Annotated in this window: 58 protein-coding genes and 2 tRNA genes (2 of these 60 running past the window's edge); 38 read left to right on the forward strand and 22 right to left on the reverse strand. The window is 51.5% G+C overall.

Annotated elements, in window-relative coordinates; all coding sequences use genetic code 11:
- A protein-coding gene (leuS, locus tag ACT3TR_RS15310) for a leucine--tRNA ligase (protein WP_444625610.1) crosses the window boundary here: on the reverse strand, positions 1-75 show its 5' portion. Its footprint begins 2,511 nt before the window's first position; the window shows 75 of its 2,586 coding nt (coding positions 1-75); its start codon is at positions 73-75; its stop codon lies beyond the left edge, outside the window.
- Between the two features lie 161 nt (positions 76-236).
- Here leuS and ACT3TR_RS15315 point away from each other — a divergent pair, with 161 nt between their 5' ends.
- Entirely contained in the window at positions 237-758 is a 522-nt protein-coding gene (locus ACT3TR_RS15315) for a zinc ribbon-containing protein (protein ID WP_444625609.1), read from the forward strand.
- A gap of 86 nt (positions 759-844) precedes the next feature.
- Here ACT3TR_RS15315 and ACT3TR_RS15320 read toward each other — a convergent pair whose 3' ends face one another.
- Positions 845-2,161: a hypothetical protein gene (locus ACT3TR_RS15320; protein WP_096279640.1), complete on the reverse strand. Its 1,317-nt coding sequence runs from the start codon at positions 2,159-2,161 to the stop codon at positions 845-847.
- A gap of 534 nt (positions 2,162-2,695) precedes the next feature.
- Positions 2,696-2,923: a phage integrase N-terminal SAM-like domain-containing protein gene (locus ACT3TR_RS15325; protein ID WP_444647238.1), complete on the reverse strand. Its 228-nt coding sequence runs from the start codon at positions 2,921-2,923 to the stop codon at positions 2,696-2,698.
- 218 nt (positions 2,924-3,141) lie between these two features.
- Between ACT3TR_RS15325 and ACT3TR_RS15330 the strand changes: the two genes are divergently transcribed.
- The 3 genes from ACT3TR_RS15330 to ACT3TR_RS15340 all read left to right on the forward strand — a co-directional run bounded on the left by ACT3TR_RS15330 (position 3,142) and on the right by ACT3TR_RS15340 (position 6,479).
- Entirely contained in the window at positions 3,142-3,720 is a 579-nt protein-coding gene (locus ACT3TR_RS15330) for a DUF416 family protein (protein ID WP_444625608.1), read from the forward strand.
- 544 nt (positions 3,721-4,264) lie between these two features.
- Entirely contained in the window at positions 4,265-4,981 is a 717-nt protein-coding gene (locus ACT3TR_RS15335; RefSeq protein WP_442347393.1) for a DUF6882 domain-containing protein, read from the forward strand.
- Between the two features lie 362 nt (positions 4,982-5,343).
- A protein-coding gene (locus ACT3TR_RS15340) for an IS3 family transposase (protein ID WP_444625607.1) occupies positions 5,344-6,479 on the forward strand; the annotation gives its coding sequence in 2 pieces (ribosomal slippage) (positions 5,344-5,584 and positions 5,584-6,479; 1,137 coding nt in all).
- Between the two features lie 331 nt (positions 6,480-6,810).
- Here ACT3TR_RS15340 and ACT3TR_RS15345 read toward each other — a convergent pair.
- Together ACT3TR_RS15345 and ACT3TR_RS15350 are read right to left on the reverse strand one after the other, a co-directional pair.
- Positions 6,811-7,575 carry an alpha/beta fold hydrolase gene (locus tag ACT3TR_RS15345; protein ID WP_444625606.1) on the reverse strand — a complete coding sequence of 255 codons (765 nt, stop codon included), beginning with the start codon at positions 7,573-7,575 and terminating at the stop codon, positions 6,811-6,813.
- 175 nt (positions 7,576-7,750) lie between these two features.
- Positions 7,751-8,494, reverse strand: a complete 744-nt coding sequence (locus ACT3TR_RS15350) for an SDR family NAD(P)-dependent oxidoreductase (RefSeq protein ID WP_444625605.1) — start codon at positions 8,492-8,494, stop codon at positions 7,751-7,753.
- Positions 8,495-8,580: 86 nt separating this feature from the next.
- On the opposite strand from ACT3TR_RS15350, the gene ACT3TR_RS15355 reads away from it, so the two are divergent.
- The 5 genes from ACT3TR_RS15355 to ACT3TR_RS15375 all read left to right on the forward strand — a co-directional run bounded on the left by ACT3TR_RS15355 (position 8,581) and on the right by ACT3TR_RS15375 (position 11,159).
- Complete coding sequence (locus tag ACT3TR_RS15355) at positions 8,581-9,138, forward strand: TetR/AcrR family transcriptional regulator (RefSeq protein WP_441684323.1); 558 nt, start codon at positions 8,581-8,583, stop codon at positions 9,136-9,138.
- Between the two features lie 161 nt (positions 9,139-9,299).
- A complete protein-coding gene (locus ACT3TR_RS15360) occupies positions 9,300-9,785 on the forward strand; it encodes a transposase (RefSeq protein WP_444625604.1) in 486 nt (161 codons plus the stop codon).
- Between the two features lie 123 nt (positions 9,786-9,908).
- The gene (locus ACT3TR_RS15365) at positions 9,909-10,178 is read left to right on the forward strand and encodes a tautomerase family protein (protein WP_444625603.1); all 270 of its coding nucleotides are present in this window, start codon (positions 9,909-9,911) and stop codon (positions 10,176-10,178) included.
- A gap of 232 nt (positions 10,179-10,410) precedes the next feature.
- On the forward strand, positions 10,411-10,815 hold the full coding sequence (locus tag ACT3TR_RS15370) for a GFA family protein (protein ID WP_441684320.1): 405 nt from the start codon (positions 10,411-10,413) through the stop codon (positions 10,813-10,815).
- 119 nt (positions 10,816-10,934) lie between these two features.
- Positions 10,935-11,159, forward strand: a complete 225-nt coding sequence (locus ACT3TR_RS15375; RefSeq protein ID WP_444625602.1) for a hypothetical protein — start codon at positions 10,935-10,937, stop codon at positions 11,157-11,159.
- Here ACT3TR_RS15375 and rlmF read toward each other — a convergent pair.
- From rlmF to ACT3TR_RS15395, 4 genes are all read right to left on the reverse strand, one after another.
- Positions 11,152-12,096, reverse strand: coding sequence for a 23S rRNA (adenine(1618)-N(6))-methyltransferase RlmF (gene rlmF / locus ACT3TR_RS15380; protein ID WP_444625601.1), 945 nt, complete (start codon positions 12,094-12,096; stop codon positions 11,152-11,154). The two genes, ACT3TR_RS15375 and rlmF, sit on opposite strands and share 8 nt — an antisense overlap.
- 88 nt (positions 12,097-12,184) lie before the next feature.
- A complete protein-coding gene (locus tag ACT3TR_RS15385; protein WP_096279654.1) occupies positions 12,185-12,523 on the reverse strand; it encodes a hypothetical protein in 339 nt (112 codons plus the stop codon).
- A 620-nt stretch (positions 12,524-13,143) separates the two neighbouring features.
- Positions 13,144-13,623: a carboxymuconolactone decarboxylase family protein gene (locus ACT3TR_RS15390; RefSeq protein WP_441684316.1), complete on the reverse strand. Its 480-nt coding sequence runs from the start codon at positions 13,621-13,623 to the stop codon at positions 13,144-13,146.
- Positions 13,598-14,245, reverse strand: coding sequence for an FMN-dependent NADH-azoreductase (locus tag ACT3TR_RS15395; RefSeq protein ID WP_441684315.1), 648 nt, complete (start codon positions 14,243-14,245; stop codon positions 13,598-13,600). Before ACT3TR_RS15395 ends, ACT3TR_RS15390 begins: the two co-directional genes overlap by 26 nt.
- A gap of 197 nt (positions 14,246-14,442) precedes the next feature.
- Between ACT3TR_RS15395 and pdxR the strand changes: the two genes are divergently transcribed.
- Positions 14,443-15,846, forward strand: a complete 1,404-nt coding sequence (pdxR, locus tag ACT3TR_RS15400; protein WP_441684314.1) for a MocR-like pyridoxine biosynthesis transcription factor PdxR — start codon at positions 14,443-14,445, stop codon at positions 15,844-15,846.
- Positions 15,847-16,153: 307 nt separating this feature from the next.
- Here the strand turns inward: pdxR and ACT3TR_RS15405 are convergent, their stop codons facing one another.
- From ACT3TR_RS15405 to ACT3TR_RS15415, 3 genes are all read right to left on the reverse strand, one after another.
- Positions 16,154-16,552 carry a hypothetical protein gene (locus tag ACT3TR_RS15405; protein ID WP_444625600.1) on the reverse strand — a complete coding sequence of 133 codons (399 nt, stop codon included), beginning with the start codon at positions 16,550-16,552 and terminating at the stop codon, positions 16,154-16,156.
- Positions 16,542-17,195 carry a glycosyltransferase family 2 protein gene (locus ACT3TR_RS15410; protein ID WP_441684312.1) on the reverse strand — a complete coding sequence of 218 codons (654 nt, stop codon included), beginning with the start codon at positions 17,193-17,195 and terminating at the stop codon, positions 16,542-16,544. Before ACT3TR_RS15410 ends, ACT3TR_RS15405 begins: the two co-directional genes overlap by 11 nt.
- A gap of 228 nt (positions 17,196-17,423) precedes the next feature.
- The gene (locus ACT3TR_RS15415; RefSeq protein WP_444625599.1) at positions 17,424-18,338 is read right to left on the reverse strand and encodes a LysR family transcriptional regulator; all 915 of its coding nucleotides are present in this window, start codon (positions 18,336-18,338) and stop codon (positions 17,424-17,426) included.
- Positions 18,339-18,493: 155 nt separating this feature from the next.
- Between ACT3TR_RS15415 and leuC the strand changes: the two genes are divergently transcribed.
- The 16 genes from leuC (at position 18,494) to ACT3TR_RS15495 (ending at position 36,861) form a co-directional block, all read left to right on the forward strand.
- A complete protein-coding gene (leuC, locus tag ACT3TR_RS15420) occupies positions 18,494-19,945 on the forward strand; it encodes a 3-isopropylmalate dehydratase large subunit (protein WP_096279658.1) in 1,452 nt (483 codons plus the stop codon).
- A gap of 3 nt (positions 19,946-19,948) precedes the next feature.
- Complete coding sequence (gene leuD, locus ACT3TR_RS15425; RefSeq protein WP_096279660.1) at positions 19,949-20,596, forward strand: 3-isopropylmalate dehydratase small subunit; 648 nt, start codon at positions 19,949-19,951, stop codon at positions 20,594-20,596.
- Between the two features lie 37 nt (positions 20,597-20,633).
- Positions 20,634-21,713 carry a 3-isopropylmalate dehydrogenase gene (leuB, locus tag ACT3TR_RS15430; RefSeq protein ID WP_096279662.1) on the forward strand — a complete coding sequence of 360 codons (1,080 nt, stop codon included), beginning with the start codon at positions 20,634-20,636 and terminating at the stop codon, positions 21,711-21,713.
- Positions 21,714-21,918: 205 nt separating this feature from the next.
- Positions 21,919-23,031 (forward strand): aspartate-semialdehyde dehydrogenase, encoded by a 1,113-nt coding sequence (gene asd / locus ACT3TR_RS15435; protein ID WP_096279665.1) that lies wholly within the window; start codon positions 21,919-21,921, stop codon positions 23,029-23,031.
- A 177-nt stretch (positions 23,032-23,208) separates the two neighbouring features.
- Entirely contained in the window at positions 23,209-24,612 is a 1,404-nt protein-coding gene (locus ACT3TR_RS15440; protein WP_444625598.1) for a type IV pilus assembly protein FimV, read from the forward strand.
- A gap of 135 nt (positions 24,613-24,747) precedes the next feature.
- A complete protein-coding gene (locus ACT3TR_RS15445) occupies positions 24,748-26,400 on the forward strand; it encodes a glucan biosynthesis protein D (RefSeq protein ID WP_444625597.1) in 1,653 nt (550 codons plus the stop codon).
- A 158-nt stretch (positions 26,401-26,558) separates the two neighbouring features.
- Positions 26,559-27,494, forward strand: coding sequence for a tRNA pseudouridine(38-40) synthase TruA (gene truA, locus ACT3TR_RS15450; RefSeq protein WP_096279671.1), 936 nt, complete (start codon positions 26,559-26,561; stop codon positions 27,492-27,494).
- The gene (locus tag ACT3TR_RS15455) at positions 27,491-28,129 is read left to right on the forward strand and encodes a phosphoribosylanthranilate isomerase (protein WP_441684306.1); all 639 of its coding nucleotides are present in this window, start codon (positions 27,491-27,493) and stop codon (positions 28,127-28,129) included. The genes truA and ACT3TR_RS15455 overlap by 4 nt, the downstream gene beginning before the upstream one ends.
- A gap of 76 nt (positions 28,130-28,205) precedes the next feature.
- Entirely contained in the window at positions 28,206-29,459 is a 1,254-nt protein-coding gene (trpB, locus tag ACT3TR_RS15460) for a tryptophan synthase subunit beta (protein WP_407647806.1), read from the forward strand.
- A 39-nt stretch (positions 29,460-29,498) separates the two neighbouring features.
- A complete protein-coding gene (gene trpA, locus ACT3TR_RS15465) occupies positions 29,499-30,302 on the forward strand; it encodes a tryptophan synthase subunit alpha (RefSeq protein ID WP_096279675.1) in 804 nt (267 codons plus the stop codon).
- A gap of 94 nt (positions 30,303-30,396) precedes the next feature.
- On the forward strand, positions 30,397-31,395 hold the full coding sequence (gene accD / locus ACT3TR_RS15470; protein ID WP_096279677.1) for an acetyl-CoA carboxylase, carboxyltransferase subunit beta: 999 nt from the start codon (positions 30,397-30,399) through the stop codon (positions 31,393-31,395).
- Positions 31,388-32,767 (forward strand): bifunctional tetrahydrofolate synthase/dihydrofolate synthase, encoded by a 1,380-nt coding sequence (folC, locus tag ACT3TR_RS15475; RefSeq protein WP_444625596.1) that lies wholly within the window; start codon positions 31,388-31,390, stop codon positions 32,765-32,767. Before accD ends, folC begins: the two co-directional genes overlap by 8 nt.
- Positions 32,754-33,428: an SPOR domain-containing protein gene (locus ACT3TR_RS15480; RefSeq protein ID WP_441684303.1), complete on the forward strand. Its 675-nt coding sequence runs from the start codon at positions 32,754-32,756 to the stop codon at positions 33,426-33,428. The genes folC and ACT3TR_RS15480 overlap by 14 nt, the downstream gene beginning before the upstream one ends.
- 2 nt (positions 33,429-33,430) lie before the next feature.
- Complete coding sequence (locus ACT3TR_RS15485; protein ID WP_096279683.1) at positions 33,431-33,979, forward strand: CvpA family protein; 549 nt, start codon at positions 33,431-33,433, stop codon at positions 33,977-33,979.
- A 143-nt stretch (positions 33,980-34,122) separates the two neighbouring features.
- The gene (gene purF, locus ACT3TR_RS15490; protein ID WP_096279685.1) at positions 34,123-35,643 is read left to right on the forward strand and encodes an amidophosphoribosyltransferase; all 1,521 of its coding nucleotides are present in this window, start codon (positions 34,123-34,125) and stop codon (positions 35,641-35,643) included.
- Between the two features lie 12 nt (positions 35,644-35,655).
- On the forward strand, positions 35,656-36,861 hold the full coding sequence (locus ACT3TR_RS15495; RefSeq protein WP_444625595.1) for an O-succinylhomoserine sulfhydrylase: 1,206 nt from the start codon (positions 35,656-35,658) through the stop codon (positions 36,859-36,861).
- Positions 36,862-37,000: 139 nt separating this feature from the next.
- Here the strand turns inward: ACT3TR_RS15495 and ACT3TR_RS15500 are convergent, their stop codons facing one another.
- A complete protein-coding gene (locus tag ACT3TR_RS15500; protein WP_096279689.1) occupies positions 37,001-37,279 on the reverse strand; it encodes a hypothetical protein in 279 nt (92 codons plus the stop codon).
- 378 nt (positions 37,280-37,657) lie between these two features.
- Between ACT3TR_RS15500 and ACT3TR_RS15505 the strand changes: the two genes are divergently transcribed.
- From ACT3TR_RS15505 to ACT3TR_RS15515, 3 genes are all read left to right on the forward strand, one after another.
- Positions 37,658-38,227 (forward strand): cytochrome b, encoded by a 570-nt coding sequence (locus ACT3TR_RS15505; RefSeq protein WP_096279691.1) that lies wholly within the window; start codon positions 37,658-37,660, stop codon positions 38,225-38,227.
- Positions 38,228-38,386: 159 nt separating this feature from the next.
- Complete coding sequence (locus tag ACT3TR_RS15510) at positions 38,387-38,971, forward strand: YceI family protein (RefSeq protein ID WP_096282348.1); 585 nt, start codon at positions 38,387-38,389, stop codon at positions 38,969-38,971.
- 148 nt (positions 38,972-39,119) lie between these two features.
- The gene (locus tag ACT3TR_RS15515; RefSeq protein WP_444625719.1) at positions 39,120-40,454 is read left to right on the forward strand and encodes an MATE family efflux transporter; all 1,335 of its coding nucleotides are present in this window, start codon (positions 39,120-39,122) and stop codon (positions 40,452-40,454) included.
- Here the strand turns inward: ACT3TR_RS15515 and ACT3TR_RS15520 are convergent.
- The 4 genes from ACT3TR_RS15520 to ACT3TR_RS15535 form a co-directional block, all read right to left on the reverse strand.
- Complete coding sequence (locus tag ACT3TR_RS15520; protein ID WP_096279693.1) at positions 40,451-41,935, reverse strand: uracil permease; 1,485 nt, start codon at positions 41,933-41,935, stop codon at positions 40,451-40,453. The genes ACT3TR_RS15515 and ACT3TR_RS15520 overlap by 4 nt on opposite strands.
- A 214-nt stretch (positions 41,936-42,149) precedes the next feature.
- The gene (locus tag ACT3TR_RS15525; RefSeq protein WP_444625594.1) at positions 42,150-43,340 is read right to left on the reverse strand and encodes an amino acid aminotransferase; all 1,191 of its coding nucleotides are present in this window, start codon (positions 43,338-43,340) and stop codon (positions 42,150-42,152) included.
- Complete coding sequence (locus tag ACT3TR_RS15530; protein WP_096279697.1) at positions 43,341-43,679, reverse strand: 4a-hydroxytetrahydrobiopterin dehydratase; 339 nt, start codon at positions 43,677-43,679, stop codon at positions 43,341-43,343.
- 73 nt (positions 43,680-43,752) lie between these two features.
- Complete coding sequence (locus ACT3TR_RS15535; RefSeq protein ID WP_407647811.1) at positions 43,753-43,875, reverse strand: diguanylate cyclase domain-containing protein; 123 nt, start codon at positions 43,873-43,875, stop codon at positions 43,753-43,755.
- Positions 43,876-44,002: 127 nt separating this feature from the next.
- Between ACT3TR_RS15535 and cobA the strand changes: the two genes are divergently transcribed.
- The 4 genes from cobA to dcd all read left to right on the forward strand — a co-directional run bounded on the left by cobA (position 44,003) and on the right by dcd (position 47,646).
- Positions 44,003-44,818: a uroporphyrinogen-III C-methyltransferase gene (cobA, locus tag ACT3TR_RS15540; protein ID WP_444625593.1), complete on the forward strand. Its 816-nt coding sequence runs from the start codon at positions 44,003-44,005 to the stop codon at positions 44,816-44,818.
- Positions 44,819-45,023: 205 nt separating this feature from the next.
- Positions 45,024-46,079, forward strand: a complete 1,056-nt coding sequence (locus ACT3TR_RS15545; RefSeq protein ID WP_444625592.1) for a kinesin — start codon at positions 45,024-45,026, stop codon at positions 46,077-46,079.
- Between the two features lie 188 nt (positions 46,080-46,267).
- Complete coding sequence (apbC, locus tag ACT3TR_RS15550; RefSeq protein WP_096279701.1) at positions 46,268-47,068, forward strand: iron-sulfur cluster carrier protein ApbC; 801 nt, start codon at positions 46,268-46,270, stop codon at positions 47,066-47,068.
- Between the two features lie 11 nt (positions 47,069-47,079).
- Entirely contained in the window at positions 47,080-47,646 is a 567-nt protein-coding gene (dcd, locus tag ACT3TR_RS15555) for a dCTP deaminase (RefSeq protein WP_096279703.1), read from the forward strand.
- Positions 47,647-47,744: 98 nt separating this feature from the next.
- Here dcd and purN read toward each other — a convergent pair whose 3' ends face one another.
- Together purN and purM are read right to left on the reverse strand one after the other, a co-directional pair.
- Positions 47,745-48,500 (reverse strand): phosphoribosylglycinamide formyltransferase, encoded by a 756-nt coding sequence (gene purN / locus ACT3TR_RS15560; protein WP_096279705.1) that lies wholly within the window; start codon positions 48,498-48,500, stop codon positions 47,745-47,747.
- A complete protein-coding gene (gene purM, locus ACT3TR_RS15565) occupies positions 48,497-49,564 on the reverse strand; it encodes a phosphoribosylformylglycinamidine cyclo-ligase (protein ID WP_441684298.1) in 1,068 nt (355 codons plus the stop codon). Before purM ends, purN begins: the two co-directional genes overlap by 4 nt.
- Before the next feature lie 208 nt (positions 49,565-49,772).
- Between purM and ACT3TR_RS15570 the strand changes: the two genes are divergently transcribed.
- A complete protein-coding gene (locus tag ACT3TR_RS15570) occupies positions 49,773-50,903 on the forward strand; it encodes an AI-2E family transporter (protein ID WP_096279709.1) in 1,131 nt (376 codons plus the stop codon).
- Entirely contained in the window at positions 50,900-51,607 is a 708-nt protein-coding gene (gene hda / locus ACT3TR_RS15575) for a DnaA regulatory inactivator Hda (RefSeq protein WP_096279711.1), read from the forward strand. Before ACT3TR_RS15570 ends, hda begins: the two co-directional genes overlap by 4 nt.
- A gap of 119 nt (positions 51,608-51,726) precedes the next feature.
- On the opposite strand, the gene ACT3TR_RS15580 is transcribed toward hda, so the two are convergent.
- Complete coding sequence (locus ACT3TR_RS15580) at positions 51,727-52,101, reverse strand: phasin family protein (RefSeq protein WP_096279713.1); 375 nt, start codon at positions 52,099-52,101, stop codon at positions 51,727-51,729.
- Between the two features lie 321 nt (positions 52,102-52,422).
- Here ACT3TR_RS15580 and ACT3TR_RS15585 point away from each other — a divergent pair, with 321 nt between their 5' ends.
- Positions 52,423-53,799 (forward strand): class II fumarate hydratase, encoded by a 1,377-nt coding sequence (locus ACT3TR_RS15585; RefSeq protein ID WP_096279715.1) that lies wholly within the window; start codon positions 52,423-52,425, stop codon positions 53,797-53,799.
- A gap of 25 nt (positions 53,800-53,824) precedes the next feature.
- Here ACT3TR_RS15585 and ACT3TR_RS15590 read toward each other — a convergent pair whose 3' ends face one another.
- Entirely contained in the window at positions 53,825-54,895 is a 1,071-nt protein-coding gene (locus tag ACT3TR_RS15590; protein ID WP_441684296.1) for an endonuclease/exonuclease/phosphatase family protein, read from the reverse strand.
- Positions 54,896-55,104: 209 nt separating this feature from the next.
- On the opposite strand from ACT3TR_RS15590, the gene ACT3TR_RS15595 reads away from it, so the two are divergent.
- Both ACT3TR_RS15595 and ACT3TR_RS15600 read left to right on the forward strand, forming a co-directional pair.
- A tRNA-Val gene (locus tag ACT3TR_RS15595) sits at positions 55,105-55,181 on the forward strand.
- Positions 55,182-55,202: 21 nt separating this feature from the next.
- Positions 55,203-55,279 (forward strand) — tRNA-Val (locus ACT3TR_RS15600).
- A 52-nt stretch (positions 55,280-55,331) separates the two neighbouring features.
- Here ACT3TR_RS15600 and ACT3TR_RS15605 read toward each other — a convergent pair.
- On the reverse strand, positions 55,332-55,579 hold the 3' portion of the coding sequence (locus ACT3TR_RS15605) for a GAF domain-containing protein (RefSeq protein WP_096279719.1). The gene runs 238 nt beyond the window's last position; the window shows 248 of its 486 coding nt (coding positions 239-486); its start codon lies off the right edge, out of view — the gene reads right to left on this strand; its stop codon occupies positions 55,332-55,334.

Raw genomic sequence — 55,579 nt, forward strand, 5'->3', positions numbered from 1 at the left:
TTTGAAACACTGATGTTTGTCCCAGTACTGCTGGGCGTCGCGTTCAATTTCACGAGGGCTATAATGTGCGTCCATCGGTTTATTCATGCCTTGGCGTATTCGCCCAAAAGGGGCGCAAAGTGAATGTGAGATGACATCTGTCAGATAAGTAAGGCTGATTGTATCCTATGCAGGTGTATCCTTGAACGGTAAGCCGATGATAGGAAACCGCATGCGTCGACAAAAGGAGAGGCACCATGAGTGAACATCAGAATGACAATCGCCTACGCGAAGGCTACGAACGACTGTTAGAGCGGATGCAGGGAGGCGCAAACGACCTAACTTGGCAAAATTTACAGAAGGATTTGGACGATGCAGTTGAATTCGAATCAGACCTTGAAGAGTACACCAAAGACGAGCTAGCCCTGCTGCGAGCCTGGGTAGAGCGCGATTTGAAAGATATGCGCTACTACATGGCGGATACCGGTAAGCAGGTGGCCAGCTGGCTAGGAATCGACCTGGACGGCCTTTCCCGCCGCGTGGTTGAATCACTGCTGTCGGTTGCCGACCGCAGCGTGGTGGATCGTGAGCGCTTCGAGGATGATTTAGAAGCAGCCCGTGCCGATTACTGCGAAGGTGAAATGGCGGCGCCCGGTTTAATGGCCTGCGTGCATTGCGATGCCCAGGTCACGCTGCCCACCGTGGCGCGTTTAGAGCCCTGCCACGAGTGTGGCCATCGTTATTTCTATCGCTTCCCTAATAAAATTATCGAAACCTAAGCGGGCGCTATCTGACATAAAGGCTTTGGCCTGGCAGCTCTTAATAGGGCTGCCAGGCTGAGCTTGGTATGGCTCAAGGGCAACGATTAATTCACCAAGTAGCTCAATCCGGCAATCGAGGCCAGTGAAAGCAGGCTCATCACGCCTGCATAAAATAAATTGTTTTTCATCATGCGATAACCACTAACGCCATAGCGACCTTGCAAGGATAGATTGATACCCGACAGTGGCCCCACGCTAGTGCCTATTGCCCATGAGCACAGCCCCGCAAACGCAAAAAGGGTATGTTCGCTGCCTTGCAAACTTACCATAGAAGCCAGTACCGAAATCCCAATGATCGGGTGAAGGCCCGCCAGCGCACTTAGCACAATCGCAAGAAAACTGATCATGCCTTGTGCAGCCCCAAACGATGCAAACAGTGTCCAATCGTTGCCTGCTATTGAAGCGACCAATGTCGACAGGCCTAGCGTTAAAAGCCCGGCTGCTAAAAATAGCGAAATCTCTCCGCGCATTGCCGGTAAGCGCGTAGTGGTATGCTGGCGAATGCGGCGAAATGTGTAGCGTGGACCATCACGCAAGTTATAGAGCAAGGCCACCATTGGGATTAAAAAGGTAATAATGCCTACAATGGATAGCCTAGGTGTGAGCCAAAAGTGAAACACCATCACCAGAAGCGCCATTATCCCCGGCATTAGCAGGCTGCTCGGCGCGAGGGAAAAACCATACACCTCACGCAGGTCAAACCGGCGGCCAAGTTCAAGCGTCGTTAATAACCCCGATAACAAAGCTAGCGGCAAGCCAAACATCGCCACATAGGAGTACTGCATCTCTGGGGCCAAGGCGATCACGATGCCCATTGAAGCAAAGAAGGGTGACCACGTGGCGGCACTTGAAAGCCCCCGATTAAGCGCTAAAAACTGGGGCATAGAAAGCGGGCCTGAACGTGCCAGCCGGTCGCCCACCATAATAATCGTCGACATGTTCAAAATCGTGCCCAGAAAATGCACGCCTAGCCATGTCCGTAAAATGCCGCCGTAGCCTGTTAACTTTTTACCCGGCGCTTTTTTTCGCCCCTGCTGTTTGCCCACCAAAGTAATAAAGCTAACGCCTACCAGCATGGCCGCCACAAAGGCATTTCCTTGCAGCATCGCTGGCCAGTCCACCTCGGCGTCATACACAACGCGAGCCACTAACAGCATTAATAGGCCCAAGCCCATCAATACTCCGGCTTGAATGCGCGAGCGTTTAGGAATATCCCGCCAAAGCAGCGCCACTGCCAGCCACAGCAAATAGCTCACCGCGTGCGCCGTATGTAATAAGCCCGTAAAACCGATAATCTGAGCGATTAATCCAAACAAAATCAGCACGCCCGCTAAACGCTGCTGAGAAGTGGTCTCTTGCATGCCAAGCCCTTAGTAATGAATTAGCAGGCTAATCGGATTTGCGGAAGAAGGCCAGCAGTAAGCTAAGAGCGAGGCACCTGCGAAAGTACCGCACAGCGGTGCCAGATCAATGCAACCAGCAAGCTGTTGTCCTCAAAGGCAACGCTTTTATAAAACGGCATTATCACAGCATGGGCGGCTTGCAGAAAACAGCCATTGCCAACCCGAGGAAATACCCGCGTTTAGATACTGCGATCCAGCGCACGGGCGAAAGTGACTGGTATGCGACCCACTGCTAGCCGATAAACAAGTTTCCTGCCCTGACGGTGATGATATGGCATTCGGTATCAATATCTCTGATGCGAAAACGACAAGTTTCGATGAGCCGCAGTCCTGAGCCATACATCAAAGTAGCCATTAAATGCATCGAGTCAGATAAGTGGTTTAATAGCAAATGGGGAGTCGATGTGGGCGTTTTGCTTGGAAAAAAATGCCAATATCGCCCAGTGGCTTATCGAGTACATGGCGATAGATGAATACAAGCGCGGTAAGCGCTTAGTTCTCTGTTGATGCTGCTACGTATCGCTCAACGGCAAGGTGTTCAAGAAAAGCCTGCACTTCGGCAGGGCCCATAGTGGCAGGGGTGACGCACCCCATGATAGCGAATGAGGTAGCGCATCCAATAACAGTAGGTTTTTTTTTAGTACGTGGACTGTAGCGCTTTACCCGCATCACTACCTTGACACGATCCATAAGCTTCGGTGGCTTGTTTTGCATATCCATATGGTCATTGCTCCATGATGTTGTATGGATATACAAAATTATTGAGTTTGGCAAAGCGCGCAAACTCTGCAAATAAAGCCTAATTATTATTAATTTAATTTAAAATCATATGGTTATATGGGAACAAGTAGGCTACCTTTGCTAAGGAATCATGCTAGCGCGTTCATCCAATCATGGGATGCGCCGTCTAATACCTGTTATGCGAATAGAATGAAACAATGAATTACGAAAATTATATTAAAAAGATTGAAATTGAAGCCGCTGCACTCAACCAAAAGGAGAAGGTGGCTATCATATTAATTTGCTGTATTCGGTTATCACCGCTCTATTCAAAATTTAGTGAATTTGAGGATTGGGGGAATGAATCGCTATTGACACAATGTCGAGAGTTAGCAATAGATTGGTTCAGTAGTAAAAGAGTCAATTCAAATAAGTTATCAAAGCAAGTCGGTGAGGTAATTCCTGACACTGAGGACTTCGGTACGGTTTTAGGTTCATACGCCCTAAACGCAGGTGTTGCTCATGAATATTTGCTCGACCAAATTAAAGATAACGATCCTTCTTTTTTAATTTATGTTCTGCGCAGCTGTTACGATACAGTCGATTTATATGTTCAGGAGTGTCTCGAGCTGGATTGTAAGGGCGGTACATCGGAGTCTGAAATCGAAAATCACCCAGCTATGGTTAGTGAAATTAATTGGCAATTAGGTATATTCAATATTGTCAAAGGAACGAAGGACCTCGTGCAACTCATCCATGGACAAGATATCGAACCAATACTTAACCAGGTCGCATAGCGTTACGTTGAAGCAACTGATCGACCGTCATGACTATGAAAGAGGCTTTTCCCATCATCAGTATCTACATTTCTGTAGCTAGTTTTTGTATAGCTTTTTACCTCATGTTCCGTGATCGAACGAGATTTGATGTATCAGGATCGTATAAAGAAAGCTTCGCGAATATTGTTGATGGAATTTACGTAAAGATCGTAAATTCTGGCTGTAGGCCAATAGCACTCTATGCTTTGAGGTTCGTCAACAGTGATGGGAAGGATCACAAATTTAGAATTACTAAATCCATTGGTGAGCGGGCTGGCTATCCGTTGGAGAGTTGAGGTCTAAGTAATCCGTACTTGAGTGAAAGTCAGTTTTTCGAGTTTTTCTTGATAGTACGAATTTCGATTTTGGAGCTATTGATTTGAAATCACTGGCTTCCGTTGAAGTTGAATCTTCAACGGGGACTTCAAAGAAAATTAAAGGGCTGGCGAGCGTAGCCAAGAAAAATGCGCCTCACCTCAAGCCATCAACGTAATACCTTTTATGCATCAAGGAGGATAATAAATTGAGCCCTGAATTTAGAATGTTGTTTTCTCAACATGTAGGTGTTGGATTTGCCAAACAACTTGCTTTCGCTGATTTACTAGGAGAAAGAGGGTGGGAAGTAGACCTTATAGAGGGTCAGGTTACTTTCGGTGATGACTTAATGTTTCCAATTCAATTGCTAGGCTCAGAATCAGAAGGTGATGAGTCATGGCTTTGGGCCTGGGCAAACGAAGCAAGTAATCTTCCTTCTGCGTTGCTTAAAAGCTGTCGTGAATTAAAAGAATTAGGTAATAAATTAGAAGTTTCAGAGCTGACAGAACGTAGCTATTCGACGAGTATTGCTGATGGCCACTCCATAGCAATGGTTGCATCAGGGCTTGACTCAACTAGTTGTTATTATCGCGGACCTTATGAAGGTGGAGCTTTATATTTTCTAGTTAGAGGCCTCCCGCAAGAAGTAATATCACCAGTTTCTCCGGAAAAAGCAATAACCACAATATCTCAAGTTATTTCTACATTTGATGTTGATCATCGCCAAATGACGAAGTCATTTCTTTCTTCGCAAGGTTACAATGTGATGGAGGGTGAATCATTAATATCAGCTGACTGCGAGAGGGGTAATATAAGTGTTGAGTTTGATTCTGAAGGTCGACTGTCTAATATTAAAGGCACACTAAGTTCATCAAATAAACAGCCAAAAGAGAAAAAGGGTTGGAAGTTTTGGGTCAAAGCATAACAAAAAGCTGCAGTGCGACAGCCTGGGCTCCACTTGCTTTTGTGTTGCTCGCTGTCGCTCTCAAATTAACACAAAACAAGCTTCGCCCAGCCTGCGGCTGAGCTGAGCCTTAGCTGTCGAAGGAAGCCATGTACGAGAAGACACGCAATGACTTGTTGGCCATGATCGAGCTGCTTGAAAGTGATGGCAGTGGATGGTCACGGTTCTTCCATAAAGCTTTGGCGGCGCTTGGTAATCCCCCCGCAAAACCAGGGTGCTCAAAATGAATCGCCCCGGATATTTTAGACACCCGTTAGGCTCTTATGGACTGCCCTGTGTTCTCCGGACACTTCTAGCCTATTATTTGAGCATAGGAGGGAATAATGAGTAACCAACGATATTCACCCGAATTCAAAGACGAAGCGGTCCGGCAGATCGTCGAAAGGGGATACCCAGTAAGCGAGGTATCGGAGCGACTGGGCGTCTCTGCCCACAGTCTTCACAAATGGGTTAAGGCCATTAAACCGAGTAAATCTGACGAACAGGCCTCAGAGCTCAACAACGCAAAGAAGGAAATTCTTAAACTGCGAGCCCAGCTTCGACGAACCGAGGAGGAGCGAGATATCTTAAAAAAGGCCGCTCGGTACTTCGCAAGCCAGCCCGAGTGAAGTACCGGTTTGTTGCAGACCACAGTGACGAGTTCCCGGTGCGTACCATGTGCAACCTGCTTGATATCTCGCGAAGCGGCTATTACGAATGGCGTTTCCGGCCTTTGTCCGACAGAGCTATCGAAGATGCTCGACTGCTGCCTTTGATACATGCTTCTTACGGTGCCAGCTTTGGCGTCTACGGCTATCGGCGGATATCAATGGACCTGAAGGAGGCTGGTGAAACGTGCGGTAAACACAGAGTCTATCGCATCATGAAGGCCCATAATATCAAAGCGATACACGGTTATAAAAAACCAAGAGTTGTGAACGGCCGCCCATCGATCCTGGCGCCTAATACGCTTAACCGGGAGTTTAAGGTGAGCACACCAGACACCGTTTGGGTAACCGACATTACCTACATCAGGACATGGCAAGGATGGCTGTACCTGGCGGTTGTTTTGGATCTGTTCTCGCGCAGAGTAGTAGGCTGGTCCATGAAGCCGACGCTAGCACGCGAGATCGTTTTAGACGCACTCATGATGGCTGTCTGGCGTCGCAAGCCTCGTAGCAGAGTACTGGTTCACTCAGATCAAGGGTCTCAGTATGGAAGCGACGACTGGAGACGATTCTGTCTTCACCACAATCTTGAACCCAGTATGAGTCGGCGCGGCAATTGCTGGGACAATGCTGTTGCGGAGTCATTTTTTAGTAGTTTGAAAAAAGAGCGAATTAAAAAGCGCATCTACAAAACTAGAGACTTAGCTCGAGCAGATATCTTCGATTACATCGAAGTATTCTATAATCGAAATCGGCGCCACAGCCATCTGGGCGGTTTGAGCCCAGAGGCCTTCGAGGCTGCCTCAGCGTGAGGCTTCCGAAGTGTCCATAAAGCCGGGGCATTCCAATTTATTCAGGCTGATCCACATAATAGCCAGAATTATAATCGGTACAGTTATGTGTTAAATCACCCGATGAGTCATATCGATCCGAGTAGATATTTTTTCAAAAAGCTTGGAAAGTTTGCTAAGAATAATTGGCGCACAATGGAAGCCATCGCAATTACGGCAGTAACGGGATGCGGAGCTGATTTATTTACTGCGTTTGAAGCTTGGGTCAGATAAAAATATCTACTAAAACGATGATCTTGTGCAAAGGGAGAAGCGTGCGGACCGCTGTCGCGGTCCGCACGGGAGGGCTGTTCTAGTTAACCGCCTTGGCGGCCTGCGCGATCACCTCGGCCACCTCATCGGGGCTCGTCATCGGCAGCATATGACCGTTCTTGATCTCAATTATTGTCGAACCGGCGCGCTCTGCCATACGGCGCTGCAACTCCGGTGAGATGAGAAGGTCTTCGGTAGCGACCGTCATCCAGCTCGGTTTATCCTGCCATGCCGCAGAAGTAACTTTGTGAGCAAGATTCCCCGCGTTGGCCCATGCTTGGGACCTTGCCAAAAAGAGTGCGTCTTCTTCTGAAAGACCGTTACCTGCCAAGGAGAGGAACGCGTCGTCATTGACCAAAAGAAAGCCATCGTCGGTGACCGTCAGCTTGTCGGCCGTGAAATCGCTGGCCACTGAGGCTAGCAGGTCGCCGCCGCTTTCCCCGATATCAGGCTGGAACGCTGTGACGTAGACGAGACCTTTGACGTCTGGGTCGATGCCGACTTCGGTTACAACCACGCCGCCATAAGAATGCCCCACGAGCAGAACCGGGCCGTCCTGCACGTCCAGGCTTCGCTGGACCGCCGCGACGTCATCCTCTACGGATGTCATTGGCAGTTGAGTAACTGTGACCTTTAGGCCTTCGGCAGTCAGCCGGTCGTAAACCCCTCTCCAAGTACTGCCATCGACGTTTCCGCCGTGAACCAGAATGATGTTCTGTACGTCAGCGATAGCCATGCCCGGCAGCGCAATTATGGCGCCTAGCGTGACGCTTACGGACAAGGTTAGAGTGCGGAGATTGATCATGTTGACTACCTCTGTTGAGAGTTGAAATCGATGTGAGTATGCCATTGCAATATGGAGGGTTCCTCCATATTGGAGAAGGGGGTGTGGGGCCAAATGAAAATTAATGCAATTACTCTGAGAGCTAATCTTCATCTGACTCCAATATCTTTAGAACTGAACGAGACTTGCCCGCGGCCTAAACTGCGGCTGCACCGCCATCGACAAAAAGTTCATGTCCAGCGACAAAGCTGCTCTCGCTTGATGACAGGAAGAGGACTGCTCGTGCTATCTCGTTCGGTTCCCCCAGCCGCCCAAGCGGAACGCTTTTATTTAGTGCCTTTTCGACCTCCGGTTGCGAGTCAAGGTAGCTCCTTATCAGGCGCGTTTCTGTTCCACCAGGCGAAACAACGTTCACGCGGATGCCTCGCTCCTTAAGGTCATTCGTCCAGCTTCGAGCGAAAGAGCGCACTGCTGCCTTGCTGGCGTTGTAAAGAGACTGGCCTGGCAGGCCTTTGCTGCCAGCGATGGAGCCGTTGAGCACGACAGCACTTCCCGCTGTCATCAGCGGTAGTGCTTTTTGCACAGTGAACAGCATGCCTTTCACATTGGCGTTGAAGGTCGAGTCGAAATGCGTATCCTCTATCGCATCGAGTGGAATGACCTCGTAAATGCCCGCATTGGCGAACACGACATCGACCTTTTGGTGATCGCGTTGGATCCGTTCGTAAAGCCGAGTGACGTCGGCAGAGTTAGTGACGTCACCTTGTACGCTGACCGCCCCTTGGCCGATCTCTTTCACAGCTTCGTCGAGTAGTTCTCGCCGACGCCCTGTGATGTAAACGTGTGCACCTTCGATGGCAAAAAGTTTCGCCGTTGCGAGACCGATGCCGTCGCTGCCTCCCGTTATCACCACAACTTTGTTTTCGAAGCGTTTCGTCATTTTCTAGTACCTCTGCTATAAGTGGAGAATTGCTCCACTTATAATATGGAGGTAGACTCCACTTAACAAGCGAAAGAGGAAAAAAATTGAGTAATAAACCTGCCCTCCGGGCTGACGCACAGAAGAACCGCGAACTTATCCTTTTTGCCGCCGAGGAGCTTTTCTTAGAAAGAGGAGCGGGGGTTCCGCTGGAGGAAGTTGCCAAGCGCGCAGGCGTTGGTATAGGTACGCTTTATCGTCGCTTTCCCACGCGTGAGGCACTCTTGGCCGCGACTAGCAATGAGCGTTTCTTGTCGCTTGCACAGACCAGCCATGCGCGCGACCCTCATGTCACACCAGGTGACGCGGTACGAGCTTATCTTGAAGAACTTGCTATGAACATGAGCATTTACCAGAGCCTTGCTGCTTCGATTGGGACCATTATCCAATGCGGTACGCCCGGATGTAATGCGATCACCGCAGAAGGGCATCGGCTGCTTCTGCGTGGACAAGAAGCAGGTGCCATCCGCCGCGATGTCACTTACGAGGATTTAATTTACGTGGTAACGGCGATTTCCATCGCAATCGAGAATGACCGTTCATCGAAATCGCGTATTGGGCATCTTGTAGGCTTGTTCCTGAATGGCATAAGCGTAAAAGATTGAGCGCAGATTTAGATGACGACTCTTTAAAGCTCCAGCAAAGTAGACGTTTTGGAAAGCTTTCATTCAAGAGGAGTGGAGTACCTACTAAACGAGAGCGGCACGCTTTTAATTCTTATCGATCAAGTTGATTTTTCTGAAATTACTCAACACAAAAAACACGGATGCAATGGTGCTGCGAGACCAATATCATTTTCAAAGCGCTCTCCTGCGATACCGTTCCCCACTTCACCACACGGGCAAGTTTTGTCAGCCGCCATGCTGACGAGATTGAAGCGCTTTTCGAGCAAGTGCTGTTGGTGTGCCATGAACAAGGCTTGTTGGGCAACGAACTCTTTGCCATTGACGGCTGCAAAATGTCATCTGATGCCTCTAAAGAGCTGTCTGGCACGTTCAAAGAGCTAGGCGAGAAACGTGAGAAACGGAGAGGTCTGATTCGGCATCACTTAGTGGAACACTACGCGCGTTATGAAGCTGAAACGGAAGCCAATCTGGATCGAGATATCCGCTGCGCCAAGACGATTCTCTCGCTAGATGCCGCTATGAACAAAGTGGATCGTTTCCTAAAGACGCACAGCCCAGGCCTTTGGCGAAGGACAGGAATACCGCACCTTGCAACCCGTACTGGAAACGGTCGATGCTCGCTTTAAGAAGCTAGGTATTTCGGAAAATAGCTATCAAAAGAGCACTGTCGTTACCGCCGGTACTGGCTTCACCAATGACAAATTCGGGGTTTTCTACAGCCTCGTTAGTCAGTCTTGGAGAGGTTCCTTATGCCATACCTAAGCTTCCATATCTCTGCTGATGTATCGCAAGATCAGTCAGATCAAGTCGCAAGTGCCCTTACTGAAATTACTGCAACCGCTCTTGGCAAGAAGCACGAGCTTGCTTCTGTCGAGATCAATGCCACATCGGCTAAAAGCTGGTACATAGGGGGCAAGAGTCTTGCCAGCCAGTCGCTAGTGACTTTTTACTTGGACATCAAGGTTACTGAGGGCACAAATACTAAAAACGAAAGTCTGAATACATCCACAGGTGTTTGATGCAGTTGCCAACATATTTGGGCCGTTGGCACCTGCGAGTTACATTGTAATCCACAAGGTCCACGCGGACGCCTGGGGTTACGAGGGGCATACGCAAGAGTATCGCTATATACGTGGCAAGCCGCTGTGAGAAAGGCTAACCAGACATTCAAGCCACTCGCTGCGCTCGTTGGAACCGGCTAAAGCCAGCCTGTTAATTTAACGTTGGCCACTTGAGGAGAAGGTTTACTAAATGACCAGATTTTGCGGCGGGTGCATATGTAAAGCTGTTCGTTACGAAACGACTGCTGATCCATTAAATCAGAGAGTGTGCCACTGTAAGGAATGTCAAACAGCTATCGGGGCTGCTTTTAACGCCCGTGTATTAATGCGGATTGAAGATGTGTCTATCACAGGCCCAATTAGCACATTTTACTCCTCAGAAACTCTAGAGCGAGGATCTTGTTCGCGTTGTGGTTCAAGCATATTTTCTCGGCGTACCTCCGCCGGAGTTATTGGATTGACGGCTGGCAGCCTTGACGATTCGTCACTTTTTAATCCTGATATGCACTTTTGGATATCATCTAAGCAGTCTTGGCTAGAGATAGCCGATGAACTCCCGCAGTATCCAGAAGCTCCGCCATATAAAGGTTATTAAAATCATATGTGTCTATGAGTACTTGCCTAACAAGGCGATTAAATTCGCTCCCTTCGGTCGCCGACGCTCAAAAGCCCGCGCCGTTTATGACAGGGTTATGAGTTCACGAGAGGATTGAAATGGCGGCGAGTGCTGGCGAGCTTTACGAGACGATGAAAGTTCGATTGGGGATGCAGGAAGAAGGCATCACTAATCCACGTTCAGCAGTTAAGATCGCGACTCGAGAGTTGGTCAAAAAGCTGTCTAAAATTGATTCAAACGAAGAGATCGAGGTCAGTTTTAGCGAAGCCTCAGCAGCAAAATCACAGCATGCTCATACGCCACCTCAAGAGCGGCTCAGATGAATGTCCATGCCAATATCCTCGTCATCTTATTTCCCTGCGTCATCTCTATTTCTCGGATATCAACGGCACCGAGCTTACGCATCAACTTTATTGCAGGTTTCACATTGTCGGCTTTTGAAATCAGGATGCTAAACCACTGGCATTGAGTGGAATACACCTGGCTTTCTTTTATTAGCTTTTTAAGAAACAGCTGTTCGCCTCCCTTGCACCAAAGCTCTGCCCCCATCCCGCCAAAATTCAGCGTAGGAGATTTGGGCTTTGCTTTTTTTTCACCGCGACTACGCGCAAGGTTATTGAGTTTAAGCTGGCTGCCTTTCAGTGCTTCATCAAGCGAGGCGTGGAAGGGTGGGTTGCATACGCTGACGTCAAAGAACTCCCCAGCTTGAATGATCCCTTCAAACATGTGGTTTTTATCGTGCTGCGTGCGCAGCGTGAAGCGATCTTTGAGCGTGGGGTTGTTGGCGATAATCGTGGCGACGTTCTCAAGTGACTGAGCGCTAATCTCGCTACCGACACACTGCCAGCCGTAAATTTGGCAGGCCAGTAGCGGGTAGATTCCATTCGCCCCCGTTCCTATATCGAGTAGCTTGATGCTGGGATTTTTACGTCCAAGCCCGAGCTCAATTAAATCGGCCATGTAATGGATATAGTCAGCCCTGCCTGGGATGGGAGGGCAAAGCGCGCCCTCTGGAATATCCCAATCGGTAATGTTGTAGTAGCGATTTAATAACGCGGAGTTGAGCGTTTTAACTGCCAACGGGTCTGCGAAATCGATAGAAAGCTCGCCATGAGCGTTCGGTTTCACATGGGGGGCTAGTGCAGGGTGGCTTTCTACGAGCGCTGGGAAGTCATAGCCTTGGTTATGTAGATTCTTCGGGTGCAGGCCTTTGCGAACAGACTTGGCTCGGCTTTTTTCACTTCTATGCAGGGTGGTCACAGTAATAGGCCTGGGGCTTGGCGTTCGATGGATTTACATTACAGGTAAATGCACTTGATAACGCTTGCTTATGCTAGGCGCATCGCTATTAACACTTTCCTTCCGCCACCAGCCCTGCGCGATACTCTCGGCCATGTTGATCCAACCAAGCGTCCGCTTGGGCTTTACCCTCTGTTGCTAGCCGTTGCTCATATTCTGCTTCCATGGCGCGGCGCTCGGGTCCTGGGCCGGAGTTCGCGAAGCAGCGGCTTGACACGGAATTAGATCCCGTGGTTCCGCTGGCAATATCTCCTGAAAGCTTATTGGCCATTACGCTTGTAGAGGACTGCCCCAGCGGCATAGGATCGACAGGGGCATATTGAGCGAAAGCGGTGCCCAATGGAAAAAGCACCCATGCAGTGGTGATACTAAGAAGAGTACGCTTCATGTCGTTTCATCCCCCGTTTCCATCAAATTATTGGGTCATCAGCATTTGTTGATTGGGAATTCAGATTTTTCCGTGCTCATGCAGCTTACTGCATTCTAGTGAGTCTTGTGCCTCGTTATCAAGCGCAAGCGTTGGCGACTGCTCGCGGCGTAGCTGGCGTTTTAATAGGCGGGTATACAGGACAAGCCTACCTTTTTGCCAAATGATGGTTTTACGGAAGGCAAGGGAGCAAGAAGTAGGATGATGAGCGAGGAGGTCCAAGCCACACCGGTAATATATTCCAGCATAAAAAATAACAGCAATTATTAGCTCAAATAAAAAGTGCGTATAGCCGCAGCTACAGCCAGTTCGTAAAGATTATCTATGGATAGCCACTAACACTGGTAAAGCAGCTTATGGGGTTTTAGAGTGCCGCTGAAAGAGCTGAGAAAATAACCGCGTTAAGTAAGTTTTTCTAGGCTGCCGAAATAGCGACGGTGCCGATCAGAAAACTCAGTCAATTTTTAAGCTCTGTTTTTATCAAATAAAGCCAGCCTGCTCGACTGGCTTTTTTTATAATGCTATTCGGTAATGCTCAGCGCGCCATGCCCGTTAATAAAACTGCGATAGGATAAAGTGAATTACTTTAAGCCTGATTTGGTTAGACCAAAGGCAGAGTCTTGCGAACCGGGCTCCATTAACGACAGTATCTGCATTCTATTCCAGATATTGATAAGCCCGATGGCGAAGGTCAGCTCAGAAATCTCTACTTCGGAGAAGTATTCCCGTGTTGAGTGATAAAGTTCATCACTGATGCCTTGGTCAGATAGTTTGGTTAGGGCTTCAGTCAGTTCCAGAGCTGCTTTTTCTTTGGCAGTGAACAGGGGAGACTCTCTCCAGATCGCGATGTGGTAGAGCCTTAGCTCTCTTTCACCTTTTATCTTGGCCTGCTTGATGTGCATGTCCAGACAAAAAGCGCAGCCATTCAGCTGGGAGGCGCGGATGTCAATCAGGCTTTTAATGTTAACATCAATGCTGGTTTTATGTGATGCCGTATTGGCATTGCTTAGTGCTTCTATAAGTGCCGGTACAGATTTAAAGTGATTTACACGGTTGCTCATAATGCTCTCTCTTTTGCAGATTTAGTTGATCGATAGTGCTTAATGCAATGGGTAAAGCTGTCGCTCTGCTGAGCGGGTCGTGCGTACCATCCACCCTGAAAAAAATCACATCAGTGATGCCGACATAAGCCAGAGCGGTTTTGATATAGGGTGTAAACAAATCGTCATTCACATAAAGTCCGCTGGAAAAAATCGAGCCACTGGATACGACTGTGTAGACTTTTTTGCCAATGACTAAACCTATTTTTGAGCCTTTCTCAGTGAAGCCGAACGTGCGGCCTGCCCGAGTTATATGGTCAAACCAGGCCTTCAATACCGATGGTAGTCCCAGGTTCCACATAGGGGAGGAAATCACAATCACGTCAGTATCGAGCAGCATATCAACAAGGCGATCTGACAAGAGGACTGCCTGCTTTTGCTCTTCTGATCGTTCTTCTTGATCGGTTGAAAAGGCGCTGATGGTCACAGCGTCAAGGTGAGGCAAGGGATCCATAGACAGATCTAACACGGTTTCAACTAACTGCGGATACGTTACTTTCAACTTAGATAACAGATGATCGGAAGCCTTCCTCGAAGTTGAGCCATTTATATTTTGACTGACTTTAATATGCAGCAGCTTCATGATTTTTTCCTTGTGCTACCCAATGTGAAATTGTGATTTATACTGTTTGGTCAATTGATTGCATAAGTGTATTTGTGAAGCCTAGGGAGCCTGCTATTCATCACCAGATGATGACTGCTTGCTAAGAGTGTGATTATTTTAGATAGTAATGACATATTAAGAAGGTACAGGACTGCTATAAAAAGGTAGGACACCGGGTGGGATACAAGGACATCTATGAGCGTTATAAAAAAGGGATTCTTTCTGGCAACCTGAAGCCGGGCGAAAAGGTGCCCTCTATTCGTGTGCTAGCCGAAGATCTAGGTGTGGCAAAGAAGACGGTGGAAGCGGCGTACGATATTCTTGTGGGTGAGGGCTATCTCGTTAGCCAGGGGTCACGGGGAACAGTGGTTAACCCTGATTTATCGATTGATACAGGAAATCCCCAAAAAGTTGTAAATCAGCTTCAGGATGAAGATCTTAAGAAGATTGTAGATCTGCGAGATAATCAGGGGCATTTCCGGTTGGGCATACCATCGCTTGACGAATTTCCTTATAAAAAATGGCTCTTGCTGTCGGGCAAGGTCGTTCGCGGCATGAGCTTAAGAGATATGGCTGTGCCTCCGGTTATGGGTCACAGACCGCTACGTGAGGCTATCGTCAATTATGTGAGGATTTCCCGCGGACTGAATTGCGCTCCGGAACAAGTTTTTATCACCAGTGGCTACAAAAGCAGTCTTGCGCTTATTCTGCAGGCGCTTTCAACAAACAATGACAAAGTGGTCTTTGAAGATCCCGGTTATTTTTTTGGTCAGAAGTTGCTTAAACGCATTGTATTGAATCTGCATTACGTACCTGTTGATGATAATGGACTGGATATTGATTATCTGGTGCGAGTTCATGGTGATGCGAAGTTTGTCATCACGACGCCCTCACATCATAGTCCAACGGCGGTGACGTTATCACTGGCAAGAAGGCATCAGTTGCTAGAATGGGCGCAGCACAATAGCGCTTGGGTCATCGAAGATGACTACGATGGTGAGTTCCACTACACACGAAAAGTGGTGCCAGCGCTGAAAAGCTTAGATAGCCAGGATCGTGTTATCTATGTCGGCACCTTTAGTAAGACACTGATGCCTTCTATACGCATCAGTTACATCGTTATTCCAAAGTCCATGATTTTGAGTTTCTTGGAAATAGGCGAAATTGTTGCAACTGGTTTGCCTTTACTTCCGCAGAAAATTCTGGCGATGTTTATTGCAGAAGGGCATTTTTTCAAGCATTTGAAAAAAATGCGGGCGTTATACCAGCAACGACGACTAATTGTAGTTAATGCTTTGCATAAAGTTTACCCTGGCATATTCAATGTTGAGCTGACTGATGGTGGCATGCATGTTGTGGCTTATCTCACAAAAGGCACTGAGGATGTGAAATTGTCGGATATTTGGCAAGCACACAACCTGCAAGTTTTTCCCTTATCGGCTTGGTATGCCCAAAACAAAAAACGTTATGGTCTGGTCGTCGGCTACACCAATATTCGCTCGGAAGATGAGGCTATCAATGCACTAAAGTTACCGTATGTGGATACGATGGCGTTGTTGGGCAAACCCCCGCACCATTAACCTGTCGTAGTCGATTAGCCCTGGTTAGACTGCGTTAGATAGGGGGTTAATGTGCCAGTCATAAATTTGCCACTACGGCGTTTAATGCTGAGTCTCACAACCTATTTATGTGTTGCCGAATGCGAAAATGGATCAGCGTAAAGACGGAGTAGCTTGGTTTACGCTTTGTGACCAAATTTTGCTACTGTTGCGCTAGCGCCTCGCTGTTTGTTCTTCACAGGTTCTATACCATTTGCTAATTATTGCTTCTATTTCAAATCTATTGGCGACCTAATGGGACCCCTTGGAAGGATTGCTAGTTCGCAGTTTAATTAGTTTTGACGGCTTTAACCTGCTCGTGAATTTGACCTCTTTGAATTTGACCTTCCATCTCGCTTTGCCATTTGTTATCGGTTTCAAGCATTGTCGGCTGCATGTGGCGTAGCTGGCGTTTTAATAGGCGGGTATACAGGAACTGGTTATACACCGCCCAACAGTGAAAGGTGAGGAAGGTGACGACAAAGCCGATGAGCACCATCTTGATCATAACCGAGTCATAAAGCTTACCCAGGATCTCCTCTTCCACAAAGAAGAACATGTACATTTTTACGACCACGAGCACCCATAACGCCAGCGTGGCAAGGGTGATAATGGTATCGCGAACGCGATAGCCCCAGCCTTTCTGGCAGGGGTTATCGATAATGACGGGCACTAGTTTATTGCTCATTGAATTGCTCCCCGCGGTCAGGGCTGTTCCAAGTGGCAAGCCTGCCTTTTTGCCGCATCATGGCTTTGGGGAAGGCAATGACCACGGTCGCCATATTGATAAGCCAGTAGGCGAAGGGGTACCAGATACTCCAGTAAACGCAGCGGAATATCTGTTTGTCGTAGCGGCTGTCGATATAGAAGCTAACGGTAAATTGAATGAAGCTGACGGCGATTAAGATGCTGCCAAAATAGGAAAGCACTCTTGCCGTAACTGGCCACTCCATCGGCATTAAGAGATGAGATACCAGCCAAGCAAGCATCAGAGTGATGACCGAGTAACACCAAACCACGCTGATAATATATTCCAGCATCAGCAGCCAGAAACGACGGTTTTTCCAGCGTACTGTCTGTGGGAAGTAGCGTAGAAAGACCTCGCCGCCACCCTGTGCCCACCGCAGCCGCTGCTTGAAAAGGCCGCGTAGTGTTTCCGGCATTAGCACCCAGCACATCGCTCTGGGCTCGTAACGTACCTGCCCACCGGCCAGCTGTAACCGCCAGCTTACATCGATATCTTCGGTCACCATGTCCGTATTCCAGCCGCCGATCTCTTCTAATGCTTTGCGCCGAAATGCACAGATAACGCCAGAAATAGTGAATACCATTACATTGTCGTGTCTTGCCCCTGTGCCGCTTCAGCGGTGAAACAGGCGAGCAGGAAAATCGGTAGTGCGTTAGGGCGACTGTGCATGATGAGATTCCTACACGGGAGGGCAGTGGCAGCATTTTGTAATCAAATGTATCTGCTTAGTGTATAGGAGTATCATTCAAGTCATTGCACGACTAAAACGTGAACTTGAGAAGGGTTGTTGTCAGCAAAAAGGGTGATAAATCTAATGCCTGTTTTGTTGACTCATTTTCTCTAGCTGTTCAATCATGCGACGAGCGGCGTTAGAAGGCGTGCGGTTGGTATGTACTAAATAGCCTAGTGAGCGATAGATGGGCGCCGTGTCGACATTGAGTTCTACGAGCTCACTGTCGATCATCTTCTCTGGTAGCAGGCTCCAGCCTAAGCCAACGCTGCACATCATTTTAAGCGTTTCTAAATAGTTGGTTGCCATACTGACCGGTAGCTGTAGGCCGGCTTCATGGAACCGCTGAGCAATGAGCGAGCCGGTAAATGTCTTGGCCCCGGGCATCACGCAGCTATAGTCACACAGCGCCGCGAGTGAAAGGCCTTTATGACCTGCCGATTTATGATGAGACTGGGGCTGATTGGCAAGAGGGTGGTCCGTCGCGCACACAAAACACAGCCGGTCACGCCATAACTCGACAACGTGCAGCTGTGCATAGGGGTGAGGTGCCAGCGTCACCACTGCCATTTCCAGGGTGCCGTCTAAAACACCTTGATACGCCTGTTCAGAGTCAAGAAAGTGCAGGTCTAGCTCTACCTCTGGATGGCGCTGAGTGTACTGCTTGAGTAGCGGCGGTAAACGGTGCAAACCGATGTGATGGCTGGTCGCAAGCGTTAGACGCCCACCCACCTGGCCTGAAAGATTGGCTAGCGCACGGCGACTATCTTCTACGGTAAATAGAATGCTTCGGGCTTGGGGTAGCAGCACGCTTCCGGCCTCGGTCAATGCAATGCGCCGCCCTATGCGATCGAATAAACGCGTGCCCACCTGGGATTCCAGCGTCGCAATGCGCTTGCTCACCGCCGGTTGGGTTAAGTGGAGCTGTTCGGCCGCGCGCGAGAAACTTTGCGTATCGGCCACGGCCAGAAAAGCCTGTAGGCTTTGAGTATCCATTTTGGTATTCCTGATTGGAATCTAAACTATGAATAACATGAATTGCTTTTATGCGCAGCCCGCGTAACACTCTAACCATCACTGGCACAGAGATGCCAGCAAGACCCATTAGCACGACCAACTAGCAAGAAAAGGGCGCAGCCCGGGAGAACCACATGTCAGGTCAAACGCTTTACGACAAACTCTGGAACCAGCACTTGGTCAAACAACGCGATGACGGCACCGCGTTGATTTATATCGATCGCCAGCTGCTTCACGAAGTGACTTCGCCTCAAGCGTTTGAAGGCCTGCGCTTAGCTAATCGCAAGCCATGGCGTTTAGATGCCAACCTAGCCACGCCCGATCACAACGTGCCAACCACGGTGAAAGAACGTGCCGAGGGTAATAGTGGGATTAAAGACCCTGTGTCGCTTATTCAGGTGCAAACCCTGGACGACAACTGCCTTGAGTATGGCATTGAAGAGTTCAAAATTAACGATCCACGCCAAGGCATTGTTCACGTAGTGGGCCCTGAGCAGGGTGCAACACTGCCGGGCATGACCGTGGTGTGCGGCGACTCTCATACTGCCACTCATGGTGCCTTTGGCGCATTGGCTCACGGTATCGGCACGTCGGAAGTTGAGCACGTGATGGCAACTCAGTGCTTGCTGGCGCAAAAAATGAAGAATATGCAGGTGCGCGTCGAAGGCGAGCTAGGTCTAGGCGTTACTGCTAAAGACGTTGTGCTAGCGATTATCGGCCAAATCGGCACCGCTGGCGGTACTGGCTATGCGATTGAGTTTGCGGGCAGCGCCATTGCCTCGCTCTCTATGGAAGGCCGCATGACCGTTTGTAATATGGCCATTGAAGCGGGTGCCCGGGTGGGTTTGATTGCCGTAGACGATACCACGATTGATTACCTTGGCCAGCGCCCCTTTGCCCCTACCGCGGAGCAGTGGGAAGCGGCCGTGTCTGACTGGCGCCAGTTGGTGTCCGATAAAGATGCCGCATTTGATAAAGTCGTTACTCTGAAAGCTGAAGAGATTGAACCCCAGGTGAGCTGGGGCACCAGCCCTGAGATGGTCACCGGTATTTCTGGCCAGGTGCCTGACCCGTTCGCCGCGCAAGATGAAACCGTTCAACGTAGCCACACTCGCGCGCTGGAGTACATGGGGCTGCACGCCAACCAGAAAATCACCGATATCAAGCTGGATAAAATCTTTATTGGTTCCTGCACTAACTCGCGCATTGAAGATCTGCGTGAGGCCGCCAAGGTTGCCCAGGGCAAGAAAGTGGCTAGCTCGATTAAGCTTGCTATGGTCGTGCCGGGCTCTGGTTTGGTAAAGCGTCAGGCAGAAGCCGAAGGCTTGGATAAAATCTTTATTGAAGCCGGTTTTGAGTGGCGCGAACCGGGTTGCTCTATGTGTTTGGCCATGAATGCGGATAAGTTGGGTGCCGGGGAACACTGTGCATCAACGTCTAACCGCAACTTTGAAGGCCGCCAGGGCTACGGTGGCCGCACTCACTTGGTCAGCCCCGCTATGGCCGCTGCAGCGGCCATAGCGGGTCATTTTGTTGACGTGCGCACCTTGCCAGCCAATGACGCCACTCACGCTCAGGAGGCCTAAGCCATGAAAAAGTTTACCCGTTTTGAAGGTGTGGTCGCGCCGCTTGATCGCGCTAACGTCGACACCGATTTGATTATTCCAAAGCAATTTTTGAAATCGATTAAACGCACCGGCTTTGGCGTTAACCTCTTTGATGAATTGCGTTATCTAGATGAGGGGCAGCCAGGGCAGGACTGTTCGCAGCGCCCGCTGAACCCTGATTTTGTGCTGAATCAACCACGCTTTAAAGGCGCTGAAGTGCTGCTGGCACGGCGCAATTTCGGCTGCGGCAGTTCTCGCGAGCATGCGCCTTGGGCGCTGGAAGATTTTGGTTTTAAAGTGGTGATTGCGCCCAGCTTTGCCGATATCTTTTATAACAACTCGTTCAAGAATGGCATTTTGCTGATCACCTTCCAAGAAGATGTGGTAGACCGTCTGTTTGCCGAGCTGGACGCCAATGAAGGCTATCAGTTGGATGTAGATTTAGAAAACCAGCGTGTCGTTACGCCCAGCGGTGAGGTTCTAGCGTTTGAAGTGGATGATTTCCGCAAACACTGCCTGTTGGAAGGATTGGACGATATTGGCCTGACGCTAAAAGACGAAGATGCTATTCGCGCCTTTGAGCAAAAACATAGGGCTGCGCGGCCCTGGTTATTCCGTGATACCGCCTAAGCCTGACGTTTATCGATTTTATTGTTAAGGAATCTGCATGACACATAAGGTCTTGTTGTTACCGGGAGATGGTATTGGTCCCGAGATTGCTGCCCAGGCGGCGCGCCTATTAAAAGCGTGCCAAGAAGCAGGTTTGGATATTGAAGTAGAAGAGGGTTTAGTGGGCGGTTCTGCCTACGACGTTCACGGCGACCCGCTGCCGGCGGAAACGCTGGCTAAAGCCAAAGCGGCCAGCGCTATCCTGCTAGCCGCAGTGGGCGGCCCTAAGTGGGATAAAATTGAAGATCTCTCTAAGCGTCCTGAAAAAGGCTTACTGGGGCTGCGTAAAAACCTTGGTTTGTTCGGCAACCTGCGCCCAGCCATGCTTTATCCGCAGCTAGCCAGCGCCTCTAGCCTGAAGCCTGAGCTGGTAGCTGGGCTTGATATTATGATTGTGCGCGAGCTCACCGGCGGTATTTACTTTGGCCAGCCTCGTGGCATTGAAGTGCGCAACGGCGAACGCGTGGGCTTTAATACCTATATTTATTCTGAAAGCGAGATTGAGCGTATCGGTCGCGTGGCATTTAAAATGGCCCAAAAGCGTGGCAAGAAGCTGTGCTCGGTCGATAAAGCCAATGTGCTGGAAGTGACGATTTTATGGCGCGAAGTGATGGAGCGCCTGGCACCGGAATATCCGGACGTTGAGCTTTCGCACATGTACGTCGACAACGCAGCCATGCAGCTGGTCCGCGCGCCCAAGCAGTTTGACGTTGTTGTTACCGGCAATATGTTTGGCGATATTCTTTCTGACGCCGCCGCGATGCTGACCGGCTCTATCGGCATGCTCCCTTCGGCGTCGTTAAATGAGAGCGGGCAGGGCATGTTTGAGCCTTGCCACGGCAGCGCGCCAGATATCGCTGGGCAGAATATTGCTAACCCGTTGGCGATGATGCTGTCGGTTGCCATGATGCTGCGCTATTCGCTCGATGAGACCGCGATGGCAGAGCGCATAGAAGCCGCCGTAGGCAGCGTGCTGGATGATGGCTGGCGCACTGCGGATATTGCTTCTGACGGCATGCAAACCATTGGCACCGAGGCAATGGGTGATGCGGTACTCGCCGCGTTTGCCAAGCAGTAAAGTAGCGACTGCCTTAAGGGCGCCTGGGACAAGCCGTAGAGGGGGTCATTTGCCATGGATGGCCAATGTAGCGCCCAGGGACGGGTTTACAGCGCCCCCTCGAAGGCTTGTCGCAGGGACACCCCTTAACCTCCCTGCTGGTTCCAAAATTACCCTAACGATTTGTGTATAATACAAGGACTCATTCTTTGCAGGAGGACTTCATATGTTGAAAGTCGGTTTCGTGGGATGGCGCGGCATGGTTGGCTCGGTGCTGATGCAACGCATGCAAGAAGATGGTGATTTTAACGGCATAGAGCCGGTTTTCTTTACCACTTCCCAGGTTGGCCAGCCCGGCCCCGACATCGGTGTAGAGGTACCTTCGCTGAAAGATGCCTTTGATATCGAGGCGCTTAAAGCGCTGGATGTCATTGTGACGTGCCAGGGCGGTGATTACACCAAGCCTGTCTATAAAGATCTACGTAGCGCTGGCTGGAAAGGCTACTGGATTGATGCCGCTAGCACGCTACGCATGGAAGACGAAGCAACAATCGTACTGGATCCGGTTAACCGCAAGGTGATCGATGACCAGCTCGCCAAAGGTGCTAAAACCTTTGTTGGCGGTAACTGCACCGTCAGCCTCATGCTTATGGGGTTGGGTGGTTTGTTTGAAGCCGATATGGTCGAGTGGATGACGTCCATGACGTACCAGGCCGCTTCAGGCTCCGGTGCTAAGCACATGCGCGAGTTGCTCAATCAAATGGGACAGCTTCATTCAAGCGTTGGCGATGAGCTGAAGAATACCTCAAGTGCGATTCTAGATATCGACCGTAAAGTGACGGCTGCTATGCGCAGCGGCGATTTTCCGACCGATAACTTTGGCGCACCGCTAGCGGGCAGCCTGTTGCCGTGGATCGATACTAAGTTGGATAACGGCCAGAGTCGTGAGGAGTGGAAGGGCAGCGTTGAGACCAACAAGATTTTGGGCCTCGACAATAACCCGATTCCCATTGACGGCCTGTGTGTGCGTATTGGCGCGATGCGCTCCCATAGTCAGGCGTTCACGATCAAGCTTAAGCATGATGTGCCGCTAGATGAGATTGAAGACCGCATTGCTAAGCACAATGAATGGGTCAAATTGATTCCTAATGATAAAGACGCCACCATCGCTGGGCTAACGCCTGCTGCCGCTACCGGCACGCTGCAAGTGCCGGTAGGGCGCCTTCGTAAGCTACAAATGGGCGGTGAGTATCTGTCTGCGTTCAGCGTTGGCGATCAACTGCTTTGGGGCGCCGCAGAGCCGCTTAAGCGCATGCTTAAGATTTTACGCGAGCAGTAATTGACGGCGGTTGTACATCAGTCTAAACGGGAAGCTGTTCGCAGCTTCCCGTTTTTTTTCGTGGCAACAACGCTCACGAATGGGAAATAAGCCAATATTTAGTTAAGTTATGGGGAGGGAAGTAGCGCCGCCAAGTTTAGCCGGTGGGAGAAATAAAGTAATACGCTAGGGAGCTTTATGAAACCAATACGCGCATGGGCTGTGTGTGTCTCACTGAGCTTGGTGAGTCCTCTCGCCATTGCCGTTGAGCTGGGGTACGCGAACGTCAGTTCTTATTTAAATGAGCCGTTGAAGGCTTCTCTATCGCTGCTTGGAAACAGTGATTACCCGTTGGAAGATATTAGCGTTAGGGTTGCCAATCAGACCGATTTCGCTGCTGCAGGGCTTGAGTGGACGCCGTCAGCCGCTAGCGTGACTGCCCAAGTTAAGGAACGACAGGGCCGCCGCCAGGTATATTTAAGTTCACAGCAGACCATGCAGGAGCCTTGGCTTGAGCTGCTGCTCACTCTGGAGTACCCAGGCGGGTCGCAGACCCGCGATGTCACGCTACTCTTTGATCCGCATGATTACGCCCAGCGCATGGCCTTAAATAATTTTCCTAACGATGACCAACAGCGCGCTTATATCAATCGTGGCGACACGCTATGGAGCGTTGCCGAGCGAACTAAGCCTGCAAAGGCTAGCGTTCAGCAGATGATGGCAGCGCTTGTTGACGCTAATCCTAATATTTTTCCGTCAGGTAATGCTAACGAGATCCGAGCAGGCCAAACGCTGCGCGTGCCGAATGAAGAGCGCGTAATGGCACGCTCAAGTGTGGACATGCCGAATGCCCCAGCAGACTCTACCCAAGCTCTGCAGACAAGCGAGATTGATCTTTCCAGCGGTGCTGCTAATGCTGATGCTTTTTTGACAGTAGACCGGCCCGCGGCGATTGAAGAGGACATTGAGCCGCCTGAGGCCTTACTTCCCGGCGGGCTGGCCGAGCAGCTGCGCTCAAACCAGGCGGCGCTTCAACAGGTGCGTGACGAGCGCGAATTAATGCGTACCGAGTTAAGTGAGCTGCGCAGCGATATTGCCTCACTGGCGGAGGCGCTCAGCGATGCGCTCTCTAGCCAAGCGGTTGCTGCGGAGCAATCTCCTGCGCGACCCGCTGCCAGTACGAGCGAGGGGCAGAGTGCGAACACTTTCATCGCGGATTACCAGTGGCCGCTTGGGCTAACGGCCATCGTTCTACTGGTTGTGTTATTGATCTGGCGGCGTAAGCATCAAGATGAGACCTGGGACGACGCAGCGATGGCGAAGGCCGTGATAAAGCCCTCTGCTTCACCCACGTTAACGCCCGGACCGGATAGTGCGACAGGCGTGCCTGCCTCGCAGCAGAAGGTCGATGATGATCACAATAAACGCCCACTGGGAGAGGGTGAAAGGGATGAAAGCCCCGACCACTGGCTGGTTGATTATCATCCGCCTAACGAACAGCTTGCTACGCATCGTGCAACTGGCGCTAATCGCGCCCCTGGCTCAATCGAGGCGTCGTGGGAAATTGAGGAGGTGGCATTCAAGCCGGTTGATAACCGGTGACGAGGGCGCTCAAGGCTTGATGTAGGGAACTGCCGTCGAAATACGGCGTCTGAAATTCGCATCTCGCTTGCAGCTAAGAGGTCTCGGATCGTAAATGCTGCGAATTGACTGTCTACATACAAAGGATAGGTGTTCATGGATCGTAGAAGTGTGCTCAAGAGCGCGTTGGCGCTAGCGGCCTGGTATGGCTTGCCTTCGGCACCTCTGTTCGCCGCGGCCAGTGCCTCTAGTCGTATCGCGGATGGCGATTCTCAAGCCTTCAGTTTCGACTGGCTTCAGGATTATGCCCGCGACCTCGCCGTCAAACCCTATCAGAGCACTGTCCAGCAGTTGCCGCCGACGCTGAGCAATCTCACGCCACAGCGCTACAACGAAATCGGCTACGATCCCCACCACTCTCTCTGGGATCAGTTGAATGGCCCGCTTGACGTACAGTTCTTCCACGTGGGGATGGCATTCGACCAGCCGGTGCGGATGTATTCGGTGGACCCTGAGACCAGCCAGGCGAGAGAGATTCACTTTCGTCCCGACCTGTTCAACTATTCGGGCGCTCACGTCGATGTCTCGCAGCTCGAAGGGCAGGGCGAGCTGGGCTTTGCCGGCTTCCGGGTGTTTAAGGAGCCTTCGCTGACCGAGCGCGATATCGTGTCTTTTCTCGGCGCCAGTTACTTCCGTGCGGTCGATGACACCTATCAGTACGGCATCTCCGCCCGCGGTATTGCCGTCAATACCTACACCGATGAAGCCAACGAGCAGTTTCCGGCGTTTACTCGCTTCTGGTTCGAAACACCGGAAGCCGGCGCCACGACCTTCGTGGCCCATGCGCTGCTTGACTCTCCGAGCCTAGCTGGCGCCTACCGCTTCGTCATCCATTGTGAAGATAACCGAGTGGTGATGGAGATCGACAAGCATCTCTTTCCGCGAGAATCGATTGCCCAGCTCGGGCTGTCGCCGATGACCAGCATGTTCAGCTGCGGTACCCAGCAGCGCGACATGTGCCTGACCTTCCACCCACAGATCCACGACTCCGATCGTCTCTCGATCTGGCGCGGCAACGGCGAGTGGATCTGCCGGCCCCTTAATAACCCGCCACGTTTGCAGTTCAACTCGTTCAGCGACAACAGCCCCAAGGGCTTTGGCTTGCTGCAAACTGACCACGAGTTCGACAGCTACGAAGATATCGTGGGCAACTATCACAACCGTCCTAGTCTCTGGGTTGAGCCTCTGGGCGACTGGGGGCGAGGTGAAATTCAGTTGCTTGAGATCCCCACCTCTGGTGAGACCATGGACAACATCGTGGCCTTCTGGAAGCCGGAAGCGGCGGTAGAGGCGGGGCAGGCACTGCACTACGCCTACAAGCTTCACTGGAGTGCTCTTCCACCCGTGCAGAGCGACCTAGCGCGAGTCCGCAAGACGTTTACCGGTATCGGTGGTTTCCCCGAGGGCTGGGCGCCGGGTGAGCACTTTCCGGACGTCTGGGCTCAGCGCATCGCTATCGATTTTGTCGGTGGTGATGTTAAGCACTTCCACGACAATGAGATCGGGCTTCAGACCCACCTCGACGTGCCCGAAGGCGAGGTCAAGAATGTTCAGATTTTTTGGGTAGATGACTTCGAGGGCTTCCGTATTCAGTTCGATTGGTATCCCACCAGCGACGCTTTAGACCCACTCGACATGCGCCTGACGCTAAGCGCCGAGGGCGTAACCATCAGTGAGACCTGGGTCTATCAGTACTTCCCGCCGATGCCGGAAGACCGCCAGTTCCCGGAGAGAGTCCCAGCACGCTGAGGTTGAATTCCACCCGAGCGTCAGAACGGCAACAATAGTCCCTGCTAAAAAGCTGCGCAGGCAGGTTGAGGAAGAGTGAACAATTGAAGAGGTGGCATTCAAGCCGCGAGGCCGGGATAATAGCGAACCTTCAAAATCATTTAAAATGACGTGGCTTGATGACGCTGTCCTATCACTTCGATGAGAAAATTCCGCTTACTGGCCGTTTGGCAATGGGTATTGAATACGACGGTACCCATTACTGCGGTTTTCAGCGCCTAAAGCATGCAGCTTCCGTTCAGGCGTCGTTAGAAGTCGCGCTGAGCAAGGTGGCCAATGAGCCGATCCAGATTCACGCCAGCGGGCGCACCGACTCCGGGGTGCATGCCACGCGTCAAGTCGTGCATTTTGACCCGCCGGTCGGGCGTTCAGAAAAAGCCTGGATATTTGGTGTCAATACCCATTTGCCTCGAGATATTGCCGTGCGCTGGGTAAAACCTGTGGGGGATGACTTTCACTCGCGGCTATGCGCGCTTGGCCGTCGTTACCGCTACGTGTTGCTAAATCAAGTCAGCCGTCCGGTGCTAGAGCGGGCGAATGTGACCTGGTGCCGTGACGCGCTAGATGCAGACGCCATGCATCGTGCCGCCCAGTCGCTGGTGGGCGAACATGATTTTTCCAGCTTTCGTGCCGCTGGCTGCCAGTCTAAAACGCCCTGGCGGCATATGCATTTTGTTGATGTAAAACGCTATGGCCAGCTTGTGATGATCGATATTCAAGGCAACGCATTTTTGCATCATATGATTCGTAACATTGCCGGCGCGCTGGTTAGCGTTGGGCGTGGTGCGAAGAGCGAGGCCTATATTGGCGAACTGTTAGCGCTGCAGAATCGCCGTCAGGGCGACGTTACCGCGCCAGCCTGCGGGCTGCATTTTGTCGATTCCGTTTATGATGAGCGGTTTGACTTGCCTAAAGAACCGTTGGGGCCGCATCTTCTTTCGTTTACCGGCGAGTGGACCGGCGAGCGGGAGTTGCCGGATACGCCACGTGTTGCCTATCGCCGCAGCCGCTCGCTAAACGGTGCGGCTGGCTCTGAGCAGGAGACGTCGTTTTGAGTGCTGATCCATTAACGCGCACGCGCATCAAGTTTTGCGGTTTTACCCGTTCAGATGATATCGATAGCGCCGTCGCGGTCGGCGTAGATGCAGTAGGCTTCGTCATGTGGCCAAAAAGTAAGCGCGGTGTGAGTGTTGAGCAACTGGCCGAACTGTCTGCCCGCGTTCCTGCTTTTGTAACCCGCGTTGGGCTGTTTGTGGATCAGTCTACTGAGTTGATTGAGCAGTGTTTGCCGCATCTTGATTTGCTTCAGTTCCATGGTGACGAAACGCCTGAAGCGTGCCAGCAGTATGGGGTGGCGTGGATAAAAGCATTACGTATGCGTGATGAAATAGACTTGGCGCAACAGGCTGAACGCTACCACCAGGCACAGGCGCTGCTTTTAGATGCCTATCGTCCAGGGGCGCCGGGCGGTACTGGAGAGACCTTCGATTGGTCGAGAATCCCCGCAAATCTTGCAAAACCTGTTATCCTCGCCGGTGGGCTGACGCCAGATAATATTGCCGAGGCTGTGCGTCAAGTTATGCCCTATGCAGTTGATGTGTCAGGGGGTATTGAAGCCGCCTACGGCTGTAAGGATGCTGCCAAAATGGCTGCTTTTGTTCGCCACGTGGCGTTAGCCGACACACGCTAGCCTATGTTTATCGAGCTGCGTTTTACGTTGATCCATTTATTGTTTGCCTGTTCTGGCGATCTTGTGAGGTATCTCTGTGACCGTTTCTGCGACTGGTGTTTCTAAAGCTGTACTTGAAACGAAGTTCAGCGAGCTAACCCAAATGCCGGATGCCCGTGGTCATTTTGGCCCCTACGGCGGTCGGTTTGTGTCTGAAACCCTCAGCTTCGCGTTGGAAGAGTTGGAGAAAACGTACTTAAGCTTACGTGACGACCCCGACTTCCAAGCTGAATTTGACTATGACCTTGCTCATTACGTTGGCCGTCCTTCACCGCTTTATCATGCCAAGCGCTGGTCGGAGAGTCTGGGCGGTGCGCAAATTTGGTTGAAGCGGGAAGACCTGAATCACACCGGTGCTCACAAGGTCAATAATACGATTGGCCAGGCGCTGCTGGCTAAGAAAACTGGCAAGCCGCGTATTATCGCCGAAACGGGAGCCGGCCAGCATGGTGTTGCTTCTGCTACCGTGGCTGCTCGCTTAGGGCTTGAGTGCGATGTTTATATGGGCGCTGAAGACGTAGAGCGCCAGAAGTTGAACGTTTACCGCATGCGCCTGCTGGGTGCCCGCGTGATTCCGGTAGAGTCCGGCACCCGCACGCTTAAAGATGCTATGAACGAAGCGCTGCGCGACTGGGTAACTAACGTCGATAACACCTTCTATATCATCGGTACCGTGGCCGGCCCGCACCCTTATCCACTGCTGGTGCGTGATTTCAATTCGGTAGTAGGGCGCGAGGCGCGCCGCCAGTCCCTTGAGCAGATTGGCCGCCTACCTGATGCCTTGATTGCCTGTGTTGGCGGTGGTTCTAACGCTATGGGGCTTTTCTACCCGTTTGTGGAAGACGACGCGGTGGCTATGTATGGCGTTGAAGCCGGTGGGGATGGCGTTGAAACTGGTCGCCATGCGGCGCCCCTCACGACGAACGCGCCACGGGGCGTCCTGCACGGCAACCGTACTTATTTAATGTCCGATGAAGCAGGCCAGGTGTCCGACACCCACTCTATTTCGGCGGGCCTTGATTATCCCGGAGTAGGCCCTGAACACGCGCTGTGGAAAGACGTCGGGCGCGTTAGCTACGTGGCGGCCAATGATAAAGAGGTGCTGGAAGCATTTCGCGAGCTAACGCATATGGAAGGTATTATGCCCGCCCTTGAGTCGGCACATGCGCTGGCCCATGCAAAAGTTTTGGCACCGACCATGCGTCCTGACCAGCATATTATCGTTAATCTTTCCGGTCGCGGCGACAAAGACATCATGACGGTGGCCAAGATTGATGGCATAGAGTTTTAAGAATCAGTCATTTTAAGCGCAGCTTTTTTAAGGGTAAGCATGAACCGTATTGATCAGCGTTTCAGTGAACTTAAACAGCAGGGCCGTAAGGCTCTAATCCCTTACATTACCGCCGGGGATCCAGCGCCGCAGTATACCGTGGGCTTTATGCATGCACTGGTGGATGCGGGCGCCGATATTATTGAACTTGGCGTACCATTTTCTGATCCTATGGCCGACGGCCCTGTGATTCAAAAAGCCTGTGAACGTGCATTGAAGCAAGGTACGCGGCTGGTTGATCTAATGCAGATGGTCAAAGAGTTTCGCCAAGCGGATACCACCACGCCGGTGGTGCTGATGGGCTATTTAAACCCTATCGAGCGCATTGGCTATGAGAGTTTTGCCGATCAAGCCGCTGATGTTGGCGTAGACGGCGTTCTGATTGTCGATATGCCGCCTGAAGAAGCGGATGAAATTGGGCCGTTGCTAAAGGCTCGTGATTTAGCCGCGATTTTTCTCGTTGCGCCTACCACTTCTAACGAGCGTGCCGCTACAATATGCGCCCATGGTAATGGCTACTTGTACTATGTTTCGCTGAAAGGCGTGACAGGCGCGGCCACCCTGAACGCAGACGATGTAGCTGAGCATTTGGCGCCGCTGCGGGGGATGACCGATTTGCCACTATGCGTTGGCTTTGGTATTCGTGATGGCGCGACCGCATCCGAAGTGGCTAAAGTGGCTGATGGTGTGATTGTTGGTAGCGCCTTGGTTAACCGTATTGCTGAAAGCCTGGATGCCCCGGAAACTATCGCGGGCCAGTTGAAAAGTGTATTAGCAGAAATGCGCACGGCGATGGATGCCTAAAGAAAAACGCTTTATCGCCTATACTTAATAAATTAATGACACTCATCAAGCTTGGTTTTGCCAAGCGTTGACGTAAAACGGAAGCCTTTTTGATATGAGCTGGTTAGACAAGATCGTTCCCTCAATGGGTCGTATCCAGCGTAAAGACCGTCGCGCTAGCGTGCCCGACGGCCTCTGGCGTAAATGTCCCAAGTGCGAAGCAGTTCTCTATCTCCCTGAGTTAGAGAAACACAATAGCGTTTGTCCCAAGTGCGATCACCATTTGCGCTTAACGGCACGCAAGCGCTTGGACTGGTTCTTGGATAAAGACGGGCGCGAAGAGGTTGCAGCCGATCTTGAGCCAAATGATCGGCTGAAGTTTCGCGACTCTAAAAAGTACAAGGATCGCCTGACCGCAGCGCAAAAAGACACCGGTGAGAAAGATGCCCTGGTGGCGATGCGCGGTGAGTTAGACGGCCTGCCGGTGATTGCCGTCGCGTTCGAGTTTACCTTTATGGGTGGCTCGATGGGGGCGGTAGTCGGCGAGAAGTTTGTGCGTGCTGCTACGTTAGCGCTTAACGAGAATATTCCGCTGGTATGTTTTGCGGCCTCCGGTGGTGCGCGCATGCAGGAAGCGCTCTTTTCACTGATGCAGATGGCAAAAACATCGGCGGCACTTGAAAGGCTTAAACAGGCGGGCGTGCCGTATATCTCGGTACTGACAGACCCCGTGTTTGGTGGTGTTTCGGCGTCTCTCGCGATGCTGGGTGATTTGAATATTGCTGAACCCAATGCCCTGATTGGCTTTGCGGGGCCTCGCGTTATCGAACAGACGGTGCGCGAAACGCTGCCGGAAGGTTTCCAGCGCAGCGAGTTTTTACTCGACCACGGTACGGTAGATATGATTGTCCATCGTCATGAGATGCGCGCACGCGTGGGCAGCGTTTTGCGTAAGCTAACGCATCACGATGCAGCGCCAGTAACTTTCGATGTAGACGATGAGGCGGATGTTTCTGAGCCAATCGTTGAGGAAGCTGTTTTGGCGGACGATGCAGAAGCAACGTTGACTAAGCTCGATACGGCTAAGAGTGACGACCATTCGCGCAATGCCTGATTCTGACGCTGTGTCGCCATTGGCTTCAGAGCGACCGTCTTTAGAGCAGCTGTCTTTAAAACGGTGGTCTTTAGACCAGTGGCTTCAGCATCTGGAAACGCTGCATCCGGTCGGCATTGATATGGGCCTGAAGCGGGTGTCGCAGGTAGCTAATCGTATGGGGCTGCTTTCTCGTCCCATTGCCTCCTGCGTTATTACCGTCGCAGGCACGAATGGCAAGGGGTCAACCCTGGCCATGATCGATAGCGTAGCCCGTGCTCACGGTCAGCGGGTGGGTACTTATACCTCGCCCCACTTACTGCGCTATAACGAACGCGTCAAAATCGCCGGCCAGGAGGCCGATGATCAGCTGCTGATAGAGGGTTTTGAGCACGTTGAACGTGCGCGCTTACAAGAGCCTGAAATAAGCCTGACGTATTTTGAAGCGGGCACGCTATGTGGGTTGTGGTGTTTGGCCCGTGCAGAGCTTGATCTCGCCGTGCTGGAAGTGGGGCTGGGTGGCCGGCTTGATGCGATCAATATTATTGATGCGGATGTGGCAGTTGTGACCACAATCGCCCAGGATCATGCTAATTTTCTAGGTACAGACATAGCTCAGATTGGACGTGAAAAGGCAGGTATCTTTCGTGCCGGGCATCCTGCAGTGCTTGGTAGCTTAACATTGCCCGAAAGCGTTGCTGAATACGCGCACACGCTGGGAGCTCCCGTATTTCGATTAGGCCAACATTTTCAGCATGACGCCTTTGCCAGTGGGCTTAAAACGTGGCGCTGGCAGGGCCAGCAAGCAGATGAGACGGGCATCGTGCTGGATCGATTGCCTGATCCCGGGCTGCCGATTGATAATGCCGCCACGGCTCTGCAGGCACTTGCACTCACTGGACTCACGCTTGAACAAGGTCGCGTGCAAAAGGCGCTGAGTAGCGTCATTCTAGCAGGGCGCATGCAGTGGGTGGGTCAGTGGTGCTTGGATGTCGGGCATAACCCTCACGCTGCGGAATATATCGCTAACTACTTGCCGCTTCCGCCGGGCAATGGCCGGCAGTGGGGCCTTATTGGCATGTTGAATGATAAAGATATCGACGGTGTCATACAGGCATTGTCGGCCCGTATAACTGACTGGGTGTGTGTGACCCTAACGGGAGAGCGTGGCTGCCAAGCCCAAGCGTTGTCTCAACGAATAATTGCACAGGGAGGGCGGGTACACTTTTGCGCTGACACGCCGCAAGCAGGCGCTGATTGGTTGGCGAAGGTGTTAACGCTCAATGATCGTGTCTTGGCCACCGGGTCGTTCTTTACTGTAGCGGCTTTGTTAGCTAGGCCACTGCCAACAGGCGCAGTGTCGCTTGATGGAGACGAAAATGAAATACGGTAAAACGGAACGTATCAGCGGAATTGTGATTTTACTCGCGCTGCTGGCGATTTTTGTGCCATGGCTAATGAGTGACCCCGCGCCCAGGGAAGAACGCCCGCAGCCGAGCTTTGTGATTGAAAAGCCGACTGAAGTAGAGCGTCGCGATGTGCCTGCGCCTGAGCGACCTTCAACCGTTAACGAGCCTTCATTATCGTCAACGCCTAGCAGTGCGAATAGTGACGGCTATATACCCATTGATGTCAGTCCTCGCACGCCACAGACCGATCAATCCCAGCGGCCTGCGGCCAGCGGCTCTGATGCGGCTACGTCCGATAACGACCCTATCGCTGATTTAATGGCTACTAATAACAGCGGCAGTAATTCCGGCAGTGGTAGTAATAGTACTAGCAATACCGCTTCACAGAGCTCATCCAGCCCATCCGCTAGCCCTCAAGGGCAGTGGGCGGTGCAAGTTGGCAGCTTTGGAGAAGCGGCAAATGCCCGGCGCTTGGGTGAGCAGCTTTCCGGCGAAGGTTTTACCGTCTATCAGCGTGAGCGGGATAACAACATGACGACCGTGTTTGTGGGGCCTTATGCGACATCGGAAGATGGTGATGCTGCCATGACATCGATTAAAGAGCGCGCTAATGTCCAAGGGCTGCTTGTGCGAGTAAGAGATTAACGATGGCATTAACATGGATTGATGCCGTTTTCCTGGCCGTGCTAGCGCTTTCGATGCTGGCCGGTTTTGTAAGAGGATTTGTTCGTGAAGCGCTAGGCTTGGCCGCTTGGGTTGTGGCCCTGATGGTGGCAAGAGTGCTGGCCGAGCCGGTTGCCGAGCTAATGAGCGGATTTATTGAAAGCTTTGACGCGCGCTTGGTTCTGGCCTTTGCGTTAGTGATCTTCGCGGTTATTTTGCTTTGCGGCATTGTTATTCGCTTGGTGCATGCTGCGGTTGAATGGGTTGGCATGGGCTTGTTAAACCGCGTCGCGGGCGCCGCTTTTGGCGTGGCTCGCGGGGCGGTTATCCTGCTGGTCGCGACGGTACTGATCACGCTAACTCCGCTTGCAGAGTTGCAGGCCTGGCAACAGGCTGAGCTGCGCCCGACCTTTATCCAGCTGCGCGACTGGGCGGTTAGCCAATTAGATCAGTGGGACCGCGAATTGCCTGAAGCGCCAGCGTCGTTACGCGATATTTCTTTACCCGACCTACGCCCCCGCGAAGGTGTTTGAAGGTCTAAGCTCGTCGCGAGCGCTAAGTAGTTAAGTTATTCCGACAGGTGATTGACCTGTTACTGAAGTCGATTCTTCGAACGTACGGGCTTGCCTAGGTAAGTGACTTAGGTGAAGCCATGGCATTAAGCGAGGTAACGTGAATGTGCGGTATAGTGGGCCTTCTGGGCAAGCAGGCGGTAAATCAGGGAATCTACGATGCCCTGACCGTACTTCAGCATCGTGGCCAAGACGCTGCCGGCATGATGACGTGGAACGAAGGACGCTTCTTGCTGCGCAAGAGTAATGGTTTGGTACGTGATGTATTTCATACCCGCCATATGGCTCGTTTAAAAGGTAACCTGGGCATTGGCCACGTACGTTACCCAACTGCTGGCTCCTCGAGTGAAGCGGAGTCTCAGCCGTTTTATGTTAACTCACCCTACGGTATCGCCCTAGCGCATAACGGTAACTTGACCAACTCAGAGCAGTTGAAGCAAGAGCTATTTTCCACGGATCTTCGCCACATTAACACCAGTTCTGATTCCGAAGTACTGCTCAACGTGTTTGCCCATGAGCTGGGTAAGCAGGGCCTGCATCTGGAAGCGGAAGACATCTTTGATGCCGTGCGTAGAGTTCATCGTCGTTGCAAAGGTGGCTACGCGGCGGTGGCAATTATTAACGGCTTTGGGATGGTGGCTTTCCGCGATCCCTTCGGGATTCGTCCGGTTGTGTTTGGCACCCGTGAAGAAGAGAACGGCCAAGCGGTCATGATCGCCTCTGAATCCGTAGCGCTAGATGTAGGTGGTTTTGAACTTGAACGTGATCTATCGCCTGGTGAGGCCATTTTTGTCGATATCGAAGGCAATATTCATACTCAGGTATGTGCCGATCGCCCGCAGCTTCGCTCGTGTATCTTTGAACATGTCTATTTAGCGCGCCCAGATTCGCTGCTTGACGGTGCCTATGTCTACGGAACCCGCATGCAGATGGGGCGTAAACTGGGTGACCGTATTTTAAATGAGTGGCCGGATCACGATATCGACGTGGTGATTCCTATCCCTGACACGTCGCGAACCTCCGCGCTTGAAATGGCGCAGCACCTAGGAGTGACCTACCGCGAAGGGTTTATGAAAAACCGCTATATTGGGCGCACTTTCATTATGCCGGGGCAGGTTCAGCGTAAAAAGTCGGTTCGCCAAAAGCTCAATGCCATTGACGTTGAGTTTAACGGCAAGAATGTACTGCTTGTCGATGATTCGATCGTACGCGGCACTACCTGTAAGCAAATTATTCAAATGGCCCGCGACGCGGGAGCACGTAAGGTCTATTTTGCCTCGGCGGCACCGCCGGTACGTTTTCCTAATGTTTACGGGATTGATATGCCTGCCGCTTCTGAGCTCATTGCCCACGGGCGGACCGAAGAAGAAGTCGGTGAGCTGATTGGCGCTGATCGCATTTTCTATCAAAATCTAGACGATCTAAAAGCGGCCTGTCGCGAAGTGAATCCTGAAATGGAGGCCTTCGACTGCTCGGTGTTTGACGGTAACTACGTAACCGGTGATATTGACGACGCCTATTTGGCGGCGTTGGAAGCCAGTCGCAACGATTCCGCGAAAGACCAGAGCGCGGGTGATCATGCTCTGGTCGGCATGCACAATCAGGACGATGACCTGGACGATTAAGAGGTAAGCCCTATGCATGACGATAATCACCAGGACGAGTGGTCATTGGAGACGCTGGCGATCCGGGCAGGTCATCAGCGCACCTTTGAGCAGGAGCACTCTGAGCCTATTTTTCCAACGTCCAGCTTTGTCTACGAAAGTGCTGCGGAAGCCGCGCGTAAATTCGGTGGACAAGAGCCTGGTAACGTTTATTCGCGCTTCACCAACCCCACGGTGCATACGTTTGAACGGCGTCTAGCGGCACTTGAAGGTGGCGAGCGCTGTGTGGCGACAAGCTCCGGTATGTCAGCGATTCTATCTACCGCGCTGGCGCTACTCTCTGCCGGTGATGAAATTGTTGCTTCTCGGTCGCTGTTTGGTTCCACGGTGAGTTTGTTCGATAAATACCTAGGAAAACTAGGTATCAAGACACGCTATGTAGAGCTTTCCAATCTCTCTGCCTGGGAAGCTGCAATTACGCCAAAGACGCGGTTATTGTTTGCTGAAACGCCGTCTAATCCGCTTTCTGAGATCGCCGATATCTCGGCGCTAGCCGCGTTAGCTAAGCAGCATGATGCGCTGTTAGCGATTGATAACTGCTTTCTTACTCCGGCACTTCAGCAGCCGCTGGCGCTTGGCGCGGATTTAGTCATTCACTCAGCAACCAAGTACTTGGATGGTCAAGGCCGCGCAATTGGCGGCGCGGTGGTAGGTAGCCATATGTTGCTTGAAGAAGTGTTTGGCGTAGTGCGTACGTGCGGCCCATGCTTGAGTCCTTTCAATGCGTGGATTTTTACCAAAGGTTTAGAAACCTTGTCACTGCGTATGAAGGCACATTGTGAAAACGCCTTGATACTTGCACGCTGGTTACACGCCCACCCGGCGGTGACGAAGGTGTATTACAGCGGTTTGGAAGAACATCCACAGCATGCGTTGGCCAAGCAGCAGCAAAAAGGCTTTGGCGCAGTGCTAGGTTTTGAAGTGCAGGGTGGTCAAGAGGGCGCTTGGCAGGTTATTGATGCGACTCGAATGCTTTCTATTACGGGTAATTTAGGGGATGTTAAAACCACTATTACGCATCCAGCTACGACCACACATGGGCGTCTTTCTGATGCTCAAAAAGCCTCAGCTGGAATTACGCCGGGACTCATTCGCGTTGCGGTTGGGCTTGAGAGCCAAGCGGACATTCAGCGCGATTTAGCTCGCGGTTTAGATGCACTAATGGCCAAAACAGTCTAAAAGACCGATGACCTACCTAAGTGTTTTGAAACGACTCAACCCCACCAGAAGTGGGGTTGAGTCGTTTTCCAGCGGCACTGGCATGATTTACGAAGCGCCACTGGATATCGGCTTGGATGAGAACCGACAGCGATCTCTATTACGAATTTCTAGACGTCAATTCAGTAAGGGCGATGTCTTTTCCGCCATTACCTTGATATTGAGCCGTTGATTTTGGGTGGCTAACCGCATTTTTTGCACCACCGCCATTCACGGCAGTTAAATCGCTTGGCGTCATGTTGCGCTCGGTAATTGTTTGGTGCTGAACCTGGGAAGTAGCGTGAGCGACTTCATTGAATTCATCCGAGCCTCTTTCTGCCAGTGCGGCACCAGAGAAAAGCGTTAGAGCGATGGCGGCGGCTGCGGTAAATTTGTTCATGATAGTTAACCTCATTGGCGTGCTTTAATATGTAATGGTGGCGATTTCGCCATGTTCGTTTTCGAACATGTTGCCATTGTAAGCCTGCTAATAAAATATAAAAATTGATTTAAATTGCATTTATCATTCTATATTTTAGAATGAATTGAGTCATGGTTCTTACGATTAAGCTTTATGTCCACCCAGGTCAATGTGGCCACTGTGTTACTGATGGCTATTGCTAGCGAGCTAATCAATGATTTTTACGAATGGTTTTTGCTGGTTTTTTCAGCAGATTCCACTAGCGCTAATGGGTATGCTAACTGCTGATAAATGATTAGCCTTCAGTAGGCGCCAGTCGTCACAGTAGACAGTTGTCAATAAAGTGAGGAATAACCAATGTGGCGTAACACGCAGCGCGGCTGGGGTATTGTTAGTATTTTGCTTCACTGGTTAAGTGCTTTGGCCATTATTGGTTTATTTGCACTAGGCTGGTGGATGACGGGGTTGGGCTATTATGATTCTTGGTATAATCAAGGCCCATGGATACACCGCTCAATTGGTATTTTGCTCTTGTTCGCCACTTTAGGGCGCTTAGTGTGGCGTTTATTCCAGCCCACACCCCGGCTAGAAGGTCGTCGCTTAGAAGTGATTGCTGCCCACTTAGGGCATATCGGGCTATATGCGGCTGTGCTATTGGTCATGGTCAGTGGCTACTTAATTTCTACCGCCAATGGTCGCGGCGTCAGCGTCTTTGGTTGGTTTGAAGTGCCTGCGTTACTGCAAAATTTTCCCAATCAGGCAAGCCTTGCAGGCGACGTGCACTGGTATAGCGCCCTAACGCTGATGCTTTTAGCAGCGGGCCATACGCTTGCCGCGCTAAAACACCACTGGTTTGACCGTAATAAGACTCTGGTGCGTATGATGAATCCTGTTCACGCCCAGCGCAGCGCTCGCGGCGTAAACTGATTCGATACATTTTGGGCTGCTGGCACTCAGAAAAAAGCGCTGCCGGTTGCTATGTTCTCTAAATAATATACGTTTTTTGTAAACACGCGACGGCCTTGAGCCAACGCAGTGACTTTCCAATAAGTAGTGACTTTTCAATAAAGAGAGGAATTATCAATGATGTTTAAAAAGACCGCATTTGCATCTGCTATTGCCGCGCTCGCACTGGTGCCATTGAGCCAAGCGCAGGCTGCTGATTACCAGCTTGATACAGAAGGTCAGCATGCGTTTGTGCAGTTTAAAATTAGCCACCTGGGTTTTTCTTATCTTTTAGGTAGTTTTGAAAAATTTGACGGTCAGTTTTCTTACGATTCTGAAGACCTTGATGCATCCTCTGCTGAAATCGAAGTTCAGGTTGATAGCTTGAACAGCAATCACGCTGAGCGTGATCGTCATATCTTGAGCGGCGACTTTCTGAACGCAAGCGAGTTTCCGACGGCTACTTTCACCTCGACAGGGTTTGAGTCAACGGGTGAAGACGAAGGCGTGCTAACGGGTGACCTAACGCTGCATGGTGAAACTCAAGAAATCGAAATGCCGGTGACGCTACTGGGTGAAGGCGATGACCCGTGGGGCAATTCTCGCGCCGGCTTTGAAGGCACCACCACGTTGTTGCTGAGCGATTACGGCATCGACATGAGCGATTTCCCTGAAGCGATGCATGAAGTTGAGCTCTATGTGACTTTCGAAGGCATTCGTCAGTAATTAAGTACTGTAGTACTTGCGCCATCGCCCCTTAAAAGGGCGGTGGCGTTTTACGTTAAGTCAATGATGTATTAACGCCTGTATGTATTAACCCTCGTATATATTACCCCCTGTAGTAAGAGTAAGGAGAGACTGCTTGGTAGCCGTTATGCATCAAAAAGAGTTGGCCACAACCCTATGGCGCCAAACGTGGCCTATGGCCATTGGCGTGCTGGCGCTATTGGGTTTTCAACTGGTTGATAGCGCGTTCATTGCTCGTTTGGGAACCGCGCCATTGGCAGCTCAGTCGTTTACCTTTCCGCTGTCATTTTTGATTATTGGTATTCAGGTAGGAATGGGTATCGCTATTGCCGCGCTTATATCCCGGGCGCTGGGCTCTGGAGAAGAAGAGCGTGCCAGGCGCCTAAGCAGCCTAGTGTTGATGGCCGGCGGTGGAGTAATTGGCTTATTGGCAATCATTTTGTGGCTATTTCATGTGCCTATTTTTCAACTGCTGGGAGCGGATGAAACGACGCTATCCTATATCCGTGTCTACTGGGGGCCTCAGCTGCTATCTACATGGTTAGGTGCGCTGCTGTATTTTAGCTACAGCGTATTTCGCGCCCATGGAGACACTCGGTTACCGGGTAAAATGATGGTGCTCAGCAGTCTTATCAACCTGGTTCTTGATCCTTTGTTTATTTTTGGTGTAGGTGATTGGCAGGGCTGGGGGTTGCCAGGCGCTGCTTGGGCTACCGCGATTGCTTTCTCGGTAGGGCTGGCGATCACAGGTTTGAAACTGGCCCGCCGCCAGTGGGCATCCTCAGAAGGATTGTGGCTAGAGACAAAACAGTCATGGCGGCCGTTTACTGGGATCGCCGCTCCGGCCATGGTCAGCCAACTGATGCCACCCTTAGCGGCCATGTTGGCTATCTCTGTGGTTGCAGGCCTGGGTGAAAGCGAAGTAGCCGCCTGGGGGCTGGCGAGCCGTTTGGAAACGCTTTCGCTAATGGTGATTTTGGCAATGACAATGTCACTGCCACCGTGGCTAGGGCGCTGCTATGGAGCGAACGACTGGGGGCAAATACATCAACTGATGAAATTAGCTATCAAAGTGGCGCTGTTTTGGCAGCTAGGCCTTGGCGTGGTGCTGGCGCTTGGCGCTCCTTGGCTGGCCATGGCGTTAGCAGGCAATCCAGATGTACAAAGTGAGCTGACGCTGTTGATCCGCTTACTACTGCCTAGCTATGCCGCTCTTGGCGTCTGCATGTTAGTGGTATCTGCCGGTAATGCCCTGGGTTGGCCGTTGCGCGCGATGCTTTTGTCCAGTGCGCGACTATTTGTTTGCTACCTACCTTGCCTATGGGTGGGGTCTCAGCTCTTCGGCTGGTGGGGGCTAGCGGCCGGTGGGGCAGTGGGAAATCTGCTGGCAGGTTTAATGGCTTGGCGAGTGCTAACGCGTATTTTATCCCGCCCACACCGGCAGGCGGGATTCGTCAATTAGCGTTTTCGAACTGACTCTTGAAACGAAAAATATAAAAATAGTAACGCCATAGCTAAGTAGCCCATTACAAATTCGGGTGCGGCGTTAAAGGTGAGTTTAGGCGCATGCATTAAGCCGATAAACGAAAAGCCTGCTGCAATAGCCGCAAAGACTGCCGCGCGTTTGAACTGATGATCGATGACTGACACCGTCATGGCGCCCAGCAAGATTGCCATAAACATAGCGCCTTGACCCATGACCACAATGGCGCTGGAAATGTCGCTAACCACTTCGCCAGCGCCACGGTTGAAGCGTGTCATCACATAGTTTGCGAAGTAGGGCAGCATGGCTAACGCAACAGCAGGATAGTAGCGTGTATCGTTGGCCTGAAACGCCGTCGCAATCATCGACATGCCCACAAAGACTAAAATAGGCGCGACCACCGAAACGGGAATAATCGCTGCCAGCGCGGCAATTAATCCAAACATAGTTGCAAGCGCATAGACGGCTCCATTGAGCAGGCTATAGCCTCGCCCTGCGCCCATCCACTTGGCGCCCACCGTTGCAATGTATACCGTGGTCGGGAACACGCCGCCAAATAGTGCTCCAATCATGGTGCCTACACCGTCCACTGCCTGGCACTCGCGTACATCATATTTGTCGCCGGCCGCTTCCATTGCCTCTACGTTATTCATTGTTTCAATAGCGTTATAGAGCGTGATGGGCAGCACTACCGTTAGTATGGCGAGCATGCTCGTTAGCAACAGCCCCAACCCTTCAAACCATGCCAAGTTAGGCAATAATGGGTAGAACCCTAGGTGAGTGAAAGCATCGCTAAAGCGCTCTGTGTCCGCATCGCCAATTAAATAGGCCATGGTCGTGCCGACGATAATCGCAAACAGGGATGCGGGCAGCTTGAAAGGCATGCTGACCCGCGCGACTAGGCCGACGATGATGATCGCTAACACCAGCAGGCCTATGATCGGCATTTCAAGCGTCTTAAATAGCATTTCACCGGCGATGAATGTGAGTGCGACACCCGCAACGGCTCCAAGCATGGCGGCACGAGGCAGATGATGCTGCACCCAGCGGCCGATAATGCTAATGGCGGCTTCGATGCCTCCACTGATAAAACAGGCGGCCACGGCGACTTTCCAGGCCATTTCAGCATCGCCGGTAAGCTGCTTAGCGGGCAGTAAAACACCGAATAAAAACACGAACATAACGGGGGTTGATATGCCGTAAGACAGCGCCGTCACATCAGCGCGGTTTTCTTTATGCGCCAGCCTTGTCGCACTCCAGGCATAGTAAAAATTTCCCACCATCACGGCGACTGCGGCGCCAGGCAATACTTGTCCATAAACAATGGAGGAGGGGAATCCCATGCCTAGCATCGTAATGGCGATGATAACGAAATTGGCAATATTGTTTTGAAACAGCGCGAAGAACGCGTCGGTATCTTCTTTTTTATACCAAGGATAGTGGGTGCTAGCAGCCGCCATGATAGGCCTCTAAAGTGTGATGATTGTTTACAAGGCTTCGCTGAGTGTGCCGAGGAATTGACTAATCGGTCAGGCGTTGCGTTGCAATGAGCGCCGCACGGGCGCCCCAGGCTCTGGCGGCAAGCGCGTAATTGTACACAAGTCGATATGGCATCCCAAGATACAAAAATGCCCAGGCATTGCCTGAGCATTTAGCGCATTACAAAACGTAATGCTAGTCGTTGACGGCAGCAATAGCTTTGGCAAGGTAGGGCAGGTTCTCATTAGAAAACCCCGCTACGTTGGCACGGCCTGAACGCACCATGTAAATGCCAAATTCATCGCGTAGGCGATCGACCTGTTCCGGCGTTAGGCCAGTGTAGGAGAACATGCCGCGCTGTTCAGCAACGCACGCATATTTCTGGTCCAGCCCGTAAGGCTTCAGTGCTTCAACAAAATCGCGGCGCAGGGTATTGATGCGGTCGCGCATTTCGGTCAGCTCTTCACGCCACATCGCGGTAAGCTCTGCGTCATGTAGAATTTCGCTGACAATAGAGCCGCCGTGAGCCGGTGGGTTGGAATAGTTTTCCCGAGCAACGATTGCCGCCTGTGAGCGGATGTTGCCCATCTGCTCGCTATCTTTAGCCACCATGATCAAGCAGCCGGTGCGCTCACAGTAAATGCCGAAGTTTTTCGAGCAAGAACTGGTAATAATGACTTCATCAAGATTTTCAGCCAGCAAGCGAACGCCGTAAGCGTCTTCTTCTAAACCTTCGCCAAACCCTTGGTAAGCAAAATCGATTAGCGGTAGTAGCTTACGCTCGTGAACAATCTCTAATACTTCCTGCCACTGATCATGGGAAAGATCAAAGCCAGTCGGGTTATGGCAGCAGGCGTGCAGGACAACGACATCGCCCTGTGGAATGCTTTTTAGCGCGGCGCGCATACCGTCAAAATCCAGACGGTTATCGGGATCCACATAGGGATACTTGTGAAGCTCAATACCCGCGGCGGTGAAAATGCCGTGGTGGTTTGGCCACGTGGGGTCGCTGACCCAAATGCCTTTGCCTGGCAGCTGCGATGCGATGAAGTCAGCCGCTAGGCGCAGGGCGCCGGTACCACCGGGTGACTGGGTAGCGCTGGCACGATTGGCTTTTAATACGGAGGAGTCAGCGCCAAATACCATGGGCAGCACTACTTCGCCATAGCTTGGGGCACCGTGAGAGCCAATATACGTTTTCGTCGTTTCATTCTTGAGCAGGCGAGCTTCTGCTTCCTTCACGGCACGCATTACCGGTGTATTGCCCTGAGTGTCGCGGTAAACACCAACACCTAAATCCACTTTTTGTGGATTGGTATCTTTTTTGAAAGCTTCGATCAGCCCGAGAATGGCGTCTCCTGGGACTCGCTCAATATGCTCAAACATTTAATCGGCTACCTCGTCAGTTCTGGCGGCAAGAATGAAGTCATTTAGTTGCAGGCCTTTAATAGTGTGGGTCCACCATGTAACGGTGGTTTTGGCCCACTCCGTGATAATAACGGGATGATGGCCAGCCTGCTCTGCAATATCGCCAACGCGCTGAGTGAATGCCAGGGCGCTAGCAAAATCGCGAAACTTAAAGCATCGCGACAGCTTCATGATGCCATCGTGCTCGACAATCTGCCACTGGCTAAGGCTTTTTAGCCGTGTGAATGCCTCTTTTGGACTCAGCGGTGGCACATTCTTACTGCATGGTTCACAGATTAGGCTGGCGAGCTTTTCCATGATGGAGCTCCTGCTGCTGTGAGGAAATGATGAGCGATAAGACGGCTTATTTAGCGAACTATTAGTGTCACTATCAGCGTAGAAGACGAACGCAGTCGCGGCCTACGCTTTTTGCGCTATACAGCGCCTGATCGGCTCGCTCAATGAGGCTCGTTAAAGGCTCGCCGCAGCGGTACTCGGCAACCCCTATGCTCAGCGTTACATGGCCTGCCCCATAGCAAAGTCATGCGCACTAATTTATTCGAGGCGTTATCGGTATTTAATGATAAAATTAATTACTTTTTAATATATAGAATCTAATTTTTATTCCTCGAGGTGGTTTCTTGGAAGCAGGACGACAGCACGGTGATCAGCCATATGGCTGGGTGAGTTTGGTCGGAGCCGGCCCTGGTGACCCAGAATTACTGACGCTCAAGGCCTATAAACGCCTGCAAGCGGCCGAAGTGGTGCTCTATGACCGCTTAGTTAGTGATGAAATTCTGGCGTTTATACCTAGCGAAGCGCAGCGCTACTATGTTGGCAAGGCTCGTTCGCTGCATAGCGTGCCTCAAAATGAGATTAATCAAGCGTTGGTGGCGTGGGCTCATCAAGGGAAGCGCGTCGTACGCCTCAAAGGCGGTGACCCATTTATATTTGGCCGAGGAGGCGAGGAGCTAGAAGCGCTGCGGGCCGCCAAGGTTAGCGTGGAAGTCATTCCTGGCGTCACGGCAGCCTCAGGCTGCGCCGCTTATGCGGGTATTCCGCTTACCCATCGGGACCATGCGCAGTCGGTTCGGTTTGTTACCGGACACTTGCAACAGGGGGAATGCGAGCTTGACTGGGATGCACTTGCCCGACCCGCGCAAACGCTTGTGTTCTATATGGGGTTAGGCAGCGTTAGAGTCATTAGTCAGGCGCTGATAGAGCACGGACTGTCACCAGAAACGCCGCTTGCGCTTATCGAGCAAGGCACTACGCGTCAGCAGCGCACGCACGTGGGAACCGTTTCATCGCTGCCCGATGCTTTCTTGGCGGGCGACATAAAACCACCTACGCTGCTTATAGTCGGCAGCGTGGTGTCATTACACACGACCCTTGCATGGTTTGACGTGCTGGAGGGACAGGCGTCAGGCTTTCATGAAGGTAAACATTCACCTTAGTCAGCAGCATTAGCTTTTAAGCTAAGCGGTAGCCCGGCCGTCGCATGGCTATAAGAGTTTACTAACAGACTGGCTAGATGCAGTGAGCTGTGTATGCTGAAAGGGTAATCGTCCGCCGCTAGGGAATCACTGTTGCTAAAGCATTTCTTCAGTTTGGACACACCTTGGCTTGCCAATCTAAGCGTAGATCATAGAGGAACGCATAATGTCAGAAGACAATCATTCAGATAACCATTCAGACAATCTGCCGCCAGCCAACAAGCCGGAGCCGGAGCCGGAGCCGGAGCCGGTCAAACAAGCGGATATGAAAGCGCTCTTTCAAGACAATCGAGTAAAAGCCATTGCAGGCATCGCGGCAATCGCGGTTATTTGGGCAATCATGGCGCAGTCTAATGCGAGCACACGTCAAGATCGTGTCGATAGCCTTGAAGAGCAACTAGCAAGTGCTGAGCAAGAAAACAGTCAGATGAAACAGCGCGTTAGCGAAATTGATGAAGCCGAAACGAATCTCGCTACGTTGCAGGAAGAGCGGGATTCCTTGCAGGCACAGCAGGATGAGGCTAACGCTGCGCTCCAGAGTGCTCAGGGTGACGTCAGCGAGGTTCAGACGCGCTTAGAAGAGCTTGAAGCTGAGCGGGATAAGCTGCAAGAAGAGATTTCAGCATTGAATGAGCAGTTAGAAAATGCTGAAAACGATATGACGGGACTGCGCGAAGAGCGAGACGAAATCGCCAACACCCGTGACGAAGCAGAAAGTAATTTGCAGCAGGTTGAGGAAGCTCGCCAGAGCGCTGAGGATGCCCGTCAAGAGGCCGAAGCTGCACGCCAGCAGGCTGAAGAGCAGCGTCAGCAAGCGGTAGACGATTTAAGTGCTAAGGAAGAAGAGCTGTCTGCACTGGAAGAGCAGATTAGCCAAACGACCGAGCAGCAAACTAGCCTAAATGAGGACGTTTCCACTGCTCAGGGTGAGCTTGACGATTTGATGACGGCTCTAGATGCTGGGCGCGAAGAAGTGGCGAGTGTCGAGAGTAATCTTGAGGAGCGTGAAAGTCAGCTGCAGCGTTTAGAGAGCCAGCTAGGTGAATGGCGTGATGAGCTTTCCACACTAGACAGCCGCTTAGCGGATGCAGAAAACTCAGTCAGCGAAGCCGCAGCAACTTCGCAAGACAGCTCTGATGAAGAGAATACGCCTGACAATAGCGATGAAAGCGCCAACGATAGCGACGGCGGCAGTCAAGAATCAGAGCAGAATGCTGGCTGAAACGTGACTAAGCGCTTACCCTTTATCGCTAAGCGCTGATGCTGAAAATAAGAGCGGATGCCGGGCAACCGGCGTCCGCTTTTTGCTTGTTGGTTTATGATTGTTGCGCTGAGGAGTATCATTCACTCAACGATTAATCTAAGGGGCTATTTTAATTAAGCGCCTAACAATGAAAGGAGTGCCATTGGATGGATGGGGTTAAGCATATTATTGCAGTGGCATCAGGCAAAGGCGGCGTGGGTAAATCTACCGTCACCGTTAATTTGGCGCTGGCGTTAGCCGCACAGAATTATCGCGTGGGCGTTCTTGATGCTGATATTTATGGTCCCAGCCAAGCACAAATGCTCGGTGTTAAAGAGGGCGTACGCCCACAGGCCGCGGCCAATAATAAATTCCTACCGCTTGAGGCCCATGGTATTCAAGCCATGTCGATGGCCTTTATGGTTAACACCCGTGAGCCAATGGTATGGCGTGGACCGATGGTGGTGGGTGCCTTTCAGCAGATGTTGACGCAAACCCAATGGGATAACCTAGATTTTCTGCTGATTGACATGCCCCCAGGCACCGGTGATATCCAGCTAACGCTGGCGCAAAAAGTGCCGGTAGCAGGCGCCGTGATCGTCACAACGCCGCAAGATATTGCTCTATTAGATGCCCGTAAAGGGATTGAAATGTTCCGCAAAGTTAACGTGCCGGTGTTGGGCGTTGTTGAGAACATGAGTCTTTACCACTGTGAAAATTGTGGCCATGAAGCAGCTATTTTTGGTACCGGAGGCGGTGATAGCATTGCCCAAGAGTACGATACCCAAGTGCTTGGACGGCTGCCATTAACGCTTTCTATCCGTGAGTTAACGGATTCAGGCAGGCCGAGCGTCGTATCTGAGCCAGAAGGTACGGTGAGCCAAACCTTTGCAGCGATTGCCAAAAAAGTAGCCGAAGCGGTAAACATGAGCCAAAACGAAGGCCCTACCATTTCCTTTAGCGAGTGATAACGTACTAGATGAGTATCAAATCTGATAACTGGATTCGTCGCATGGCCAAAAGCGATGCAATGATCGAGCCGTTCGAGGCTGAACAGGTGCGCTATGTGAACGATCAGCGCGTCATTTCCTATGGCACATCAAGCTACGGATACGACGTTCGCTGTGCTGATGAATTCAAAGTGTTTACTAATATTCACTCGGCGATTGTCGATCCTAAAGCCTTTGACGCGAAAAGCTTCGTCGATATTAAAGGCGACGTTTGTGTTATTCCGCCAAACTCATTCGCATTAGCGCGTACGGTAGAATACTTTCGCATTCCGCGTAATGTACTCACTATTTGCTTAGGTAAATCTACCTACGCGCGCTGTGGCATTATTGTTAACGTCACGCCGCTTGAGCCTGAGTGGGAAGGCCATGTAACGCTTGAGTTCTCTAATACGACGAATTTGCCTGCGAAAATCTATGCTCATGAAGGCGTTGCGCAGATGCTATTCTTAGAGTCAGATGAAGTATGCGCTACTTCGTATAAAGATCGTGGTGGCAAGTACATGGGCCAGCGCGGGGTTACGTTGCCGCGCACTTAAGGCTCGCTATGAAAAACGCCTGACGGAATATCAATCTCCGTCAGGCGTTTTTTGTTTCAATTTTTTCAACTCAGTCCTGGCGCGTTTGCTGAACGCTATTACAGGTGCGATTCGTCGTCAGGCTCCTCATCAAGCTCTTCCGCCGCATCGGCATGGGAGAGGCGCATTCCGTATTCGGGTAGCAGCTGTCCGTCCATTTTGGCGCCATCTGCACTGAACTGCAGCCTGCCTTCTAAGAACCACTGTACCGCAATCGGATAAAGCAGATGTTCGCGCGAGCGTACCTTCTCTTGAAGCGTTTCTACCGTGTCATCAGTACTTACCTGTAGCTCGGCTTGTAATACCACCGGGCCGCCGTCTAGCTCTTCGGTCACAAAGTGGACACTGCAGCCGTGGCTTTCCACGCTGTCGGCCAGAGCCCGCGCGTGGGTATTAAGCCCCGGGTAGTTGGGCAGCAGCGACGGGTGGATGTTGAGCATACGTCCCAGGAAACGTTGCACAAAGCGAGGCGTTAAAATACGCATAAAGCCTGCCAGAATGATGAGATCCGGCTCGTGGCGTTCAATGACTTTAATCAATGCGCCATCATAGGCTTCGCGGCTGTCATATTCGCGATGGGGCAGCGCGACCGCTTCAATACCTGCTTCATGGGCTCGCTTTAAGCCGTAGGCATCAGCGATATTGGATATGACCGCAACGATTTCACCACCGCCTAAGCGGTCATGTGACTGAGCATCAATCAGCGCCTGCAGATTGCTGCCATTGCCAGAAACCAGTACAACGATACGTCGAGCACCGACAGGTTCTGGCGTTACGTCTTTAATGGTGTCGCTTTGGTAGTCCGTATTGGTCATGCCGAGAGGCTCTCCAGAATGACGGCTTCCTCTTGGCGTTTAACGATCTTGCCCAGGCGGTACACGGTTTCGCCCTGCGTTTCTAAGTAAGCGACTGCCTCATCCGCTTGTTGCTGTGAGACCACCACCACCATGCCAATGCCGCAGTTGAGGACGCGATGCATTTCGGTTTCGTTGACATTGCCGTGTGCCTGTAACCAATCAAACACGGCGGGGCGTGTCCAGCTATTAATATCAATGTGGGCAGCCAGGTCATCAGGCAGAACGCGGGGAATATTTTCCAGCAGCCCGCCACCGGTGATGTGCGATAGCGCGTGCACGGCGATATCACTTTCGCGCATTAAAGACAGCAGTGATTTAACATAGATGCGGGTAGGCGCCATTAGCGCATCGCCTAGGGTCGTACCGTCAATGTCGGTGTCGAGCGAGGCGTTGCTAACATCAAGAATTTTGCGGATCAGCGAGTAGCCGTTGGAGTGCGGACCTGATGACGCAAGGCCCAACACAACGTCGTTTTCAGAGACTTTGCTGCCATCCAAAATGTCTGCTTTTTCAACGACGCCGACGCAAAAGCCTGCTAAATCATAGTCGCTACCCTCATACATCCCCGGCATTTCGGCGGTTTCGCCACCGACTAACGCGCAACCCGCCAGTTCGCAGCCAGCGCCAATTCCGGTGACAACGTCAGCAGCAATATCCACATCGAGCTTACCCGTGGCATAGTAGTCAAGAAATAGCAGTGGCTCGGCGCCGGCGACGATCAAGTCGTTGACACACATCGCGACTAAATCAATCCCAATGGTGTCGTGTTTGCCAAGATCCATGGCTAGGCGCAGCTTGGTACCGACTCCATCGGTGCCTGAGACAAGAACGGGCTGCCGGTAGCCTGCCGGTATTTCGCACAGGGCGCCAAAGCCGCCAAGTCCACCCATTACTTCTGGGCGAGTAGTGCGCTTGGCAACGTGTTTAATGCGGTCAACCAGGGCGTTACCGGCATCAATATCGACGCCTGCGTCCTTGTAGCTGAGGGAAGGAGTAGCCGAAGAAGAAGAGGTCTCGGTCATGACAGATCCTGTGAAGCAAATAGCGGTGCTGGTAGTGCTGGCGACATGGCCAGTGCTGGACGATAACTGAAGCGGATTGTAACACTCAGTGGCGCAGGCCGCACCGCTGTGAAACATGTTGAAAAGCTTACGAGCAGGTTTTGCTGATATACGGCATAGTAACGCTTAGTGAAAATGATCGATTTAAATCCATATTTGAGAGGGAAGCATGCGCAATTCTTGGTGGGGTGTCCTGTTTTTGGTAGTGATAGGCGGTTCTATATATTTGCTAGATTCAGTGCTGATGCCTTTTATTGCTGGGATGATTCTCGCTTATTTGGCCGACCCGCTGGCTAATCGCTTCCAGCGCTGGGGTATGAATCGGCCCCTGGCGGTGAGTAGTGTGTTTTTAGTCCTGCTCATCATTCTAGTGGTGAGTTTACTGATATTGATACCGCTGGTTGTTCAGCAACTTAAGCAGTTGGGAGAAGCTATTCCGAGTATTTTCAACTGGGTCGAAAACATACTGGCTCCCCAGGTGCAGGAGTGGACAGGTTATGACTTGACCGCAGAGTTAACCAATGCCCGTGAAACGCTCGCTGAGAACTGGCGCGATGCGGGTGGTTATTTAGCGCAGGCACTGGGCCAGATTGGTCGTTCGGGGATGGCGTTTGCGTCCTGGGTGACTTACGTTGCATTGATTCCCGTGGTGACTTTTTATCTACTTTTAGACTGGAATCGGTTGCTCGACAATATTGCTAATTTAATCCCCCGTCAGTGGGCTGATGATACCTTTCGCTTAGCGCGCCGCTGCGATGATGTACTTTCCTCATTTTTACGCGGACAGCTGCTGGTCATGCTCTGCTTAGGGATTATTTATGCAGTAGGTTTGACGCTGATGGGGCTTAACTTCGGGCTGCTGATCGGCTTCGTATCCGGGCTGGTGAGCATCGTACCGTTCTTGGGTTTTATTGTCGGCTTGGTGATCGCGCTTGTGGTGGCGCTCTTTCAATACGCCACGTGGTGGGCTGTGGTGGGCGTAATTTTAGTCTTCAGCATTGGTCAAATGGCTGAGAGCGTGGTACTTCAACCTAAGCTGTTGGGCGATAAAATTGGCCTACATCCGGTAGCGGTTATCTTTGCCGTGTTGGCGGGTGGAAAGCTGTTTGGTTTAACCGGGGTATTGTTGGCACTACCGGTGGCTGCGGTGATTTTGGTGCTGCTTAAAGAAGTCAAAGTACGCTATCAGCACAGCGAGCTGTACGACGATAAAAATACCGACGATCAGCCAAAAATTATCGAGGTAAGTTCGTCATATCATGATGAGTTGAGTCGTGATGATAAACGGGAGTCACCATGAGCCGAACACCGGCACAGCTTCCTCTGGGCATTGGTTTACGTGATGATGCCACGTTTAATAACTACTATGCGGGGCGTGCGAACGCTTCGCTAGTAGAGCATGTCACCCAGCAGCTAACGGTAGAGGGTGAGCAGTTTCTATACCTGTGGGGGGCGCCTGGCGTAGGGCGCAGTCACCTGCTTCAAGCGGCCTGTCACGCAGCGTCAGATGCAGATAAGCGCGCGCTGTATTTGCCGCTGGGCGACTTAGGCCACTTTCCGCCGCTGATGCTGGAAGATATCGAGCGGCTGGATCTTGTGGCTATCGATGATTTGGAGTGCGTAATCGGGCGCAAGCGCTGGGAAGAGGCCCTGTTTCACGCTTTTAATCGGCTGCGGGACGCAGGTAAAAGGCTATTGATTGTTGCTAATGCCTCTCCACGCCAATTAAATGTGCAGTTGCCTGATCTCGCTTCGCGGTTAACCTGGGGGGTTACTTTTCACGTTCATCCGCTAGATGACGACAGTGAGCGTTTGGCTGCTCTAAAGCTACGTGCCAGCGTGAGAGGCATACAGCTACCCGACGACGTGGGTCGCTATATTCTACATCGAGGCCCGCGTGAGCTAGGTGAGCTTTGTCGTGCGGTTGAAACGCTTGATAAGGCGTCGCTGACGGCTCAGCGTAAACTGACGATACCGTTTGTAAAGTCTGCCCTGGGTTGGTAAGGACTGGTTTATCAATAGGGGTAAAAAATGATTCGACAACCACTAAAACGCCACCGTAGGCAGGGCCTGCGGTGGCGTTTTAACGAGCTGGTTCACCCGCTTATAATATGGGTAAAGCGTTAAGCGGTTTTGCTCATTTTGCTAGCGGCGGTTTGCGCTTGCTTGACATTGTCTTCAGTCAATTTTTGGCTTTTCTGAATAAAATCCTGCTGCAATGACACTACTTTATCTGCATCGCCCTTAGCGCGCTCGGCCAATTCTTTAGCAACGTTTTGCTGGCTTTCCATATAGCTACGCAGGCCTTCCGCGTCTTTTACGTTCATCATCTGACGCATCTGCGCGATGCCTGTGTCTGTATAGGCTTTGCTGGCATCCATCTGAGCATTGATCATTTTTTCAGCGTAATCAACGCTTAATGTCATAAAAGCACGTGCAGGCGCCATAAACATATTGTCAAACTGCTGGGTCATTTCATTCGTATTAACAGTATTCATATCCATTCCCTCTAGGGTTGCAACAGCACGGCCAGAGACAGCACTGCTAAAATAGATTGCCAGAAACAGCCATCCAGAGGTGGGTACTGCTTACGTACTGGCATCTATACGCGTTATCTTGCCATGCAGCATAGCAAAGACTTTTGTGCGGTGCAACATTGGCTTTAAACGCATGTGCTGAGCAGTTCGTTAAGACTTTATTGAAGACGTCTTTTTTTGAAGCAGGCTTTATTTGATAAGCGTTTGGCAACCCTTGGCGAACGATATCACGGCTTTGCGCTCAGACCAGGAGGAGTCGTCATATTCATAGGAGGACCAGCAATGGCAACACGTATTGAACGCGATAGCATGGGTGAGTTGGAAGTGCCCGCAGATGCCCTTTACGGTGCGCAAACGCAGCGAGCAATTAATAACTTTCCGGTTTCTCACACGCCCATGCCCCCGGCCTTTATTCATGCGGTTGTTCGCATCAAATTAGCCGCAGCACGTGTCAATCAAGCATCGGGGGAGCTTGATAATGAGCGGGGAGAAGCGATCCAGAAAGCTGCGCGTGAAGTGCTAACCGGTATTCATGATCAGCATTTTCCCATTGATGTGTTTCAAACCGGCTCAGGTACCTCCTCTAACATGAACGTCAATGAGGTGTTGGCCAACCTGGCGTCCCGAGAGGGTGTCGACGTCACTCCCAATGATCACGTCAATATGGGGCAGTCGAGCAACGATGTGATTCCAACCGCTATTCATCTCTCGGCCGCCATTGGTGTGCATGAAACTCTCCGGCCCGCGCTGGTACATTTGCGTGACACGATTGACCGCCGTGCTAGTGAGCTAAGCCATATCGTTAAAACGGGCCGCACCCATTTAATGGATGCTATGCCGCTACGCATGGATCAAGAGCTAGGCGCTTGGTCAAGCCAGCTCAATCAAGCCATCGAGCGGTTTGATAGCGCAATGCAAAGGCTTTGCCGTTTAGCGCAGGGTGGCACTGCGGTGGGCACTGGCATCAATGCCCCTGATGGATTCGCTGAGCAGGTTGCTCAGGAACTCAGTGAACAGACGGGGTTAATGTTTGCTCCTAACGATAGTTTTTTTGCCAGTCTCTCGTCACAAGATGCGGCGGTAGAGCTGTCAGGGCAGTTAAAAGGTCTGGCCTGTGTGATTATGAAAATTGCCAATGATCTGCGCTGGATGAATTCAGGACCGCTGGCTGGGCTGGGTGAAATTGAGCTTGAGGCGCTGCAGCCCGGCAGCTCAATCATGCCGGGTAAAGTAAACCCTGTGATTCCCGAGTCAGCCGCTCAGGCCGCTGCACAGGTTATTGGCTTAGACGCGGCGATTACCGTTGCGGGACAAAGCGGTAACTTCCAATTGAATGTCATGCTGCCGCTAGTGGCTTCCAATTTGCTCACTTCAATTAACTTGATGAGCAATACTTCTCGACTGCTCGCTGATCGCGCAATTGCGACCTTTAAGGTGCGTGAAGAGAATCTGAAAGCGCCCCTGGCACGCAACCCTATTCTGGTAACGGCGTTAAATGGTGTGATTGGCTATAACGCAGCGGCCGCTATTGCCAAAAAGGCCTACCAGGCGGGTAGGCCGATCATTGATGTTGCTGAGGAGAATACAGACCTGGATAGGGAAACGCTTGAGCGCCTGTTAGATCCGGCCGTATTGACGCAAGGCGGTATTCCCGAGTAACCCGGCCTTTGGGGGGCGTCAGCAATTAGGTTTCTTGATGTTCGGTTTTGCCTTCTTGAATCGTTTCGCTGGCCTCTTCCTGTTCCTCTGCGCTGGCTTCGGGCGTTTCATGCTCGTCTTTGCGCGAGGGGCGATAGCAAAAGGTCGCGAGGATAGGGTAGTGATCTGAGCCGAAGTAGCTTAGGCGCTGCATGCCTACCAAGGTGAAGTGCTCGGTCACGAAAATATGGTCCAGAGGCCAGCGTAACATTGGATATTTAGCGTGGAAGGTGCTGAATAACCCGCGGCCTCGGCGTGGGTCGAGCATGCCGCCAACGCGACAAAAGAGCCGTGTTGTCCGTGACCACGCTACGTCATTAAGATCGCCAGCTACTAGCGTCGGCTGTGGGTTGTCATAAATCTTCTTGCCGACGAGTAACAGCTCCGCGTCGCGCCACAAAGATTTCTCACTCTCGCTGGGCGCAGGCGGGCGTGGGTGCAGTGCGTAGAGGCAAAGCTTATCGCCGTTTTCTAACGTGACGGTAGTATGAATAGACGGAATATCGTCTTGGATCAGCCACTCTATGGAAGTATTGGTTAGCTCCAAATGCGAGTAGAGGTGCATGCCGTAAAGATTGTCGAGCGGGATTTTAACGCTATTGGGCCAGTTTTCTTTCAATGCGGGGTCTAACTGGTCTTCCCACCACTGATCAGACTCAAGCGTCAGTACGATGTCAGGCTGATGCTTGTTTATCATGTCGATAAGCGATTGGGCCTGCCGATTTGGCGTTAAAACGTTAGCGATTAGCAGCGTAATGGTGCGGCCTTTATCTGGACTTTCTGCCGCTTGAACCTGCACAGGCCAAAGCGGTGTCCATGGCAAGATGTAATAGGCCTGAACCAAAAAGGTAATGCCTGATGCGCCTAGTGCAATCCACTGCCAGCGTCCTGAATCAACAAAGTTAGCCGCCAGTATAAAGTCCGCGAGCGCTACGCATGCAATCTGTAAGCGTGGAAATTCAAAACTGCGAATCCACCACCAGTGCAATTCGATGCGCGCAATGAGCGTGGCTAATAACAGCGCGATGGCGATGCTTCCTAGCAAAATACCGAGCATGGCTTACCTCCCTATAGATAATGGCCATCATACTAAAATACTTAGCCTGCGATGTAATAATATAAGTGCACGGGTTAGACGATAATTTGTTATCGAGTGAGTCGTGCAAAGAAGCGAAGCAGAGCAGGGAAAAAGCTTGCAATTCAGTGGTAAGGACGTACAATTCGCATCCGTTGCTTGGCACGATTGTGTCTGCGAGCAGTGCCAGTAGGACCATAGCTCAGTTGGTTAGAGCGCCACGTTGACATCGTGGAGGTCGGCGGTTCAAATCCGCCTGGTCCTACCAAATTTTACAAGCATCAATTTTAGGACCATAGCTCAGTTGGTTAGAGCGCCACGTTGACATCGTGGAGGTCGGCGGTTCAAATCCGCCTGGTCCTACCAATTATCTCAAAACACCTCGTGCAATAACGCATGAGGTGTTTTTGTATGTGTGCTAGTTAGCTTCGGCGGTGAAATTGGGTAAATCAGTTTGCTGAATAAAGATGGCAACAAGCGCTTCAATGCCAGCTTGATCTTGCTGCGTGAAGCGCCCGTGCCGTGGGCTATCTAAATCTAGTACGCCCCAGAGGTGGCCATTGACAACGATAGGAACCACGAGCTCGGAGCGTGAGTTGGCATCGCAGGCAATATGATCTTCAACTGCATGTACGTCGTCGATTCGCTGAGTGGTTTGCTGGCGCG

The sequence above is a fragment of the Halomonas sp. AOP12-B1-6 genome (genome assembly GCF_052379225.1).
GTDB lineage: Bacteria > Pseudomonadota > Gammaproteobacteria > Pseudomonadales > Halomonadaceae > Vreelandella > Vreelandella casei.

What these genes read in the sequence shown, in the direction of transcription:
- ACT3TR_RS15315 (WP_444625609.1), top strand. Translation starts at nt 237, where the DNA reads ATGAGTGAACATCAGAATGACAATCGCCTACGCGAAGGCTACGAACGA.
- ACT3TR_RS15320 (WP_096279640.1), bottom strand. Translation starts at nt 2,161, where the DNA reads ATGCAAGAGACCACTTCTCAGCAGCGTTTAGCGGGCGTGCTGATTTTG.
- ACT3TR_RS15325 (WP_444647238.1), bottom strand. Translation starts at nt 2,923, where the DNA reads ATGGATATGCAAAACAAGCCACCGAAGCTTATGGATCGTGTCAAGGTA.
- ACT3TR_RS15330 (WP_444625608.1), top strand. Translation starts at nt 3,142, where the DNA reads ATGAATTACGAAAATTATATTAAAAAGATTGAAATTGAAGCCGCTGCA.
- ACT3TR_RS15345 (WP_444625606.1), bottom strand. Translation starts at nt 7,575, where the DNA reads ATGATCAATCTCCGCACTCTAACCTTGTCCGTAAGCGTCACGCTAGGC.
- ACT3TR_RS15350 (WP_444625605.1), bottom strand. Translation starts at nt 8,494, where the DNA reads ATGACGAAACGCTTCGAAAACAAAGTTGTGGTGATAACGGGAGGCAGC.
- ACT3TR_RS15360 (WP_444625604.1), top strand. Translation starts at nt 9,300, where the DNA reads ATGCAATGGTGCTGCGAGACCAATATCATTTTCAAAGCGCTCTCCTGC.
- ACT3TR_RS15365 (WP_444625603.1), top strand. Translation starts at nt 9,909, where the DNA reads ATGCCATACCTAAGCTTCCATATCTCTGCTGATGTATCGCAAGATCAG.
- ACT3TR_RS15370 (WP_441684320.1), top strand. Translation starts at nt 10,411, where the DNA reads ATGACCAGATTTTGCGGCGGGTGCATATGTAAAGCTGTTCGTTACGAA.
- ACT3TR_RS15375 (WP_444625602.1), top strand. Translation starts at nt 10,935, where the DNA reads ATGGCGGCGAGTGCTGGCGAGCTTTACGAGACGATGAAAGTTCGATTG.
- ACT3TR_RS15385 (WP_096279654.1), bottom strand. Translation starts at nt 12,523, where the DNA reads ATGAAGCGTACTCTTCTTAGTATCACCACTGCATGGGTGCTTTTTCCA.
- ACT3TR_RS15390 (WP_441684316.1), bottom strand. Translation starts at nt 13,623, where the DNA reads ATGAGCAACCGTGTAAATCACTTTAAATCTGTACCGGCACTTATAGAA.
- ACT3TR_RS15395 (WP_441684315.1), bottom strand. Translation starts at nt 14,245, where the DNA reads ATGAAGCTGCTGCATATTAAAGTCAGTCAAAATATAAATGGCTCAACT.
- ACT3TR_RS15405 (WP_444625600.1), bottom strand. Translation starts at nt 16,552, where the DNA reads ATGAGCAATAAACTAGTGCCCGTCATTATCGATAACCCCTGCCAGAAA.
- ACT3TR_RS15410 (WP_441684312.1), bottom strand. Translation starts at nt 17,195, where the DNA reads ATGGTATTCACTATTTCTGGCGTTATCTGTGCATTTCGGCGCAAAGCA.
- ACT3TR_RS15415 (WP_444625599.1), bottom strand. Translation starts at nt 18,338, where the DNA reads ATGGATACTCAAAGCCTACAGGCTTTTCTGGCCGTGGCCGATACGCAA.
- leuC (WP_096279658.1), top strand. Translation starts at nt 18,494, where the DNA reads ATGTCAGGTCAAACGCTTTACGACAAACTCTGGAACCAGCACTTGGTC.
- leuD (WP_096279660.1), top strand. Translation starts at nt 19,949, where the DNA reads ATGAAAAAGTTTACCCGTTTTGAAGGTGTGGTCGCGCCGCTTGATCGC.
- leuB (WP_096279662.1), top strand. Translation starts at nt 20,634, where the DNA reads ATGACACATAAGGTCTTGTTGTTACCGGGAGATGGTATTGGTCCCGAG.
- asd (WP_096279665.1), top strand. Translation starts at nt 21,919, where the DNA reads ATGTTGAAAGTCGGTTTCGTGGGATGGCGCGGCATGGTTGGCTCGGTG.
- ACT3TR_RS15440 (WP_444625598.1), top strand. Translation starts at nt 23,209, where the DNA reads ATGAAACCAATACGCGCATGGGCTGTGTGTGTCTCACTGAGCTTGGTG.
- ACT3TR_RS15445 (WP_444625597.1), top strand. Translation starts at nt 24,748, where the DNA reads ATGGATCGTAGAAGTGTGCTCAAGAGCGCGTTGGCGCTAGCGGCCTGG.
- truA (WP_096279671.1), top strand. Translation starts at nt 26,559, where the DNA reads ATGACGCTGTCCTATCACTTCGATGAGAAAATTCCGCTTACTGGCCGT.
- trpA (WP_096279675.1), top strand. Translation starts at nt 29,499, where the DNA reads ATGAACCGTATTGATCAGCGTTTCAGTGAACTTAAACAGCAGGGCCGT.
- accD (WP_096279677.1), top strand. Translation starts at nt 30,397, where the DNA reads ATGAGCTGGTTAGACAAGATCGTTCCCTCAATGGGTCGTATCCAGCGT.
- folC (WP_444625596.1), top strand. Translation starts at nt 31,388, where the DNA reads ATGCCTGATTCTGACGCTGTGTCGCCATTGGCTTCAGAGCGACCGTCT.
- ACT3TR_RS15480 (WP_441684303.1), top strand. Translation starts at nt 32,754, where the DNA reads ATGAAATACGGTAAAACGGAACGTATCAGCGGAATTGTGATTTTACTC.
- ACT3TR_RS15485 (WP_096279683.1), top strand. Translation starts at nt 33,431, where the DNA reads ATGGCATTAACATGGATTGATGCCGTTTTCCTGGCCGTGCTAGCGCTT.
- purF (WP_096279685.1), top strand. Translation starts at nt 34,123, where the DNA reads ATGTGCGGTATAGTGGGCCTTCTGGGCAAGCAGGCGGTAAATCAGGGA.
- ACT3TR_RS15495 (WP_444625595.1), top strand. Translation starts at nt 35,656, where the DNA reads ATGCATGACGATAATCACCAGGACGAGTGGTCATTGGAGACGCTGGCG.
- ACT3TR_RS15500 (WP_096279689.1), bottom strand. Translation starts at nt 37,279, where the DNA reads ATGAACAAATTTACCGCAGCCGCCGCCATCGCTCTAACGCTTTTCTCT.
- ACT3TR_RS15505 (WP_096279691.1), top strand. Translation starts at nt 37,658, where the DNA reads ATGTGGCGTAACACGCAGCGCGGCTGGGGTATTGTTAGTATTTTGCTT.
- ACT3TR_RS15510 (WP_096282348.1), top strand. Translation starts at nt 38,387, where the DNA reads ATGTTTAAAAAGACCGCATTTGCATCTGCTATTGCCGCGCTCGCACTG.
- ACT3TR_RS15515 (WP_444625719.1), top strand. Translation starts at nt 39,120, where the DNA reads ATGCATCAAAAAGAGTTGGCCACAACCCTATGGCGCCAAACGTGGCCT.
- ACT3TR_RS15520 (WP_096279693.1), bottom strand. Translation starts at nt 41,935, where the DNA reads ATGGCGGCTGCTAGCACCCACTATCCTTGGTATAAAAAAGAAGATACC.
- ACT3TR_RS15525 (WP_444625594.1), bottom strand. Translation starts at nt 43,340, where the DNA reads ATGTTTGAGCATATTGAGCGAGTCCCAGGAGACGCCATTCTCGGGCTG.
- ACT3TR_RS15530 (WP_096279697.1), bottom strand. Translation starts at nt 43,679, where the DNA reads ATGGAAAAGCTCGCCAGCCTAATCTGTGAACCATGCAGTAAGAATGTG.
- ACT3TR_RS15545 (WP_444625592.1), top strand. Translation starts at nt 45,024, where the DNA reads ATGTCAGAAGACAATCATTCAGATAACCATTCAGACAATCTGCCGCCA.
- apbC (WP_096279701.1), top strand. Translation starts at nt 46,268, where the DNA reads ATGGATGGGGTTAAGCATATTATTGCAGTGGCATCAGGCAAAGGCGGC.
- dcd (WP_096279703.1), top strand. Translation starts at nt 47,080, where the DNA reads ATGAGTATCAAATCTGATAACTGGATTCGTCGCATGGCCAAAAGCGAT.
- purN (WP_096279705.1), bottom strand. Translation starts at nt 48,500, where the DNA reads ATGACCAATACGGACTACCAAAGCGACACCATTAAAGACGTAACGCCA.
- purM (WP_441684298.1), bottom strand. Translation starts at nt 49,564, where the DNA reads ATGACCGAGACCTCTTCTTCTTCGGCTACTCCTTCCCTCAGCTACAAG.
- ACT3TR_RS15570 (WP_096279709.1), top strand. Translation starts at nt 49,773, where the DNA reads ATGCGCAATTCTTGGTGGGGTGTCCTGTTTTTGGTAGTGATAGGCGGT.
- hda (WP_096279711.1), top strand. Translation starts at nt 50,900, where the DNA reads ATGAGCCGAACACCGGCACAGCTTCCTCTGGGCATTGGTTTACGTGAT.
- ACT3TR_RS15580 (WP_096279713.1), bottom strand. Translation starts at nt 52,101, where the DNA reads ATGAATACTGTTAATACGAATGAAATGACCCAGCAGTTTGACAATATG.
- ACT3TR_RS15585 (WP_096279715.1), top strand. Translation starts at nt 52,423, where the DNA reads ATGGCAACACGTATTGAACGCGATAGCATGGGTGAGTTGGAAGTGCCC.
- ACT3TR_RS15590 (WP_441684296.1), bottom strand. Translation starts at nt 54,895, where the DNA reads ATGCTCGGTATTTTGCTAGGAAGCATCGCCATCGCGCTGTTATTAGCC.